Annotated in this window: 54 protein-coding genes (2 of these 54 cut by a window edge); 11 read left to right on the forward strand and 43 right to left on the reverse strand. The window is 67.6% G+C overall.

Annotated features, from left to right (window positions below; genetic code table 11):
• Window positions 1–385, forward strand: the 3' end of a protein-coding gene (locus ACFYXF_RS34480; RefSeq protein ID WP_389355670.1) for an NAD(P)-dependent oxidoreductase. 437 nt of this gene lie to the left of the window's left edge; the window shows 385 of its 822 coding nt (coding positions 438–822); the start codon falls outside the window, past its left edge; its stop codon occupies window positions 383–385.
• Window positions 385–1,233 carry an SDR family NAD(P)-dependent oxidoreductase gene (locus ACFYXF_RS34485; protein WP_389355672.1) on the forward strand — a complete coding sequence of 283 codons (849 nt, stop codon included), beginning with the start codon at window positions 385–387 and terminating at the stop codon, window positions 1,231–1,233. The genes ACFYXF_RS34480 and ACFYXF_RS34485 overlap by 1 nt, the downstream gene beginning before the upstream one ends.
• Window positions 1,234–1,300: 67 nt before the next feature.
• Here ACFYXF_RS34485 and ACFYXF_RS34490 read toward each other — a convergent pair whose 3' ends face one another.
• The gene (locus ACFYXF_RS34490) at window positions 1,301–2,230 is read right to left on the reverse strand and encodes an alpha/beta hydrolase family protein (protein ID WP_389355674.1); all 930 of its coding nucleotides are present in this window, start codon (window positions 2,228–2,230) and stop codon (window positions 1,301–1,303) included.
• A gap of 101 nt (window positions 2,231–2,331) precedes the next feature.
• Here ACFYXF_RS34490 and ACFYXF_RS34495 point away from each other — a divergent pair, with 101 nt between their 5' ends.
• Complete coding sequence (locus tag ACFYXF_RS34495) at window positions 2,332–2,919, forward strand: TetR/AcrR family transcriptional regulator (RefSeq protein ID WP_389355676.1); 588 nt, start codon at window positions 2,332–2,334, stop codon at window positions 2,917–2,919.
• A 61-nt stretch (window positions 2,920–2,980) separates the two neighbouring features.
• Here ACFYXF_RS34495 and ACFYXF_RS34500 read toward each other — a convergent pair whose 3' ends face one another.
• The 7 genes from ACFYXF_RS34500 to glnT form a co-directional block, all read right to left on the reverse strand.
• Entirely contained in the window at window positions 2,981–4,276 is a 1,296-nt protein-coding gene (locus ACFYXF_RS34500) for an ammonium transporter (protein WP_389355678.1), read from the reverse strand.
• A gap of 115 nt (window positions 4,277–4,391) precedes the next feature.
• The gene (locus ACFYXF_RS34505) at window positions 4,392–5,015 is read right to left on the reverse strand and encodes an XRE family transcriptional regulator (protein WP_235475946.1); all 624 of its coding nucleotides are present in this window, start codon (window positions 5,013–5,015) and stop codon (window positions 4,392–4,394) included.
• 9 nt (window positions 5,016–5,024) lie between these two features.
• Window positions 5,025–6,110, reverse strand: coding sequence for an FAD-dependent oxidoreductase (locus ACFYXF_RS34510; protein ID WP_389355680.1), 1,086 nt, complete (start codon window positions 6,108–6,110; stop codon window positions 5,025–5,027).
• Window positions 6,107–7,426, reverse strand: coding sequence for an FMN-binding glutamate synthase family protein (locus ACFYXF_RS34515; RefSeq protein ID WP_389355682.1), 1,320 nt, complete (start codon window positions 7,424–7,426; stop codon window positions 6,107–6,109). The genes ACFYXF_RS34510 and ACFYXF_RS34515 overlap by 4 nt, the downstream gene beginning before the upstream one ends.
• Window positions 7,427–7,522: 96 nt before the next feature.
• Window positions 7,523–8,200, reverse strand: a complete 678-nt coding sequence (locus ACFYXF_RS34520; RefSeq protein WP_389355684.1) for a glutamate synthase — start codon at window positions 8,198–8,200, stop codon at window positions 7,523–7,525.
• A complete protein-coding gene (locus tag ACFYXF_RS34525; RefSeq protein WP_389355686.1) occupies window positions 8,188–9,045 on the reverse strand; it encodes a glutamine amidotransferase family protein in 858 nt (285 codons plus the stop codon). The genes ACFYXF_RS34520 and ACFYXF_RS34525 overlap by 13 nt, the downstream gene beginning before the upstream one ends.
• 62 nt (window positions 9,046–9,107) lie before the next feature.
• Complete coding sequence (glnT, locus tag ACFYXF_RS34530) at window positions 9,108–10,451, reverse strand: type III glutamate--ammonia ligase (protein ID WP_389355688.1); 1,344 nt, start codon at window positions 10,449–10,451, stop codon at window positions 9,108–9,110.
• A 156-nt stretch (window positions 10,452–10,607) separates the two neighbouring features.
• Between glnT and ACFYXF_RS34535 the strand changes: the two genes are divergently transcribed.
• On the forward strand, window positions 10,608–11,321 hold the full coding sequence (locus ACFYXF_RS34535) for a hypothetical protein (RefSeq protein WP_389355690.1): 714 nt from the start codon (window positions 10,608–10,610) through the stop codon (window positions 11,319–11,321).
• Between the two features lie 10 nt (window positions 11,322–11,331).
• Here ACFYXF_RS34535 and ACFYXF_RS34540 read toward each other — a convergent pair whose 3' ends face one another.
• Window positions 11,332–12,012, reverse strand: a complete 681-nt coding sequence (locus ACFYXF_RS34540; RefSeq protein WP_389355691.1) for a hypothetical protein — start codon at window positions 12,010–12,012, stop codon at window positions 11,332–11,334.
• Between the two features lie 77 nt (window positions 12,013–12,089).
• Entirely contained in the window at window positions 12,090–12,623 is a 534-nt protein-coding gene (locus ACFYXF_RS34545; protein WP_389355693.1) for a hypothetical protein, read from the reverse strand.
• Window positions 12,624–12,672: 49 nt separating this feature from the next.
• Here ACFYXF_RS34545 and ACFYXF_RS34550 point away from each other — a divergent pair, with 49 nt between their 5' ends.
• Window positions 12,673–13,335, forward strand: a complete 663-nt coding sequence (locus ACFYXF_RS34550; protein ID WP_389355694.1) for a hypothetical protein — start codon at window positions 12,673–12,675, stop codon at window positions 13,333–13,335.
• 148 nt (window positions 13,336–13,483) lie between these two features.
• Here ACFYXF_RS34550 and ACFYXF_RS34555 read toward each other — a convergent pair whose 3' ends face one another.
• Both ACFYXF_RS34555 and ACFYXF_RS34560 read right to left on the reverse strand, forming a co-directional pair.
• Entirely contained in the window at window positions 13,484–15,571 is a 2,088-nt protein-coding gene (locus tag ACFYXF_RS34555) for a family 2A encapsulin nanocompartment cargo protein cysteine desulfurase (protein WP_389355696.1), read from the reverse strand.
• 10 nt (window positions 15,572–15,581) lie between these two features.
• Window positions 15,582–16,520 (reverse strand): family 2A encapsulin nanocompartment shell protein, encoded by a 939-nt coding sequence (locus ACFYXF_RS34560; protein WP_389355697.1) that lies wholly within the window; start codon window positions 16,518–16,520, stop codon window positions 15,582–15,584.
• 168 nt (window positions 16,521–16,688) lie between these two features.
• Between ACFYXF_RS34560 and ACFYXF_RS34565 the strand changes: the two genes are divergently transcribed.
• Both ACFYXF_RS34565 and ACFYXF_RS34570 read left to right on the forward strand, forming a co-directional pair.
• On the forward strand, window positions 16,689–17,591 hold the full coding sequence (locus ACFYXF_RS34565) for a LysR family transcriptional regulator (protein ID WP_389355699.1): 903 nt from the start codon (window positions 16,689–16,691) through the stop codon (window positions 17,589–17,591).
• Between the two features lie 581 nt (window positions 17,592–18,172).
• On the forward strand, window positions 18,173–20,218 hold the full coding sequence (locus ACFYXF_RS34570; protein ID WP_389355701.1) for a hypothetical protein: 2,046 nt from the start codon (window positions 18,173–18,175) through the stop codon (window positions 20,216–20,218).
• Between the two features lie 85 nt (window positions 20,219–20,303).
• Here the strand turns inward: ACFYXF_RS34570 and ACFYXF_RS34575 are convergent, their stop codons facing one another.
• Entirely contained in the window at window positions 20,304–21,521 is a 1,218-nt protein-coding gene (locus tag ACFYXF_RS34575; protein WP_389355702.1) for a hypothetical protein, read from the reverse strand.
• Window positions 21,518–23,719 (reverse strand): ATP-binding protein, encoded by a 2,202-nt coding sequence (locus ACFYXF_RS34580; RefSeq protein WP_389355704.1) that lies wholly within the window; start codon window positions 23,717–23,719, stop codon window positions 21,518–21,520. The genes ACFYXF_RS34575 and ACFYXF_RS34580 overlap by 4 nt, the downstream gene beginning before the upstream one ends.
• A 522-nt stretch (window positions 23,720–24,241) precedes the next feature.
• Here ACFYXF_RS34580 and ACFYXF_RS34585 point away from each other — a divergent pair.
• Window positions 24,242–26,218, forward strand: a complete 1,977-nt coding sequence (locus ACFYXF_RS34585) for a DNA cytosine methyltransferase (RefSeq protein WP_389355705.1) — start codon at window positions 24,242–24,244, stop codon at window positions 26,216–26,218.
• On the opposite strand, the gene ACFYXF_RS34590 is transcribed toward ACFYXF_RS34585, so the two are convergent.
• Window positions 26,146–26,667: a very short patch repair endonuclease gene (locus ACFYXF_RS34590; protein WP_389355707.1), complete on the reverse strand. Its 522-nt coding sequence runs from the start codon at window positions 26,665–26,667 to the stop codon at window positions 26,146–26,148. The two genes, ACFYXF_RS34585 and ACFYXF_RS34590, sit on opposite strands and share 73 nt — an antisense overlap.
• A 65-nt stretch (window positions 26,668–26,732) precedes the next feature.
• Between ACFYXF_RS34590 and ACFYXF_RS34595 the strand changes: the two genes are divergently transcribed.
• Window positions 26,733–26,921 carry a hypothetical protein gene (locus ACFYXF_RS34595; protein ID WP_360920775.1) on the forward strand — a complete coding sequence of 63 codons (189 nt, stop codon included), beginning with the start codon at window positions 26,733–26,735 and terminating at the stop codon, window positions 26,919–26,921.
• Between the two features lie 29 nt (window positions 26,922–26,950).
• Here the strand turns inward: ACFYXF_RS34595 and ACFYXF_RS34600 are convergent, their stop codons facing one another.
• From ACFYXF_RS34600 to ACFYXF_RS34615, 4 genes are read right to left on the reverse strand one after another with little or no spacing between them, the layout of a single operon-like run.
• Window positions 26,951–28,969, reverse strand: coding sequence for an AIPR family protein (locus ACFYXF_RS34600; protein ID WP_389355709.1), 2,019 nt, complete (start codon window positions 28,967–28,969; stop codon window positions 26,951–26,953).
• Window positions 28,962–29,969 carry a PD-(D/E)XK motif protein gene (locus ACFYXF_RS34605; RefSeq protein ID WP_389355711.1) on the reverse strand — a complete coding sequence of 336 codons (1,008 nt, stop codon included), beginning with the start codon at window positions 29,967–29,969 and terminating at the stop codon, window positions 28,962–28,964. Before ACFYXF_RS34605 ends, ACFYXF_RS34600 begins: the two co-directional genes overlap by 8 nt.
• Window positions 29,966–32,755 (reverse strand): Z1 domain-containing protein, encoded by a 2,790-nt coding sequence (locus ACFYXF_RS34610; RefSeq protein WP_389355713.1) that lies wholly within the window; start codon window positions 32,753–32,755, stop codon window positions 29,966–29,968. The genes ACFYXF_RS34605 and ACFYXF_RS34610 overlap by 4 nt, the downstream gene beginning before the upstream one ends.
• A 47-nt stretch (window positions 32,756–32,802) precedes the next feature.
• Window positions 32,803–34,278: an ATP-binding protein gene (locus ACFYXF_RS34615; RefSeq protein ID WP_389355715.1), complete on the reverse strand. Its 1,476-nt coding sequence runs from the start codon at window positions 34,276–34,278 to the stop codon at window positions 32,803–32,805.
• An 854-nt stretch (window positions 34,279–35,132) separates the two neighbouring features.
• On the opposite strand from ACFYXF_RS34615, the gene ACFYXF_RS34620 reads away from it, so the two are divergent.
• Window positions 35,133–36,893, forward strand: a complete 1,761-nt coding sequence (locus tag ACFYXF_RS34620) for a DEAD/DEAH box helicase (protein WP_389355717.1) — start codon at window positions 35,133–35,135, stop codon at window positions 36,891–36,893.
• An 81-nt stretch (window positions 36,894–36,974) separates the two neighbouring features.
• On the opposite strand, the gene drmB is transcribed toward ACFYXF_RS34620, so the two are convergent.
• From drmB to ACFYXF_RS34635, 3 genes are read right to left on the reverse strand one after another with little or no spacing between them, the layout of a single operon-like run.
• Entirely contained in the window at window positions 36,975–38,717 is a 1,743-nt protein-coding gene (gene drmB, locus ACFYXF_RS34625) for a DrmB family protein (protein ID WP_389355719.1), read from the reverse strand.
• 3 nt (window positions 38,718–38,720) lie between these two features.
• Window positions 38,721–42,629 carry a DISARM system helicase DrmA gene (gene drmA, locus ACFYXF_RS34630; protein ID WP_389355721.1) on the reverse strand — a complete coding sequence of 1,303 codons (3,909 nt, stop codon included), beginning with the start codon at window positions 42,627–42,629 and terminating at the stop codon, window positions 38,721–38,723.
• Entirely contained in the window at window positions 42,622–42,831 is a 210-nt protein-coding gene (locus ACFYXF_RS34635; RefSeq protein ID WP_389355723.1) for a hypothetical protein, read from the reverse strand. Before ACFYXF_RS34635 ends, drmA begins: the two co-directional genes overlap by 8 nt.
• A gap of 264 nt (window positions 42,832–43,095) precedes the next feature.
• Here ACFYXF_RS34635 and ACFYXF_RS34640 point away from each other — a divergent pair, with 264 nt between their 5' ends.
• The gene (locus tag ACFYXF_RS34640; protein ID WP_389355725.1) at window positions 43,096–43,590 is read left to right on the forward strand and encodes a hypothetical protein; all 495 of its coding nucleotides are present in this window, start codon (window positions 43,096–43,098) and stop codon (window positions 43,588–43,590) included.
• A 40-nt stretch (window positions 43,591–43,630) separates the two neighbouring features.
• Here ACFYXF_RS34640 and ACFYXF_RS34645 read toward each other — a convergent pair whose 3' ends face one another.
• From ACFYXF_RS34645 to ACFYXF_RS34745, 21 genes are all read right to left on the reverse strand, one after another.
• Window positions 43,631–44,944 carry a helix-turn-helix domain-containing protein gene (locus tag ACFYXF_RS34645; RefSeq protein ID WP_389355727.1) on the reverse strand — a complete coding sequence of 438 codons (1,314 nt, stop codon included), beginning with the start codon at window positions 44,942–44,944 and terminating at the stop codon, window positions 43,631–43,633.
• A 711-nt stretch (window positions 44,945–45,655) separates the two neighbouring features.
• Window positions 45,656–46,300, reverse strand: coding sequence for a hypothetical protein (locus ACFYXF_RS34650; protein ID WP_389355729.1), 645 nt, complete (start codon window positions 46,298–46,300; stop codon window positions 45,656–45,658).
• Between the two features lie 27 nt (window positions 46,301–46,327).
• Entirely contained in the window at window positions 46,328–46,552 is a 225-nt protein-coding gene (locus ACFYXF_RS34655; protein ID WP_389355731.1) for a hypothetical protein, read from the reverse strand.
• A gap of 257 nt (window positions 46,553–46,809) precedes the next feature.
• Complete coding sequence (locus ACFYXF_RS34660) at window positions 46,810–47,154, reverse strand: hypothetical protein (protein ID WP_389355732.1); 345 nt, start codon at window positions 47,152–47,154, stop codon at window positions 46,810–46,812.
• A 79-nt stretch (window positions 47,155–47,233) separates the two neighbouring features.
• Window positions 47,234–48,160 carry a hypothetical protein gene (locus ACFYXF_RS34665; protein WP_389355734.1) on the reverse strand — a complete coding sequence of 309 codons (927 nt, stop codon included), beginning with the start codon at window positions 48,158–48,160 and terminating at the stop codon, window positions 47,234–47,236.
• 57 nt (window positions 48,161–48,217) lie between these two features.
• Window positions 48,218–48,544: a hypothetical protein gene (locus ACFYXF_RS34670; protein WP_389355736.1), complete on the reverse strand. Its 327-nt coding sequence runs from the start codon at window positions 48,542–48,544 to the stop codon at window positions 48,218–48,220.
• A 65-nt stretch (window positions 48,545–48,609) separates the two neighbouring features.
• Window positions 48,610–48,867 carry a hypothetical protein gene (locus ACFYXF_RS34675; RefSeq protein WP_389355737.1) on the reverse strand — a complete coding sequence of 86 codons (258 nt, stop codon included), beginning with the start codon at window positions 48,865–48,867 and terminating at the stop codon, window positions 48,610–48,612.
• Window positions 48,868–48,930: 63 nt separating this feature from the next.
• Window positions 48,931–49,731, reverse strand: coding sequence for a hypothetical protein (locus ACFYXF_RS34680; RefSeq protein ID WP_389355739.1), 801 nt, complete (start codon window positions 49,729–49,731; stop codon window positions 48,931–48,933).
• Between the two features lie 52 nt (window positions 49,732–49,783).
• Window positions 49,784–50,086 (reverse strand): hypothetical protein, encoded by a 303-nt coding sequence (locus ACFYXF_RS34685; RefSeq protein WP_389355741.1) that lies wholly within the window; start codon window positions 50,084–50,086, stop codon window positions 49,784–49,786.
• A 66-nt stretch (window positions 50,087–50,152) separates the two neighbouring features.
• Entirely contained in the window at window positions 50,153–50,344 is a 192-nt protein-coding gene (locus ACFYXF_RS34690; protein WP_389355743.1) for a DUF4314 domain-containing protein, read from the reverse strand.
• Between the two features lie 80 nt (window positions 50,345–50,424).
• Window positions 50,425–50,598, reverse strand: a complete 174-nt coding sequence (locus ACFYXF_RS34695) for a hypothetical protein (RefSeq protein ID WP_389355745.1) — start codon at window positions 50,596–50,598, stop codon at window positions 50,425–50,427.
• 101 nt (window positions 50,599–50,699) lie between these two features.
• Window positions 50,700–51,893: an N-6 DNA methylase gene (locus ACFYXF_RS34700; protein ID WP_389355747.1), complete on the reverse strand. Its 1,194-nt coding sequence runs from the start codon at window positions 51,891–51,893 to the stop codon at window positions 50,700–50,702.
• A 78-nt stretch (window positions 51,894–51,971) separates the two neighbouring features.
• Window positions 51,972–52,097: a hypothetical protein gene (locus tag ACFYXF_RS34705; protein WP_389355749.1), complete on the reverse strand. Its 126-nt coding sequence runs from the start codon at window positions 52,095–52,097 to the stop codon at window positions 51,972–51,974.
• 241 nt (window positions 52,098–52,338) lie between these two features.
• Window positions 52,339–53,430: a PP2C family protein-serine/threonine phosphatase gene (locus ACFYXF_RS34710; RefSeq protein ID WP_389355751.1), complete on the reverse strand. Its 1,092-nt coding sequence runs from the start codon at window positions 53,428–53,430 to the stop codon at window positions 52,339–52,341.
• Between the two features lie 64 nt (window positions 53,431–53,494).
• Complete coding sequence (locus ACFYXF_RS34715; protein WP_389355752.1) at window positions 53,495–53,884, reverse strand: hypothetical protein; 390 nt, start codon at window positions 53,882–53,884, stop codon at window positions 53,495–53,497.
• 243 nt (window positions 53,885–54,127) lie between these two features.
• A complete protein-coding gene (locus ACFYXF_RS34720) occupies window positions 54,128–54,499 on the reverse strand; it encodes a hypothetical protein (RefSeq protein ID WP_389355754.1) in 372 nt (123 codons plus the stop codon).
• 80 nt (window positions 54,500–54,579) lie between these two features.
• Entirely contained in the window at window positions 54,580–54,861 is a 282-nt protein-coding gene (locus ACFYXF_RS34725) for a hypothetical protein (RefSeq protein WP_389355756.1), read from the reverse strand.
• Between the two features lie 108 nt (window positions 54,862–54,969).
• Window positions 54,970–55,098 carry a hypothetical protein gene (locus ACFYXF_RS34730; protein ID WP_389355757.1) on the reverse strand — a complete coding sequence of 43 codons (129 nt, stop codon included), beginning with the start codon at window positions 55,096–55,098 and terminating at the stop codon, window positions 54,970–54,972.
• Window positions 55,099–55,160: 62 nt separating this feature from the next.
• Window positions 55,161–55,817 carry a hypothetical protein gene (locus ACFYXF_RS34735; protein ID WP_389355759.1) on the reverse strand — a complete coding sequence of 219 codons (657 nt, stop codon included), beginning with the start codon at window positions 55,815–55,817 and terminating at the stop codon, window positions 55,161–55,163.
• Between the two features lie 159 nt (window positions 55,818–55,976).
• On the reverse strand, window positions 55,977–56,438 hold the full coding sequence (locus ACFYXF_RS34740; protein ID WP_389355760.1) for a hypothetical protein: 462 nt from the start codon (window positions 56,436–56,438) through the stop codon (window positions 55,977–55,979).
• Between the two features lie 87 nt (window positions 56,439–56,525).
• On the reverse strand, window positions 56,526–56,744 hold the 3' portion of the coding sequence (locus ACFYXF_RS34745; RefSeq protein WP_389355762.1) for a hypothetical protein. The gene runs 324 nt beyond the window's last position; only the last 219 of its 543 coding nucleotides appear in the window; the start codon falls outside the window, past its right edge; it ends in the stop codon at window positions 56,526–56,528.

Below are 56,744 nucleotides of genomic sequence, written 5' to 3' on the forward strand. Positions count from 1 at the left end.
CGTGTCCAGCCTGCTGGCGGCGCTTTCGCGGCATGTCGTGCATCTGGGCGGGGTCGGGGCCGGGTCGTACGCGAAGCTCGTCAACAACGCCCTGTTCACCGCGCAGATCGTCCTCGCGGACGACGCGATGCGGGCCGGGGAGTCGCTGGGCGTCGACCCGGCGGCCCTCGCGGACATCCTGACGACAGGCAGCTCGGCCTGTGTCGCCTCGGGGGTGCGGCTGCGGGCCGGCTCCCTCGCCGGGATCGCCGGTACGGCGGCCGACGCGGCCCTCACCAAGGACGTCACGCTGACGGCGGAGCTGCTCGGCGACGCCCCGGGAAGTGAACTCGTCGACGTGGCACGGCGGTTCGTGGCCGCGATGCGAGAAGAAGGGAGTCGGTGATGGGGACGGTGACGGTGACGACGACTGGCGCATACGGACCTTGGGGCATCGTCGCGGGCGGATCCGACGGGGTGGGCGTCGCGTTCGCCCACGGGATGGCCGCCCGGGGGATCAACGTCGTCCTGGTGGCCCGGCGGGTCCCCGTACTGGAGTCGGCGGCGGCGGAGATCCGCGCCCGGCACGGCGTCGAGGTCCGCACGGTGGCGCTGGACCTGGGCGCGCCGGACGCCCTGGCGGAGCTGGCGAAAGCCACCGCCGACCTGGAGATCGGGCTGTTCGTGTACAACGCGGGCGCCGACGTCCGCAGCGTCGCGTTCCTCGACCGCGACCTCGACACCCACCTGTCCCTGGTCCAGCGCAACTGCGCCGCCGTACTGGAGGCCGCCCACCGCTTCGGCGCCCCGATGGTGGCCCGGGGACACGGTGGCCTGGTGCTGGTGACCTCGGGCGCGGCCTGGGCGGGCGGCGCGACGCTCGCGACGTACGGCGCCACCAAGGCGTTCGACCTCATCCTCGCGGAAAGCCTGTGGGCGGAGTGGCGGGGCAACGGCGTCGACGTCCTGGGCCTGGTCCTCGGCAGGACCGACACGCCGTCGCACCGCCGACTGCTGGAGGCGGAGAGCGCGGAGGGTGCGGAGGGTGCGGAGAGCGCGGAGGGCACGAACGGCCAGGTGTACGAGGGTCTCGCCGACCCCACCGACATCGCCGAGGAGGCGCTCACCCATCTCGCCGACGGCCCGACCTGGATCCACGGCAGCGAGAACCCGACCGGTGGGTCACCGTTCGGCGCGCTGAACCGCCGGGACTCGGTGCTCGCGATGAGCCGGGGCGCCGCCGGTTCATCGTGACGGCTTCCCGCCGCCTTACCCGTCACCCGCTTGCTTGAACTCGCCCTACTTGCTTGCTACTTGCTCGCTACTTGGACTCGACCTGGCCGAGCGGGTCGGGGCCGGTCGTCAGCTCCTCGCGAGCCGTCTGCCAGGCGGGGTCGCCGGGGTACAGCTCGGAGCGGAGATAGGCCCAGGTGAGCCGTTGGAGCACGGAGACCCGGGCGGGGTTCTCGTCCGTGGTCTCGGCAACGTCGTACCCGGAGATCCCGCCAAGTCCGTGCTCCGCGTCGAAGAGGGTGAGCAGGGACTTGGGGCCCGGCGCGAGGACGTACGGATCGGTGTGCCAGTCCGGGCCCATGACCGTCAGATGGGCGGAGGCGTCCTTGTCACCGGCGACCACGAGGGTGGGTGTGGTCATCCGGGAGAAGTCCGTGGTCGAGAAGAAGGGCCAGTTCGCGGTGACGTGCCCGGTGAGGGCGTCACCTCCTCGGCCGGGCGCGGCAAGCAGGACGCCCGCCTTGATACGGGGTTCGGTGAGGTCCACCTCCGTGCCGTCGTCCGGGTCGGTGAGTCGGGCGCCCAGCAGCAGGCTCGCGGTGTGACCGCCCATGGAGTGCCCGGCCACGGCGACCCTGTCACGGTCCAGCCGCCCGGGGAGCTGCGGGACGGCGGCCTCGATGTCGTCGAGCCGGTCGAGGACGCGTGTCATGTCCTCGGCGCGCGACCGCCAGTACATCGGCGCCCCGGGGGTGTCCGGGGGCAGGCTCAGCGTGGTCGAGCTGAGATGCGTGGGCTGGATGACGACGAAGCCCTGTGCCACCCAGTGGTTGACGAGGGGGGCGTAGCCGTTGAGCGAGGAGAGGTTGTTGGAGTAGCCCTGGCCGTGCGAGAGGAGGATGACCGGCAGGGGGCCATCACCGGTCGCGGGGGCGGAGACTCGTAGCCGCAGGTCAACGGCCCGGTCGGGAGCCGGCAGCACGATCGGGGCGACCGAGAGGACGGGAGTTTCACTCATGACGCGACTTCCCCTAAACTGAGGGCGAGAAACGGAACAGCGTTCCGCTTAATATACGGAGCACTGTTCCGTTTAGTCAACGGGAGCCGGAAGGAGACGTGATGGCCAGCTCAGGCCGGTCGGGTGAGGTGCCGCCCCGAGGCAAGCGGGCCGACGCGCAGCGCAACCAGCAGACCCTGCTGACCGCCGCCGCGGAGGTCTTCGTCACCTCGGGTGTCGACGCGCCGATCCGTGAGATCGCGGCCAGGGCGGGCGTCGGGATGGGCACGATCTACCGCCACTTCCCGACGCGGGCGGATCTGGTCGTCGCCGTCTACCGCCACCAGGTCGAGGCCTGTGCCGAGGCGGGCCCGGCCCTGCTGGCCGAGGCGGACTCCCCGCTCACGGCACTGCGCCGATGGGCCGACCTGTTCGTCGACTTCCTGGTCACCAAGCACGGCCTGGCCAACGCGATGCAGTCGGACACCAGCGGCTTCGACGCGCTGCACACGTATTTCCTGGACCGACTCGTGCCGGTCTGCGGGCAGTTGCTCGACGCGGCGACCGAGGCGGGCGAGATCAGGCCCGGCACCCAGCCGTACGAACTGATGCGCGGCATCGGCAACCTGTGCATCGGGCACGACGGCGACCCGCGCTACGACCCGCGCCGCCTGGTCGAGCTGCTCCTGCGGGGGCTGGCGAGGAGCTGAGCGAGAGACAGGCGGCGCGGGTCGTAAGGCGGGTCGGGGCGGGGTCTGGCTGGGGCGGGACCTATCCCGCAGCGGCAGGCTCCGGAACAGACGCCGTGACCGGCGGATGCGCGAGGTCGTAGGCGCTCTCCGCGTGCAGGTGGACGTCGACGCCCTCCTGTTCGACCTCGGGGCGGACCCGCAGGCCCATCGTCTTGTCCAGGGCCTTGGCGATCAGCCAGGTCACGGCGAAGGAGTACGCGAGTACGGCGAAGGCACCCACCGCCTGCTTGCCGAGGAGGCCGAGCCCGCCGCCGTACAGCAGACCGTCGACGCCGTTGGGGGCGTCCGAGGTGGCGAGGATGCCGACCAGCAGGGTGCCGGTGAGGCCTCCGACCAGGTGGATGCCGACGACGTCGAGGGAGTCGTCGTAGCCGAACTTGTACTTGAGCCCGACGGCCAGCGCGCAGACCGCACCGCCGATCGCGCCCAGGGCGAGGGCGCCGACCGGGGAGACGGCACCGCAGGACGGGGTAATGGCGACCAGGCCGGCGATCGCGCCGGAGGCGGCGCCGAGGGTCGTGGAGTGGCCGTCGCGGAGCTTTTCGACGAGGAGCCAGCCGAGCATCGCGGAGCAGGTGGCGGTGAAGGTGTTCAGGACGACGACGGAGGCTGCGTTGGAAGACGTCAGCGCGGAGCCGCCGTTGAAGCCGAACCAGCCGAACCAGAGCAGGCCCGCGCCCAGCATCACCAGGGGGAGGTTGTGCGGACGTTCCTGGCCACCCTCCTTCTGCCAGCCGATGCGTCTGCCGAGGACGAGGATCACGGCGAGGGCCGCCGCGCCGGAGTTGATGTGGACGGCCGTACCGCCCGCGTAGTCGATGGCGCCGAGCTTGTTGACGATCCAGCCGCCGACCACGTCCTTGCCGTCGAAGGCGAAAACCCAGTGGGCGACCGGCAGATAGACCAGCGTGACCCAGATGCCCGTGAAGGCCATCCAGGCGCCGAACTTGATGCGGTCCGAGATCGCGCCGCAGATCAGGGCGGCGGTGAGGGCGGCGAACAGGGCCTGGAAGGCGGCGAAGACCGAGAGCGGGATGACCGCCTTCGGGTCGTCCCCGATGACACCGTTCATACCGAAGAACTCGGTGACGTCGCCGAGCAGTCCGGCACCGCCGATGGAGTCGCCGAAGGCGGCCGAGAAGCCGTAGACGACCCAGATACAGCCGACCAGGGCGACGGACCCGAAGGTCATCATGATCATGTTCAGGACGCTCTTGGCGGCGACCATGCCGCCGTAGAAGAGCGCCAGGCCCGGCACCATCAGACAGACGAGGGCCGTGCTCGCGAGCATCCAAGCGGTACTTCCGGTGTCCATGCGCACACTCCGCGGAGAAGTCCAGCCGAAGGAAACGATGTTTCACGGCAGTAGACCGGAGGCGCGTTACAGGACAACTCCGTGGCCGATTAAGGCCGGGTTTCAGTGCTGCGGGCTAGTGCTGCGGGCTGTCGCCGAAGGCCGTCACCGTCAGGAAGCGGATCGGGAGTTCGAGCAGCCGTTCGGGGCCGTGCGGGGCCTCGCCGTCGAACTGGAGGGCGTCACCGGGGCGCAGGGTGTAGCTGGACTTGCCGTGGCCGTACGCCATGACGCCCTCCAGCATGTAGATGATCTCGGTGCCGGCGTGCTGGAAGAGCGGGAAGACCTCGCTCTGCTCGGTCAGCGTGACGAGCAGGGCGTCCATCCGCTTGTGGGTGCCCCGGAGCGAGCCGAGCTGGGCGTACTCGTGGCCGACCTTCGTACCGCGTCGCACGATCCGGGCACCGTGTCCCGCCGGGACGAAGACGGCCTCGCGCTCGTCGTCCATGCCCCGGAACAGGGCGGTCACCGGGACGTCGAGGCCGCGCGCGAGCCGGGAGAGCGTGGTGAGGCTGCACGCGGTCTGGGCGTTCTCGATCTTCGACAGCATCGCCTTGGAGATACCGACCCGCTGCGCCATCTCCCCGACCGACAGCCCGGCCGCCTGCCGGTACTCACGGGCCCGGACAGCGATGATCCGCTCCAGCGCCTTGTCGTCGGGGTCGCCGGAGTCGCCGCCGTCTTCGTGGTGCTCGGTCATCGGCGCATATTAGCCCGCGTGTTGCAGGCGGAAGCGGGGGTGGGGCTCGGTGCGGCCGGTGGCGAGGTCGGCGGCCATCGCGCCGATGAGCGGGGCGAACTTGGCGCCGTGGCCGGAGCACGGGGAGACGACGACCAGCGGCCCGTGCCGGTCGAGGACGAAGTCCTCGTCGGGGGTGGTGGTGTAGAGACAGGTCGTCTCGGCCACCGGTTCGGGGACAAGCCCGGGGAGCCGCTCCCGGACGAAGTCGCTGACCCGCGCACGCGACGAAGGATCGACGACTCCGCTGCGGGTACGGGCGGTGGTAGGGGTCCCCCGGTCATGCTCGGCGACCTTGACCGCGGGCAACGGCCCGCCGTCGGCACCGGAGGGCAGCCCGAACACCTGCATGGACGCGTCCTTGTGGACCAGGATCGGCCACCGCACGTCCCGCTCCCGCTGCGGAAAGTGGAAGACCTGCTGCTGGGTGACGCGCAACGGCGGAAGAGGGACGGGCAGTTGGAGATCGGGCAGCCAGGCACCGGCCGCCACGACCACCGTGTCGGCGACGATTTCCCGCCCGTCATCGGTGTACAGACGAACCCGCTCCCCGACCTCGACTCGCTCGACCCGTACGCCGATCAGCGCGTCGGCGCCATGCTCGACGGCCCGCCGCACACACGCCGCGACGGTCTGGTCGGCGTCGACGACACCGGCGTCCGGGTGATACAGCACCGGGCCGCCGAAGCGGATGTACGGCCAGCGCTCGGCGGCGGCTTCGGCGTCGAGGAGTTCGTACGGGACTCCGGCCGCCCCCAGTACGGCGGCCAGCCCCTCCGGGTCGCGCCCCTCCCCCAGGTCGAGCCCACCGGTCGTACGCAGCAAGGGAGTTGAGCTGTCATGCTCCAGCTCGCGCCAGTGCTCGTACGCCTGCCCGGTCAGCCCGACGTAGAGCGGGTCGGCGTACGCCCGCCGGAAGATCCTGGAGGTGCCGTGCGAACTGCCGTGCCGGTGACCGATATCGTACGCCTCGATCAGCGTGACCGCGTGTCCCTGCCGGGCCAACTGCCAGGCGGTGGCCGCGCCCATGAGCCCGGCGCCGAGGACGGCGATCACAGACCGGCTCCGGGGATCCAGTTGGTGCCGGCGAGCGGGATACGGGCCATGGCGGCGGACTCGATGGTGAGCGCGACCAGGTCCTCGGGCTCCAGATGGAGGACGTGGGACTTGCCGCAGGCGCGGGCGAGGGTCTGGGCCTCCATGGTCATCACGCGCAGGAAGTTGGCGAGGCGGCGGCCTGCGTCGACGGGGTCGAGACGGGCGGCGAGTTCCTCGTCCTGGGTGGAGATGCCGGCGGGGTCGCGGCCGTCCTGGTAGTCGTCGAAGTAGCCCGCCGCTGAGCCGAGTTCGCGGTACTCGGCGTCGTACTTCGGGTGGTTGTCGCCGAGTGCGATGAGCGCGGCGGTGCCGATGGCGACCGCGTCGGCGCCCAGGGCGAGGGCCTTGGCCATGTCGGCGCCCGAGCGGATACCACCGGACACGACCAGCTGGACCTCGCGATGCACGCCCAACGCCTGGAGCGCCTGGACGGCTTGGGGCAGGGCGGCGAGGGTGGGGATACCGACGTGCTCGATGAAGACGTCCTGGGTGGCGGCGGTACCGCCCTGCATTCCGTCGACGACCACGACGTCGGCGCCGGCATGCACGGCCAGCTTCACGTCGTAGTACGTCCGGGTCGCACCGACCTTGACATAGATCGGCTTCTCCCAGTCGGTGATCTCGCGCAGTTCCAGGATCTTGATGGCGAGGTCGTCGGGGCCGGTCCAGTCGGGGTGCCGGCAGGCGCTGCGCTGGTCGATCCCGACGGGCAACGTCCGCATACCGGCGACCCGTTCGGTGATCTTCTGCCCGAGCAGCATGCCCCCGCCACCGGGCTTGGCCCCCTGCCCGAGGACGACCTCGATGGCGTCGGCGGCCCGCAGATCGTCCGGGTTCATGCCGTACCGGGACGGCAGATACTGATAGACGAGGTGCTTGGAGTGCCCCCGCTCCTCGGGGGTCATTCCCCCGTCCCCGGTGGTGGTGGACGTACCCACCTCACTGGCACCGCGCCCGAGGGCCTCCTTGGCCTGCGCGGAGAGCGCCCCGAAGCTCATCCCGGCGATGGTGACAGGGGTGGCGAGGTGCAGGGGGTTCTTGGCATGCCGGGCACCGAGGACGACGTCGGTGTCACAACGCTCCCGGTAACCCTCAAGCGGGTAACGGGACATGGAGGCGCCGAGCAGCAACAGGTCGTCGAAGTGGGGAAGCTTGCGCTTGGCGCCCCATCCCCGGATGTCGTAGATACCGGTCTCGGCGGCACGCTGGATGGCGTGGATGGTGGCGCGGTCAAAGGTCGCGGACTCGCGAAGGCCGTGGGTTGCGGGTTCCAAGGGTTCAGCTCCTCTGAGAAAGGGGTGAGTTGTCGCTTTTACGGGCGCGGGGAACTGCACGACCAGCCCCCACCGGGCCCGCAGCCAACAACGGCGCTAATAGGACGCAGAGTTATCCACCTTGAAGTGATAAAGCGCCCTGGCTGATCCGTACCGACGAAACTCCCCGGGATCCTCATCACGCTCGGCAGCCTTGAGCAACTCACCCAGCTCCGAGAGATGTTCGGGACGCATCTCCTTCTCGACACAATCCGCGCCGAGCGACTTCACCGTCCCCCGGACATAGATCCGAGCCTCATACAGCGAATCCCCGAGCGCATCCCCCGCATCCCCACAGACCACCAACCGTCCGGCCTGCCCCATGAACGCACTCATATGCCCGACATCACCACCCACGACGATGTCCACCCCCTTCATGGAGATCCCGCACCGAGCGGAAGCATCCCCATCAATGACCAACAGCCCCCCATGCCCAGTGGCCCCCGCCGACTGCGACGCATTCCCGCGCACCCGAACCACCCCGGACATCATGTTCTCGGCAACCCCCGTACCCGCATTGCCATGCACAGTGACCGTCGCGAGCTGATTCATCCCGGCGCAGTAATAACCAACGTGCCCCTCGACATCAACGGCGAGATCCTCCCGTATGCCGCATGCCACCGCGTGCGCCCCGCGCGGATTCACCACCCGCCAGGCCTCCACGCCGCCAGGCGAATGCAACGCCTGGTTCAACTCCCGCACCGGGGACTCCGCCAGGTCGATCAACGTCGCCATACGTACACCTCTTCCGGCTCGGGTTCGAAGATGCGGGCGTTCTCGATGCCCGGCAGGACATCAAGGGCCCGGTACTCGGACGCCATCGCCACCCACGCGTCGGTCTCGGCGACGAGCGCCGGCTTGCAGGCGATGGCGTCACGGACGACGGCGAAGGAGTCACCGGTGGACACCAGCAACGTGTAGAACCCGTCGAACCGCTCGCACAACAGCCGCAGCGCCTTCTCCGGATCGGCGCCCTGCTCCAGCTGACGGGCAACGAACCGCGCACCGACCTCGGAGTCGTTCTCGCTGTCGAACTCGACGCCCTGGGCGCGCAGTTCACGCCGGATGGTGGCGTGGTTGGCGAAGGAGCCGTTGTGCACGAGGCACTGTCCGGGACCGACGGAGAAGGGATGCGCGCCCTCAGGCGTCACGGCCGACTCGGTGGCCATACGGGTGTGCCCGACGCCCTGCCACCCGGTAACGCCGGCGAGCCCGAAGGCGTCCGCCAACTCCACCGGATTTCCTGTGCCCTTGAGTACGGCGAACCCCTCGCCGGAGCCGATGACCCTGGCGCCGGGAAGCGCGGCGGTGACCGAGGAGACGTCGGCATGCACCACGGTCGTGGCGTCGGCATCGTAGGCCTGGACACCTGGCAGTACAGCTTCCACCTCGGCCTTTGAAGTGCCCAGCAGCGACACGACGGTCCGTCCCGGCGGGGACAGCCGCGGGTCGCCGTAGACCGCGACGCCCGCCGAGTCGGGGCCGCGTTCGACGACCTGGCCGAGCATCGCGGCCAGCAGTTCGCCGAGCCGGGGTTCGAGTGAGGGCTCCCGCAGATGGAGCCCGACGATTCCGCACATCTCAAGTCCCTTCAGAAGGCGGCCAAAAGGCGGAAGTGGGTCAGAAGCCGATCAGAAGTCGATCAGAAGGCAGTGAGATAGCGGTCGAGTTCCCATGGCCCGACCGTCGCGTGCCACTCGAAGAACTCCTCGCGCTTGAGATCGGCGAAGTACCGGCTGACCCCGGCCCCGACCGCGTCCAGCGCGCCGCTGATCACCTCGTCCGCCTGGAGTGCCTCGACGGCGTGCAGCAGGGTCGGCGGGAGTTCCGGGCCCTTGCCGGCCGCGCCGGGCTCGCCCGGGTCGAGGCCGCGTTCGATGCCGTCGAGTCCGGCGGCGAGGGCGGCGGCAGCGGCGAGGTAGGGGTTGGCGGCGCCGTCTCCGCCGCGCAGTTCGATGCGGTTGCCGTCGGGGACGCGTACGAAGTGGGTGCGGTCGTTGCCGCCGTACCCCGCGACGCGCGGTGACCAGGTGGCGCCCGACCGGGTGTTGACCGCGCCGGTGCGCTTGTAGGAGTTGACCGTCGGCGCGATGACGGCCTGGAGGGCACGCGCGTGCTCGACGATCCCGGCGACGAACGAGTAGGCGAGCGGGGAGAGTCCGAGCCCGCGCTCGTCGGTGGCGTCGGGGAAGGCCGGTTGGTCACCCCGCCAGAGCGACATGTGCATGTGCATGCCGGTACCGGTGCGGTCGGTGAACGGCTTCGGCATGAACGTGGCCGTCATGCCCCGCTGTTCGGCCAGCATCGACACCAGGTACCGCATGGTGATGACCCGGTCGGCGGTGGTCAGGGCGTCGGCGTGCTTGAAGTTCTGCTCGAACTGGCCGTTGCCGTCCTCGTGGTCGTTGGCGTAGTTGCCCCAGCCGAGGGAGTTCATGGCGCTGGACACGGCGGTGAGGTGGTCGTACATCCGGGTCAACCCGCGTGCGTCGTAACAGGGTTGGGCGGCGGTGTCCCTGGAGTCGGCGACCCGCAGCACACCGTGCTCGTCCCGGTTGACGAGGAAGTACTCGACCTCGGCGCCCACGGACAGCGACAGCCCCTGGGCGGCGGCCCGCTCCAGCAGCCGGCGCAGGATGACGCGCGGCGCGTAGGGCCAGGGTTCGCCCTCCACGTACGGGTCGCAGTGGACCAGGGCCAGGCCGGGCTTGACGAAGGGGACGGGGGTGTACGAGGACGCGTCGGGGCGGGCGATGACATCGGGGTCGCTGGGCTGCTGGCCGAGCGCACCGGCCGCGTACCCGGCGAACCCGACGCCCTCGTCACGGAGCTCCTCGACGGCCTGGGCCGGGACGAGCTTGGCGCACGGTTTGCCGGTCAGATCGACGAAGACGGCGAGGACGAACTCGATGCCGTCGGCGCGGACCAGTTCGGCGAGATCGGGGAGTTCGGGAAGTCCGGCGGGATCGGGGGCGGCGGTCACCATGGGCCCCTCCTTAGGGTGTCCACTGTGGTGAATCTTTGTTGCCTACGAGTAGACACTCGCGGCATTACGGAGAGATTTCCGCCGTGGAAGCTCCCCGTAAGCCGAGACGATCAGCGGCGCGCCGACATTGTCAGTGGGGCCTGCTTGGATACGGCCATGTCCGACCATGCGATCGAGGACCTGGTCGCGGACTCGATCCGCGTCCTGGACACCCACACCGAGCCGAACGACCCACGCGTCCGGGACTGGTTCGCGGCGCTGTACGCCTTCCAGAGCGGCCACGACTGCTCGTTCACGCACTTCCGCGTGCTGGACATCCTGCTGCGCCGGGGCCACACGTACCGCTTCCCGCTCGCCCGCCACCCCGACCACGCCGAGCGATCCGCGTACTTCGCCTCACTGACCGAGTTCACGGAACTGCGCACGTTCGACGAGGACGCCCCCGACTTCGACGGCTACGACTCCTGGCTGGAGGACGGCTACGTCGACCCGCCGTTCCTCTACTGCGACGCCGGCACGGCCCTGTGGCAGCGCATGACGGACGCAGGCGAACTCCACGGCCTGGACACGACCCCGCCCCGCCGCACCCCGCTGATCGACGTGGTCCGCGAGATCGCCATGGCCGCCGAGAAGGACGGGAACCATGAACTCATAGGCGAGTGGTACGCGTTCGGCTGCGAAGCCCTTCTCGGCGGCCCCGCGGGCTGCCCGTACGACGTCGACGAACTGGCCGAGATGCCTGCCGTACGGGACCTGCGCGCGGTGGTCCGCCGCACCGACGCCCTGCCCATCGCCCAACGGTCGCCCTACGCGATGCCGGTGGAGTTCGCCGACGACGAGGACCTCGAAGCGTGGTGGTGGCGCCTGTAGCGGCGGGGAGTCACTGCCTCGGCTCGGGACACAACTCGGCGTACACGGGCTCGAAGTCAAAGGGGTACTGCACAGAGCCGGCCCCCGCGAAGCACTGGGCGGCGTGCCGGCGCATCCGGGGCCCGTACGTCGGGTGACCGATCAGGTCGGTGTAGCTCTCCCGTTCACCGAGCCCCAGAAGATCCGCGGTGTCAGCGAGGTAGACATCGAACCCCGGATACATGAGCCCCAGATACGGAAGATCATCCAAGTCGAGGGCGAACACCGGGTATTCACCTTCCCCGTCCGGCTCGGCGACGGCCAGAATCCGCCGCGAGTCCGACCCGCCGGGGAGCAGGAAGCACTCGGAGAAGCGCCCGGACAGCCACGCGAACTCCGTACCCCAGAAGTCGCCCATCTCGTCCCCGACCAGCTGATCGAGCGGTCGCGGCGCGAAGGAACCGTCCGGCGCGAACCACCCGTGCCGCGCCAACAGGCTGGTGTCGTACGCCATCCAGGCCCGCAGACTCGGCGACAACGGCCGCCCGGACGGAAACACGGCCCGCGCCAGCTCGTCCTCGGCCATCGGCCTGGGGACGCCCCCTTTCACCCAGGGCACGTTCACATACGGCAGCAGATACGGCAGCGCACTGGCCGCCGGATCACGCCGTACGACCTCGATGACCCGTTCGGTCAGCGGCACTCCGTGCATGGGACCACCTCTCGTAAGGAAGCTGAAGAAGCCAAGGGAGATGAGGACGAGGACAAGAACAAGAGGGACGAGAGTGATCAGGGTAGAAAAGGACCGGCCCAGTCCGCGAACCGCTTCCCCAACTCCTCCTGCGCCACGGCGAGGACGGCGTCGGGATCCGTGGCCACCGCCAGCCCGAAGTGCTCGTCCAGCCAGGCCACGTACTCGTCGCGGCCGTCGGTGTGCGGCTCGTCCTCGTCGCGGTAGAAGTAGGCGCTGTCCCAGTCGACGCTGATCTCCGTGTCGAAGCCGAGCAGCTGGAACAGCTCCCGCAGATCGCGGGCGACGACGTGCTGCCCGCCCTCGTCCCCGAAGACGACCACGGGCAGGGTAGCCAGGTCGGCCCGGTCGTCGATCTTCCAGAGCGCGTAGAACGAGCCGCCGCCGGTGGCCTGCGCGAAGGGAATCAGCCGACCGGTGAATTCCGGGTCGTCCGACCAGCCGGCCACCAGCCCGGAGAGGTCACCGTATTCCGTAAGACCGAATCCCTCGGCGAAATTCTCGTAACCGATCCGGTCCTGCAGATCCTTCAAGAGGTTGAGTTCCGTGACGGGCGAGTACGTGATATCCATTGCGTCTCCGAGTGGGGAAGAGAAGAAATCGAAGGATGGGGAGGAAGTCATGTCGGACAGCTTTATGGTGGCCGCCCGCATACCGATGTCACGGGAGGGGTTCGAGGCGTGGCTCGGCACCCCGGTGCCCGGCCTGGGAAGGATAGCGAACCCGGCCGACATGTTCGACGGCTGGCTCTGGAACGGCCGTCGGGCGGACACGGAATGGAATTCCGTCGACGCGGAAACGACGCCCAGAGAATACTTCGCCGAGCGGGTCGACGATGCCTGTTCCGCCAAATCTTCGGACGGTGTTCTGCTGTACCGGGACGGAGCCCTGGAGGCGTATCTGTTCCACCTCGGATATGACGAGTGGAGCGTCCACACCGCCCTGCTCGTGTTCGCCGCGGCGGGCGAATTCAAGTCCGAGCCGGGCGACGACACCGTGCTGTTCTGGGCCGAGACCGGAGCCAACCTCTGGCCCGCCGATGCCGACGGATGGCTGGCGGTGCTGTCGGTCGGCAGGAGCGAGGCACGGTTCGTCGACGCCCGGGACCTGACCGACGTGGTGGCGGGCCTGCGCCCGGTCGAGAGCCGGTTCTTCGAGATGGTCGAGCGGCTGGCCGAGGAGGAGGAGTCCTGGGACTGGGACTCCGGCGAGAAGTTCCGCACGGACACACCCCGCGACCCGGCCTTCACGGACCCCTCGGTACTGGAGCGGCGCGCCGATTGACGGATGTGCGGGGCCTGGATGTGTGGGGCCTGGATGTGTGGGGCGCCGTCGAGGCTGTCGCCGAGGGTCGGACGACGGCGATGACCCCCGAAGGCGGCCGACCCCGCCCCCGGATCCGGACATGGGGGCGGGGTCGGCGTGATGGTCTCTAGCGGCGCGCTCCGCGACGGTCCGCGAGCCGGTGGACCGCCGCGACCAGCGTGTCCACCTCCTCGTGCGTGTTGTAGAAGGCGAACGAGGGCCGGACGGTCGCCTCCAGCCCGTACCGCCGCAGGATCGGCTGCGCGCAGTGGTGACCGGAACGCACCGCGATCCCCACCTCGTTGAGCGCGGTGCCCACTTCGCTCGGCTCATAGCCGTCCAGCACGAACGACACGATGCTGGCCTTGTGCGGAGCCGTACCGACCAGCCGAAGCCCGGGCACCCCCCGCAGCCCCTCGGTGGCGTGCTCGACGAGCGTGTGTTCGTAGGCCCCGATGTTCGGCAGGCCGATGCGCTCGACATAGTCGATGGCCGCTGCCAGCCCCACCGCGTCGGCGATGTTGCCGGTACCGGCCTCGAAACGACCGGGCGGCGGCTGATAGCTGGACTTCTCGAAGGTGACGTCGGTGATCATGTTGCCGCCGCCCTCCCACGGAGGCATGTCCTCCAGCACCTCCCGCTTGCCGTAGAGCACCCCGATCCCGGTCGGCCCGAACAGCTTGTGCCCGGAGAAGACAAGGAAGTCCGCGTCCAGCGCCCTGACATCGATGGGCAGATGCGGAACCGACTGCGCCGCGTCGACGAGCACACGTGCCCCGACCCGATGCCCCAACTCGATGACCTTCTCAACCGGTACGACGGTGCCGAGCGCGTTGGACATCTGGGTGACCGCGACCAGCCTGGTCCGGTCGGACAGCAGCCCGGCGTACGCGTCGAGCAGCAACTGCCCGTCGTCGTCGACCGGGATCACCTTGATCACGGCACCGGTCTGCTCCGCCAGCATCTGCCACGGCACGATGTTGGCGTGGTGCTCCAGATGGGAGAGGACGATCTCGTCACCCGCGCGGATGTTCCGGGGCCCCCACGCCTTGGCCACCAGGTTGATCGCCTCGGTGGTACCCCGTACGAACACGATCTCCTCGGCGGAGCCCGCCCCGACGAACCGGGCGACGGTCTTCCTGGCACCCTCGTAGGCGTCCGTCGCCCGGGCGGCCAACTCGTGCGCCGCGCGGTGGATGTTGGAGTTCTCCCGCGAGTAGAACTCGACCAGCCGGTCGATCACCGCCTGCGGCTTCTGCGTGGTCGCCGCGTTGTCCAGCCAGATCAGCGGACGCCCGTTGACCAGCTCGGACAGGATCGGGAAGTCCCGCCGGACGGCCCGTACGTCGAACCCCGGACGCGGGTCGAGCGGCAGTCCGGCGAGGGCAGCGGGTACGTCCGGTACGCCGGGTACGCCGGGTTCCTCGACGAAGTAGTACGGCGAGGCCGTGGCCGTCGGCGCCGCCGGGTCGGGAAGCGGCGGCAGCCCCAGATGCCCGAAGCCGGGAAGCGCCGGCGCCCGCGCGGGGAATCCGGGTGCCTCGTCGAGGAAGTAGTACGGCCCGGGAGTTGAAAGCTGGGCCGGAGCGGGCACGGGTGCGGAAACTGGCGCGGACACCGGCTCGGGCGCGGACACGGGCGCGGGTGCGGACACCGGCGCGGACACGGACACGGGTGCGGCCATCGGTACGGCCGACGACGCGGCGGACGGCGGCCCGGGCGCCACCGGCAGGGCTACCGCCGGCTCCGGAACGCTTCCGGCAACGCCGGGCGCACCGGCCGCGTAGGTGGCCGGGCCGCTGGTCGGCGGCGGCCCAGCGGGCGGGCTCGTCCCGGCGGTCGGCATCGAGGGACGGGGGCCGGCCGACGGACCGGTCCCGACAGTCGGCACCGAGGGACGAGGGACGGCCGACGGACCGGTCCCGGCAGTCGGCACCGACAGACTCGTACCGGTCGCCGGCCCCGAAGAGGGCAGGTCCGCCTGCGGGATCGTCCCGGCCGCAGTCGCCGCCGAAGGCGGGTCCATGGCCGGCAGCCCGACCGGCGCCGGCCACTCCACCGGCCCGTCGGAGACCGGGGCGGGGACCGCGGCCGGAGCCGCTTGCGCCACCGAAGCCGATGGCTCCGTACCCACCGCCTCCTGCCCGGGGAGTGCCCGGAAGAACTCCCCGGCCAGCCGGTTCAGCGTCTCCTCGTCCGGCAGCCACGCCGGCACGGCTCCGTTGCTACCGGTAGCTGGGGGCGTAGTCATGGAACTTGTCCACCTCGACGTCGTCGAGCACGGCGAGCGCGTCCTCGGTGAGCACCGCGAGCGAGCAGTACAGGGAGACCAGATAGGAGGCGATGGCGCTGCGGTCGATCTGCATGAAGCGGACCGACAGCCCCATCCCCTGCTCCCCCGAGAGCCCGGGCTGGAACAGTCCGACCACACCCTGGCGGGACTCGCCGGTGCGCATGAGCAGGAACTTGGTCTTGCCGTTCTCCATCGGAACCTTGTCCGACGGGATGATCGGCAGCCCGCGCCAGGTGATGAACTGCGAGCCGAACATGCTCACCGTGGCCGGCGGCACACCGCGCCGGGTGCACTCCCTGCCGAACGCGGCGATCCCTTCCGGGTGGGTGAGGAAGAAGGCCGGCTGCTTCCACACCTTCGTGATGAGGGCGTCCAGGTCGTCGGGCGTGGGCGGCCCCGCCAGCGTGGAGATCCGCTGCGTGTCCGCGACGCTGGCCAGCATCCCGTACTCCGGGCTGTTGATCAGCTCGCCCTCCTGGTGCTCCTTCACCGCCTCGATGGTCAGCCGCAGTTGCTGTGCGGTCTGGTCGTGCGGGCTGGAGTACAGGTCGGCGATCCGGGTGTGCAGGTCCAGGACCGTCTGGACGGCCTTGAGCCGGTACTCCCGGGGCTCCTGCGAGTAGTCGACGAAGGTGTCGGGCAGCGGCGACTCGTCGTAGTTGTCGCACTCGATGCGTACCGACTCGGGGTGAACGACCTTGTTCACCCGGTAGATACCGGCCTCGACCGGCACCCAGGACATCAGGTGCACCAGCCAGCGAGGCGTGATGGAGACCATCTGCGGGACGGTCTTGGTGGCGTTCGCCAGGGTCCGCGCCGCGCGGTCGCTCACCGACATGGATCGCGACGGTGGATTCACAGCCGTGGTCATGCGACGTCTCCTTTCCGCGCCCGGGAGCGGGCACGTGCAAGTCGAAATATCTCGATCGAAATGTCTCGTATGTCTCGCACGAACTTTCCCACTTACCCTCGCAGTGGCCGTGGAAGCGGTCCAATGCGTGTTTTCGAGGCTGTCATCGAAGCTGGCTATGATTCCCAAATGATCGACTTGAGTCGGTTGCGCGTATTGGTCGCCGTCGCCCGCGAGGGTTCGATCACGGCAGCCGCCGAGGCGCTGCACTACGCCCAGCCGACGGTGAGCCATCAGCTCGCCAAGCTGGAGGCCGAGGTCGGCGTACCGCTGTTGCAGCGGATGGGACGCGGCATCCGGCTCACCGAGGCCGGCCGGCTTCTGGTGGACCGCGCCGAGTCGATCCTCGCCCAGGTCGAATCGGTCCACGCCGAACTGGACGAGTTGGCCGGCCTGCGCACCGGCCGGATCCGCCTGGCCGCCTTCCCCTCGGCACTGGCCACCCTCGTCCCGCTGGCAGCGGCCCGGGTGTTGTCCGAACACCCCGGCGTCGAACTGACCCTCGTAGAGGCCGAACCCCCGGACGCCCTCGACGCCCTGCGCAACAACGAGGTGGACGTGGCGCTGATCTTCGAACACGGAGACCCGCCCCAGCGCGACCGCCGCGACACGACCATGACCCCGCTCCTGGACGAACCGCTGTACGTGGTGACACCGGCGGACCGCTCCTGGGACGGCCCCCGCGCGGAACTGGCCACCTACGCCGAAACCCGCTGGATAGCCGGCTGCGAACGCTGCCGCGAACACCTGGTCGCGGCCTGCGGCCAGGCCGGCTTCTCCCCGATCGTCGAATTCGAGACCGACGACTACGTAGCCGTACAGGCCCTGGTGGCGGCCGGCCTGGGCGTAAGCCTGCTACCCGGCCTGACCCTCCTGGCCAACAGACACCCCGGCGTCAGACTCGACAGAATCCCCGGCATGCGCAGACAGGTGGTAGCCGCGGTACACGGCAAACCCCCCGCATCCCAACCGGCCCAGGTACTCCTGAACGCCCTGAAGGCAACCTTGTCGGAACCGGAGTGGCCGTCCTGACGCGGCGGATACCGGCCGGAGCAGGAGGCCGCCGACGATCCACGGAACGCCGAGTTCCCTGATGCCGCATCCGGCCGACGCCCGGATCACGGTCACACGATACGACTGACGAGCCTTCGATTGGAGACCACCATTGAGACCCTGAACAGCGGGCTGGCTCGCGCCCGACGCCACCGGGAGGGCACACCAAAAGCAAAAGCCCCAGGTCACGGCGAGTGAGTCCTAGGGCTTCCACAGAGCCGCCTTCGGGATTCGAACCCGAGACCTACGCATTACGAGGGCGCGAGTGATCATGTTGCCTCGTGATAGCTCGTGCCACGAAATGACATCGTGCCTGATCAGACCACACGCACGGTACTGGACGACGGTATCTCGTACCGCACAGTCCGAAGGCGTCCGGCCACCGACTGGCCACCGAGACAGGTACCGCAGGTAGCACGGAAGCGGATCGTCCGAGTTGTCGGCCTCCCACAGACCCTCCCGTCGGCGTCGCCGAGACAGCATCGTCGTCGGGCGAGGGTACCGAGCGTCGCAAGGAAAACATCACGCTTCAAACGGGTCGCCGGTGTCATCCTGTGCTGGTGGACGCAACCCTTCCCGACCAACTGGGCACAGTTGAACGAGAATCCTGCACGGCTGCGCGAGCAGTCATCCGAAAACTGAATCTCTCCGCGCCGCGTGAGCCGAGCACGGGACAGCAGGAAGTCGCCTTTGCACCGGTGACCCGCGCGCAATGGAAAACAGTGCTGAAGGAAGCCAACCTGTCCGGGCTTCAGCGGGAGACAGACGAGAAGGTTACGGAGATCCTGCGCCTGCGGACCGCTTCTGGCCGAACCGTCGGGAAGCAGCTTCCGGAGTTGTTGCGGAGTCTCCACGCCTCGGTTGTTGCCTTGGGTGCTGTCGCAGAAGAGGTGTCCCGGTTCAGTCCGTCCCGTACCAGCGCGGCAGAGCGACGGTTGGCGACTGACCTGGCGCGAGCGAATCGGAGCGAGGCTCAAGCGCTGTTCGCCTGCCTGGAACAGGGATGGGCGGAGTCCGCTTGGTCTGCAGTACGGAGGTATGCTCTCGCGGCCCAGGCGGCCGGGCGAACTCTGGAAGCTGCCGCCAGAACTGATCACGCCAGCCTTCCTTACGAGGACGTCTACCAGCGAACGCTCGGGGTATCGGCCGAGCAACTGGGTCCCGGGGCGGGTGTGGCGTCGCGGGCCCGCCTCCTGGCCGCTTGGGCGGAAGCCCCGCAGATGCTCGATCATCGGCTGCGCCGGAGCATGAGACATCTGATCGATGACTCGCTGCCACTAACGGTGATACTTCTCCATCACCTTGCCGTCCTAGCGATCTCCGATCGCCCCTTGGTAACGCACCGCGCTGCCCTCCTGGGACGTGACCTGGTGACGTCCCCTCTGAAGTCCGATGCGGAACTGGCATGTTCAGTGATGGCACGGCATGTCGCTCGAGAACCGGAGATGGTGTCCGCCCATCGGGGACAGATCGCCTACCTCGACGCTTACCGCGAGGAGGAATACCAGGAAGAAAAGGCGCGGGCGGTCATGGACCTGTACCGGGCCGTGCTGGAAGCAGACGTCAGGCGCACGGCTGTCGTGGTACTGGAACTGCTGGGAAGGACAGTTCCGCAGGGGGCCCCACTCGCCACCGTCCGGGATCTGCTGGCAGCTCAAGACGGTCAGCCGCTGTGCGAGTTGCTTGCCTCCACGATCCGCTCCGAGTGGCGCAACGCGAACGCCCACGAGGACTTCCGCTGGGACCCCGTTAACAGCACACTCCTCTTGGGCGGACGGCCGGCCGATCTTGACGAGGTACTGGACGCAGCGCTCAGCGCTCGCGCCATTTGCCGCGGGTTCGAACACGGGGTCGCCGTGGCCTACGCACAGAACGCATCGCTGGTCATCCGGGACGCGGAGAACTCGAACTACGTCGGCCGTGACCTCTCCATCCTCCAGGCAGCCGGAGAAGCCAGATTCCCAGTTCTGGACATCCGGCGCCATGGGAGTCTCGTGCGACTGGACGTGCCCGACGTCTCCGTTGAGAGCCTGAGAGAGGCGTTTCGTGCGATCCTCAAGGCCGCCATCGCGGACCCCAGCGTCGAGCGCTGGGAACTACGTCAGGCCTCTCCTGACCGGCCTCTGCTGCACGTGGACCGTACGGGAACACATGCCGGGCTCCAGATCGCGGAGTCCCTCTGGGACATTGCCGACCCCCTGCCTTTCGCCGCTCTCCCCCTGCTGGCAAACGCCATGACCAATGCGGGAGAACCCGCCGAGACAGCAGCGTCATCGGTTCTCTACTTGGCAGCTGCCCATGTGCTCGGAGAACGAGACCGCTTGTCGCCTGCCCTTGCACACGGGGATCCAGCCGCCAAGGACGAGTTGATCAGCACCACGAAGCTGATCAGCGACGGCGCCAAGGCGGCAGCGCACCTGTTGGAGGGAGCAGCCCACCGAAAGTTGCTGGCCTTCGCTGAAGTTCTTGCCGGAGAGTGCCACCGGTTGAAGAGCGCTCCCCCCTTCGCACTTGTTCACGAGTTCGTGCCGGCGTATCGGGCTCTGCGGAGGCATGGGCCAGCCCATCTCCCATGGACCACAGGGCTCCACGACTCTGCCGTCTGAGATTCCCGACACCGTCAAGGTCAGATCACGCTTCAGGATCCAGCGCCTGGGCTAGAGCCGACAGGCTGATCATCCGGGCCGAGAATCAGGACTTCTTGGCGTCCTTCGTCGTGGTACGAGGGTTCGGAACCGAGTTCTGGTCCGCGGCCTTCCCCTTTCCGTCCAGCCCGAGGGACTGCTTGATGTTCTCGAAGTCGACGACGGGGGTGCCGATCCTGGCAATGGTGTGCCCATGCGAGGTCAGCATGGCCTCGGCGAACGGGCTGTCCAGCGTGGCAACTCGGGTCCACGAACGGACATCTTCCAACGGAACGGACTGCACGATCTCGAAGTCGACCAATAGGTCTGGGATGTCGAGGTACTTGGGCAGAATCCGGTAACGAGCATGGTTGTCGCGGAACATGTCCAAAGCAGCGTTCCGCTCCCGGCTCCCCTTGCCGGGGGACCCCGCCTCGACCCAGCGAGCGATCAAGGGTGCTTCGCTCAGCGGAACCGCCTTGGCAAGACGCACATACTCGGCCTTGGCCACGCGGTTGCCGGCGCCGGGCGCGTCCTCGTAGAGGTCGCACGCAGGCGTAAGAACAACCCACCAGCCGTCTTGGGGGTCCCGTAGAAGGTCTGCCGCGGTCACGTGCTTCGTGACCGGCGGCATCAAGTACATCCGGGCGGTCGACGCATGTCCCATCACACGGTCCTCGGAGGAACCGAGCGCGGCTCCGAGGGCCTCGACCGCGTTTTCCTTCAACCAGGCTGCGAGGCGGTGTACGAGGGCAGGGGCGATCTGACTACGGTCGGCAGCCGCGAGCCGGTCCCAGTTCGGGGCGATCTCGTCCCGCAGGAATCCGCGCACGTGCTCGTCCACGAGTGCGGTGATGTGCCGGGTGAGGACCGGGACACCGGATTCAAGACCGTCCCGGATCGCGGTGACGGCGTCGTCCAGCCGGTTCTTGGGGACCACCTGGATGAGGGGTGGCTGGGCCAGGTCGCTCACCTGCTCCGCGAGGCCGGTGCAGAACACGACCGGCACCCAGCGGGTCTTGGCTATCCGGTCGTACAGTTCACGGCCCTGCAGGTTCGGGTGCGCGGGCGAACCACCCCGTGTCGCGTCCCTGACATCCAGGACGACCAGATCGAACGCCTGGGATTCCAAAAGGCGTTCAGCTTCGTCGAAATCGTTCTCGACGTGGATGTCGAGCGTTCCGAGGTCCGAGAGCTCCTCCCCGAGCATCTCGGATAGTTCCTCCGCGATGTCCACCTCGTCCTCGACAATCAAGACCCGGTACACCGCGCCCCCGTCCGTCACCCAACTCTCCTTCTCAGTCTTGCCCTGAACGTGGCTCCGGCGAGGGGCCCTGGCGTCACCAGGGACAGATCGCCGTCGTAGAAGTCCTTCACGACGCTGCCGGCGATGCTGAGGCCCAGCCCGATGCCGTCCTCCTTGTCGCTGAAGTACGTGTCGAAGATCATCTCTCGGATCTCCTCACGTACTCCGGGGCCGCTGTCGCTCACGTCGATGTCGACCTCGTCGTCGGGCGTCCGCCTCGTCTCGATGAGGATGGTGCGCTCCTTCCCCTCGGGCAGGGTGGAGAGCCAGTAGATGGAGTTCCCTACGAGGTTGTGGACCACCTGGGAGATGTCACCGGGGTCAGCCGTCACTGTCACGTCCTCGCCGCTGACGGTGACGGTGATGCCGTGCTTCTTGAGCGTGCCCTCGTGGACCGCGACGGCCTCGTCGATCGCGGCTTGGAGGGACAGGGCGCGGGGGCGGCCTCGCCGCCGGCCGCTCAGCGGCTCGACGCGAGTGAAGAGCCGGTCCAAAGCCTGTTCTTGCGCCGTGAGGTCGACGTGCATCTTCGTGAGAGCGGAGGCGAGTTGTTCGTCCTCGTCGCGCTTACGGCCTGCCAGCTTGTTCAGGCGGCGGAGGACGTAGGCGATCCGCGTCAGTGCCGTTCGACCGTCGTGCAGTACGACGTCGACCAGCGCTCCGAGAGTCGCGAGGCGGGAGAACTGCGAGAGGACCTCCTGGACCTTCTCGACGCTCTCGTTGATCGTTTCCTGAGCCTCCTCCAATGCGCGGCTCAACTCGGTGTCGTCCGGGTACTTCGCGTTGACCACGTCCCGGACGGGCGAGAGGGTGAAGTTCTGGAACAGGCCGTGACGGTCGCTTCCAGCACCAGAGGGGGTGTCCGCCGTGATCGGACCCGACTCGCGTCTCTCTCTCTTCGGGTGGCGCAGCAAGTAGCGCCAGCTCTCGAGTCGGCTCACGGCCTGGGTCAGGACACCTTTCAGGTCCTCGTATTCGGGCGAGTCGATGAGTCCTTCCCGGTGCGACCGGTCCCGAAGCCCGGGGTTGCCGTCCGCCGAGATGTACACGAAACCCGCGACCTGGTTGTTGGAGAACCGCATGGTGGGGTTGTTCACGCGGCGGAGGTCGAAGCCGAGCCAGTCGAAGTCGACCTCGCCGAAGGGTTGCACCCGGAAGCCGTCCCGGTAGAGGGCGACCCCGCTGTTGTCCTTGATCAGCTTGCGGACCTCGGTGATGTTGCGGGCCCCGAGGTCGATGTTGAGCATCTCCTTGAGAGACGCCGAGTCGAGGTCCCAGGTACGGAGGTCGAGCTTGAGGGGACCGCACTTGGGTGCCTTCCCATGCGACGGGAAGAGGTACTGGTTCAGGGTCTCTGACTGCCCGGACGTCAGGTTGGTCATGGTCAGGTCGGCGAGACCGTTTTCGTCGATGGTCCCTATGAGGCGGTAGTGCGGATGCGCCAGAGCCTCGCTGGCACCGACGAAACCGGTGTGGTGGTCCAACGGCCCAGTCGGAAGGGAGAGGTAGATCGCGAACTCCGGCTGGTCGTGTACGTCCAGCTCCACGGGAGGGGGAGGGGGAAGGAGCCGGGACAGGGACCGCTTCAGGCTCTCCACCGACTCGGTCTCCCAGTCCTGCCTCAGCCCTTCGAGCCGGACGAGAGTGCCGTGGGAGCCCATCCAAGCGGCCTGGCTCTCGCTGGTGCGGAAAGCAGCTGTCACCTCGTCGAAGAGCCGTCTCGCTTCACCGTTGTCGGCGAACACCTCGGGAGCGCCCACGTTCCACTGGACCGGCACCTGGTCGAGGTAGGCGTTCTCGGCTGCGAAGTCGCTCCAGTCGAGCCGGATGTTCACCTCGGGGCCGCCGGCCCTGCGGCTCGTGATCGCGGTCACGGCGCCGAGGCGGGCAGCGGAGAAGCGCCCGATCCCCTTCGCGCCAAGCACACGCCGCCCGAACCGCTCGCTGTGCGGGGCACGGTGCCGGAACGGTGTGGCAATTTCCATCCAGGCGTCCCGGACGGTCTCGGGGGACATTCCATGCCCGTCGTCCCAGACCTCGATCGAACCGTAGCCCTCTTCCAACGGTCCGTTGAACCTGATCACAACCAGGCTGGCATCGGCGTCGTAGGCGTTCTTGACCAGCTCGGTGAGCGCCACCCGCTCGTTGCTGATCAGTTCCTCGCCGAGTGTGCTCATCAGGCGCGCACGGGGACGTAGGAACGCCTGCGTGTTCTCGGAGTCCACACTCCCCCTCTGGTCGCTTCGCGCCCGCACCCCAGCCCGAGGGGTACCAGCTGCGATCTTAACGGCGGAGAGGCCGCTGGAAGCAGCGCTCAGGAGATTTGGGCAGTACGCGTAACGGGGCGGCGGTTTGCGGCAGTTGCGGCCTCACGACGGAGACGCAGCCTTGTGATCGAACGTGCCTTCTGGTTCGGGAGGTCGTTGAGCAGGTGGCGTTCATGGACCTGGCACCTTCAGAACCGGGCGATCGCGAGGAATGACCGGGAGGTGTCCTCTAACATGGGGTGGATCAAGAGGAGAGCACTGCTTAAAGTCGCCAATGCGGCACGGTGAGTGAACAGCAGTGTTCACTGGGCAGGTCACCCGTGTGACGGTCGACGCTTTACGGCGGCGGGAACCGGCCGGGAGCCTTGCCTCCGCAGTGTCGTGCGTGATCTCCTGGAGGTCGTTCAGGTCGACAGTACGGAGGAGTGAGTCGTGGCGAAGGAGAAGGGGGCAACAAACACGTATGGCGTGCCCCTGGAGCGAAGCGACTGCCTCAAACTGGACAAGCACAGGCACCACTGTGAGCCGGATGATTTCAGGAAATGGGTTCAGTCCGGTTACGGAAAAGACAAACGCCTGGCTGTCGACCTCTTCTCGGGCGCCGGCGGGCTGAGCCTGGGCCTTCAGCGGGCCGGGTGGACCACTGCTGCGGCCGTGGACTTCGACGAGCGCGCTCGCGAGACACATGCAGCGAACTTCCCGGGAATGAGCCTTTGCGTCGACCTCGGGGACGACGACCAGCGAGGCGAATTCGTCCAGCGAATCCTTGACTCCGGCGCAGAAATCGACCTCGTGGCGGGAGGCCCCCCCTGCCAGCCGTTCAGTCGTGCCGGACGCAGCAAGATCCGGCACTTGGTCGAGTACCACAACCGTGACCCGCACGATCTCCGAAAGGAACTCTGGCGGGCCTATGTCGACGTGGTAGAGCGGCTTCTTCCACGTGCAGTCCTCATGGAGAACGTCCCCGACATGGGGCTCGGCGATGATTTCAGCGTGATCCGCATCATCGAGGCAAAGCTGGAGAGTCTCGGGTACGTGACCCAGGTACGCCTCGTCGATGCGTGGAACTACCGCGTGCCGCAGCACAGGAAGCGTCTGATCCTGCTCGCGCGGAGGGACGGTGGCGACTTCCCATGGGGTAAGCCGAAGAAACAGACCACCCTTCGGGATGCCATCGGCGACCTTCCCGCGCTCAACCCGGAGCCTCTGGAAGCGGTGGGCGCCCGAGTTGGCGACTACGACGAGCAACAGGAGCCAAAACCCTCCGTCTTCGCCAAGGAGATGCGCAAGAGGGCAGCCAAGGGTGTAATTCATGACCACATGACCCGGCGGGTTCGCAACGACGACTTCAGGATCTTCACGGTCATGGATTCCAAAACCCTCTACTCCGAGCTTGACGAGAAGCTGGAAGACGACGAGAAGGAATTCCAGAGGTACGACGCGGAGCAGTTCACCGACAAGTACAAGAAGCTGGACTGGAACGAGCTGAGCCGCACCATCACCGCGCACATCGCCAAGGACGGGTACTGGTACATCCATCCTGAAGAGTCACGTACGCTGACCGTGCGTGAAGCTGCGAGGATCCAGACCTTCCCGGACCGCTTTCGGTTCGCAGGTACGCGGAGCGACGCCTTCCGGCAGATCGGCAACGCGGTCCCCCCGCTGTTGGGCGAAGCCGCAGCACGGGTTCTTCTGCCGCAGGATGCTCCCGCGGGTGACGAGGCCACGGACAAGTGGCCGAAGGCACGTGAGGAGCTGACCCGCTGGGCCAAGGAGCAACGCGCGGGTGAGCAGTGGTACCAGTTCCCCAACGGCCGGAAGATGAAGCCGCTCGGGGCTCTCGTGATGGCGGTGCTCTCGGGAAGCAAGCTGCACCCGAAGCAACTCGCCAACGTGATGGACGATGTCGCCGGTCACAAGGAACTGACGCGGGACGTCTACCTCGCACTCGTGAACGCGGCGTCCACAGCAGCGCTCCGCAAGCGTCTGGAAGACCGACTCGGCCCGGTTGTCGACAAGCCCGAAGTCTGGGTGAACGCGGATTCGATTCTTGATCACAGCAAGGAGATGGGGCTCAAGCCGGCTGAGCTCGCGTTGTTCAGGCTGCTGGCCGGCGGCGACATCATGCTGGTCAGCCAGAGTGCGTTGCGGGTGGCTGCGAGGGTGCAGCAGAACGAGTCGCACCTGACCAACCGACTGACCGAAGGGCGGCTCAACCTCATCAAGCTTCTCGGGGCCGGCCGTGATGCACCCGTACGCATGGCCGCCATCAGGTTCATCGGCGACAACCTGTGTCGGGACAAGCAGCCCGTTTGCGGAAGCTGCCCGCTGAGCGACTACTGCCCGACCCGTCCGCAGGAGGACGAGGGAACCGAGGCCACCTTCGACGTCGCACTGACCGCAGGCTGACAGACCGCCCCCGGGAGAACAGGGACGCTGTGGTGTGCGACGTCGGCGATGCGCTGGGCTGCCCGCCCGGCGTCAGCCTTGACCTCGCACTCCCAGATGCGCACCACGGTCCATCCGGCGTCCGTTGCCGCCTGGGTGTTCCTGGCGTCTCTCTCCACATTGGCCGTGATCTTGGCTTCCCAACGCGAGGCGTTCGGCCCGCGGAAGTGCCGTGTGCCGTGGGAGGGGCAGCCGTGCCAGAAGCAGCCGTCGACGAAGACCGCGACGGAGTGCCGGGGCAGTACGAAGTCGGCCGTGCAGCGAGGAGCGACCGTACGGTGCAGTCGAAAGCGGAGCCCGAGGGCGTGGACGGCGCTCCTGAGAGTCTTTTCCGGTGCGGTGTCCCGTATGCGGCGGCCTCGGAGCTGTGCACTCCAGGGCGTGCTTACCCATCCTTCGTCTGTGCTCACGAGGCCATGCTTCCACCATGGGCGGCCACGCCTGTGGGCGTGCTCCGGATGGCAGACTGACCTGGGTGATCCGAGAACCCGCAGAACTCGACATCGACGAGGCAGGCCGTGTGGAGCTCCCGCTCGGGATCCTCGCCGAAGCAGGCATCAACCCGGGTACCCGGTTGCTGGCATTCAGTGACGGGGACGGGCGCATCGTGCTGAGGCGTGCAGAAGACGCGATCGACGACCTGTTGGGCAGGGGAACCCTGTAGGTGGGCCGATTCCTCCAGGTCTGTCGCGCTCACGCCATCTCGTGGTCGAGACCGACCGAGGCGGGTTGGAAACCATGCCTCAGGGACTCTTCGTAGACCTCCATCGCCTGCCTGGCCTGGGCCCCGGTGACCCGTCGTCCCTGGGACAGACGTTGCGCGACACGTTCGGCGAGCTGTCTGTCGACGGCGCGCAGGACCCGGCCTTCACGGGCCCAGTCCGCGAGCGCCTGCCACTCCTCGCTGGGGATGTCCTCGACGGCGGCTTCGGCCTCGTCGGACTCGGTGCTCTCGGGGGAGGCGATCTCAAAGGGCTCGGCTGTGAGCTCGGCGGCCAGGGCGTCGGGGAGCGTCCACGGGATGCGGGACACCTCGTCCCAGCAGTCGGGCTTCTTCGCCCACTCCGACACGTGCCGGTCGCCGGAGATCACCGTTTCCATGATCAGGGGAGTGAGCTCGTCGAGGGCGTCCCTCAGGGCGTCCGTGGTGCCCTGCTCGTTCCAGATCCTGTCGAGGTCGATCCGTTTCCCGGCGGCGAGTGAGAGCCGGGCGACCGTGTAGGTCGTGATCAGCCGTTTGTGGCTCCCTGCCGAGTGTGTACGGGCGATGCGGTCGGCAGCCTGGAAGAGGAGGGCGGTGGCGATGGCGCGCTTGCAGTACTGCACGTCCACTGTGGGGTCGGACTTCTCGATCCGCTCCATGAAGTGGGCGAAGTTCTTCTGGGCGCCGCGGCTCACCCAGTACGGGAGCTGTTCCCAGGAATGCACGAAGGTGGCCAGGTCGGACTTGCTGAATCGCTGCCGCGTCGGCGTGATCAGCTTGAACTTGCGCTGGGCGGCGCGGGTCTCGTACTCGGCGGACTTGTCGGTGTACTGGCCCCGTGCCCGCTCGTAGAACCATCGCGTCTCCTGACCGCTGCCGTCGGTTGCCGGAGCCCACAGGCTGCGCGAGACACGCTCGAAGGCGACGTGGAACTCGTGGTTCGAGCTGAAGTCGACCAGCGTCACCTTGTTCTGGGTGTTGGAGTACTGGGAGATCTTCGGAACGATCTCGGAAAGGTACGCAGGATCGACGATGGTGAGTTTCATCTGCACGTGGACCCCGTCCAGGTCCCGCTTGTCCTGAGTCAGGACGTGGTGCAGCGAGGCGGTGGTCTGGCCGCCGTTGACGATCTGGAGGCCGGTCATGCTCCTGATGGCGACGGGGCTGCCGTCCTCGTCGGTCTCGAAGTCCACGTCCGAGGCGGTGGCGGTCACACCGTTGTTGTAGGCGAGGAAGCGGCTGGGATCCTTCAGCAAGGTGTCGCGGATGCCCTTGTTCACGCCACCACGGGTCTGGAGGAAGGACCGGACGTTGAGTTCGAGCAGCCGGGTCCGGTGCTCCTTGTACAGTTCGGCCAGCTGTCGACCGGGGATGACGGCCAGGACGACCGAGTAGTTCGGCTCGTCGCTGTGCGCCGCCAGGCAGGGAAGAGGACGCTCGAAGGTCACCTTGATGGGCTCGCCGATGCTCCCGGAGGTCTCGTGCCTGTGAAGCCGCGCGAGGTCCCAGAGCTCGTAGGTGACAGGAATCCCCTCGAACTCCGTGGGCTCCGGGGCACTCGTCGTGCTGACCCGGTTGCTGAGGAGGAAGAGGCGGATCTTCGGAACGTCCGACAACGCCTTCTCCACACCGACGCACATGTCGTGCACGTCGGTGTTGTCCTCCTGATTGGGGCGGATGGCCCCGTGCTTACCGAGGAAGGCGAACAGCCGGCGGAAGAGCCTGTCGGACTCGGCCTTGGTCAGCTTGCTGCTCGACGGGGTCAGGTTGAAGTCCGTGGTGTAGAGGTCGAGGCTGGACCCGTCCTCGGGCAGGCCGTAGCCGTAGATCTCCAGTCCCCGGGAGGAGTGGTACGCGAGTGCCGCGTCGGTGACGACCCCGGCCTCCTCAAGGATGTCGAGTACGTGCTGGGTGAACGTGTTCGGGATCGAGCCACCCTCGGCGTCCGCCAGCGCCTGGATGTCGGTGACCAGCGCGCGGGAGTACTCGTGGAGGTCGTGCTCAGCCATGGGTTCCTCGGATCAGGTCGACCAGTGCTTCGGCGGTCACGCTGTGGGTAGCCAGGGCCGACACGTCGATGGTGTAGGTGCAGTTGCCGACCCCAGGCGGCAGTTCGGCCTCGACGATCCGGGGGAAACCCTCCCCGACCATCCAGAACTCGCTGCGACGCAGGGTGTAGCGATCGTGGTCGTAGAGGTCCCGTTGGTTCGGCAGGTAGCCGACCTGGATCAGCAGGCTCTCGAAGCGCTGGGAGGCGGACGGTGAGGTCAGACGGGCTCGTATCTGGTCCACCAAGGCATTCAGACTCAAGCCGAGCCCCCTCTGCCGGTCGTCGAAGACGAGGTGGACCAGTGCGAGGGGCGTCGAGTCGGCCGTGTCCAACTGCCGCTCGCTCGCGATCTGGACCGTCCGGGGGGAGCGGGCCGTGGTCGCTTTCACCTCGACCGCGGCACCGGGCAGCTGGAAGTCCTGGTTCGTCTGCCGCGGCCCGGTCCAGGAGCTGACGGCGGTGTGCTGGTCGACAGTCGGCAGCACGTACTCAAGGAGGAAGTGGAGTTCGCCGAAGAGGCCGCACCGGGCCTGTCGGGACAGGCCCTCGCGCGACACGGAGCGCAGCAGCTGCTGCCACCGGACGTAGCGGCGAACCGCGGCCTCCGCCGCAGTCTCGGTGGTCGGTGCGTCCCGCACCACCTCTGCGATGTCGGAGACGAGCGGGGTGAACACCTCCGTGAGTTCGTCGTCGGTGAGCAAGACCTGGAGCTCGTAGTGGTTGCCGGACACAGACGACAGGTTCAGCTGCAGGCCACGGGTGGCCGGCAGTTCGTGAATCTCCTGGCGTACAGTGTCGGCGGTCCTGGCGTCCGTGCCGAGCAGCAGCATCCGCCGGAGGGCAGGGTGCGTCACCGACACCTGGATGTCGTGCGGGGAGTCGGGGTGGAGCCGCCGGGTAGATCTGCCCGGGGTCTGCTGGTGGGCCTCCAGCTCCTGCCACACACTCTCGTCGATCACTCTTCGTCCTCGAAGTCGTCGAACTCCATGTCCTGCTTGAACCAGATGTCGTTCACCACGTACTCGGTCTTCAACTGCTGGCGGGAGAACGGGAAGCTGATGGCAAACCCAACCAGCGGAGCGACCGGCTCCGCGTTCCCCGACGACTTGGCCACCTCGGCAGGGCTGAGGGGGTACAGCAGAAGCAACGGCTGGTCAGCGCGACGCTGGTGACGCAGAGGCCGACCGCGAGGGGTGTCGGGATCGAGCGGTTCGCCCTTCCTGTTGAGCTTGCCCTTCGCGGCTTCCTGTGTGGCCTCCAGCGCACGGTCGTACTGTTCCGGGGTCAGGTCGCAGAGCTCGTCAGCGGGGCTGAGCACGCGCTTGATCGTGTAGCGGCCGGGGACGACCTCCGAGGACTTCGAGTGGCTGCGCGTGATGAGGCCGATGGAATGGCCCGCGATCTCGGCCGCCGCTCCCTCGGGCAGTCGGCTGGCCAGGCGGATTGTCCACTTGCCCAGCTCACCCTGTTTGGCGCACTGGCGTACGTACTCCGCGATGAAGGCCGGCCGCACCCGCTGGGCCTGCCGGTCGGTGAGATATGAGTCGAGGAAGCCTTCGGTGACGTCCGCGGCTGCGACGCCCCTCCAGGTGATGCTCCCGCTCCGCTCGTCCACCTCCGCCGCAGAGAGCGTGTCGAGGCGCGCGACGAACGACTCAAGGATCTCGTGGTTGTTACGAACCGCCTTCTCGGAGAGGTCGAAGATGGTCGTCTCGGGCAGCTCGCCTGAGTAGCTGAGACGGACGCGCGTGCCCTGCCTCATCTTGTTGGAGGCTGTGATGCCGAGGCCGAGCGACGAGGTCCTGACCTTGAGGCCGTACTCGCGGGGAGTGAGTCCCACCGCGGACATCTCCTCGACGTCGCGCCGGAGTTCATCAGCGGCCGCAGTGATCTCCGCGTACTGGCGCTGCAGCGTACGTGTCGTGTACAGGCGGCACAGGTCTTCGTAGCGGGGACGGTAGCCGAACCAGCGCCCCATCTGCAGCAGGGTGTCGTACGTCTTGGAGGCACGCAGGTAGTAGCTGACCGACAGCCCTTCGAGGGTCAGACCGCGGGAGAGCTTCTCGCCACCTACGGCGATGACCGACAGGCCGGTCTCGCGGCGCTCGTAGTACTGGAGAGCGTCCTTCGCGGCACCGTTGACAGCCATGGCGGTGATCTTCCCGAGGGCGGCGTGGAGATGCGGTTCGATGTCCTCCCAGTCGAGCCTGTCCCCGGTCATGTCCTCGGTGCAGGGGACGAAGTCCTCGTCCCAGAGCTCCCGCAGCTCTTCCTCAAGTTCTTCGCGAGCACTGCTGAACCGGTCTTGGAGGACGTCGAAGAGCAGACGCACATGGGCGTCGATCTGGTCGCGGACCTGTTGCTGTACGGCGGTGAAGCGGGTCACGTGCACCAGCATGGAGTTGTGCACGGCGACCTGCCCCCGTGCTCGACGCGCCGCGCAGGTCAGGACGAAGGACCGGATAGCACGCTGCAGCGACTCGGGCAGGAAGTCGGGAACCCGGTGGTGGGACTTGTGCTTGTCCGGCACCCAGAGGTCCGTGTCCTTGATATGCCTTATGAGTGGTAGCGGCTCGATGTCCTCCTCGTCTCCGTCGGTCTGCAGACCGAAGACCCGCTCGGGACCGAGGTAGTTGGACGGCGCCCGCAGGGTGCGGATGAAACTATCCGGGAAGAGGTCGGGGCCCAGCTCGTCGTGGTCCGCATTGGGGCTGATGTAGATGTTCGCGAAGGGGGTCGCGGTGTAGCCGACGTAGGACGCCTTCGTGAAGCTGTTGACCAACCGCCTGATGGCCTTGTTGATCGCCGACGGGTTGGTGTCGGGGTCCTTGGATGTGTTCACGCCGGCGTTGTCGGCTTCGTCGTCGATCACGAACAAGGGGAGGTCGGGAACGACCATGCGGCCGGTTTCCGGGTCCTCCACGCCGTGGTTGTCGATCACCCAGTCCCGCAGGTTGTCGATGATCCGTCGGTTCTTCTTGACCACGAGGACCACCGGGACGCTGCCCACCGGCACGTTCGCGGAGACCGCCGTCTTGCGGGCGAAGTCCCCCTTCTCGTGACTGGTGGTGAGCGACGCGGCCTTCAGACGCTTGTCGTGCGACATCGCGCCAACACCGATATGACGGTGCGCGTCGTCGTCCGAGCGGAACTGGTACTGGGTGTCGAACCCGAGGAGCCCTTCGTCAATGCGGAGTTGGGTCTGGCTGCGCAGGTCGTTGTGGATCCCGGCGAACACCACGATGAGCCGGTAGCCGGCGTCGGCTGCCTTCGCGGCGAGCCCGATGAACTGCCCCGTCTTGCCGGACTGGACCTGTCCGATCACGAGGCCGGTCCGGCGCCAGACACCTTCGCGCTGAGGGTCCTCAAGCTCACCGAGGACGTCGTCGGTGCTCTGGTCGATTCGGCGCACAACCTGCATCGGCAGTTTGGAGACGGTCAGGAGGTAGCGCCGGTAGCGGTCCCAGAAGTCCCACTTCCGGCCGGCCTTCGCATCGGCAAGCCAGGGCACGTGCCCTTCGTCGTCCTTCATCGCGGAGGAATCGGCCTGGAACACCGAGGCTCGGGCCTCGATCACCTTCCGTACCTGGTCTCGCTCCACGGTGATCCCCTGGGCAGCGAGGATGCTGACCGCGGTGTTCACGGCGAAGTCCACCTCGGCTGGCGTTGCCTGGCGCTCACCTGGCAGCAGCAGAACCGCCGTCTGCTCGGCCTTTTCGAGACTGTCTTCGGGGGTGGTGCTCACAGCGACCTCCTGCGGCCGGGTCGGTTGAGAGTAGGGACTACCAGGTGTCAGGAGTTCCAGAAACCTTGTTGCTCGTCGAAAGGAGGCATGGAGCTGAGGACGCCCCGGGCGTCCTCAGGAGAGCGGCCCTGCCCAAGGAGTGCTTCGTACACCTGTCGGGCGATGTCGACGGTCTCCGGAGCTGCCGGCCCTGGGCCGCCGAAGGGTTCGGGATCGTCGACCGTGTCGGTCTCATGGAGCATGCGGAGCGCCGTGACCGGGACCGTCTCCTCAAGGAGACGAATCATCGACCGGACGGCATCCGGATTGCCGCCTTGGTCGTCCATCGCTGCCTTCACCAAGGGGTGTTTCCTGTTGATGCGCAGAACGATCCGGCCGTCGTGGCGCTTCACGTTCCAGGCGAACTTCAGGGGGTCTCCGTGCGCCCGCGACACCACCTGACCACGCTGTCGTGCGGAACGAGAGGCCACCTCGCGGGTGTACCTGGCGATCCTCTCAAGGTGACGACGCAGGGAGACGGGGGGAACCACGCTCGCCTTGCGCACGTCCACGCCCCAGTCGGCATCGGTCTCCGCAGGGATGTCCACGGCGATCCGTGCGAGGTTGTACTTCTCCTCGCGCCGCAGGCCGCGGATCCCCAGCCAGTCGCCGGCCAGGATCAGGCGGTCACGGCGGTAGACGTAGAACCCCTGCTGCCCCAGCCAACCCTTCTGCCCGGCAGCCGACTCGTAGGCGGCCTCCGAGAGCCGCTGTGCCGTCGGGAGGACGAAGGGTTCCACGCGCACCGACTCCGATCCCAGCGGCAGAGGCTCCCAGGGGATCCGCTGTACCGACGGGTGAGTGGACAGAAACGGGTCCCACGGGGAGAGGTCGGAGCCACGCACCCGGAGCCGGCACCGGGCCGGATGCTGCAGGAAACGGGCGAAGACCATCGCGAGGTGGGCTTCGGTACGCTCCGCCTCCGCATAGAACTGGGCCTGCGTCTTTTCGTCTTCGCTGGCCACGGCGGTGTTGTGGTAACCGGAGAGCTGCTCCCACAGGACGATGGTCCCGTGCTGCATGCTTCCCGCGATCCGACGCAGGAGAGCGGTGGTCGTGTCGCCTGGGTCATGGAGGAGCCGCCACTCCTTGTAGTGCTCCACGACGCCGAGGTCCCACGTCCGGACGTGCCAGACTCCGTCTTTGACCGTGGCGACGGTGAGCCTGCGGCACTGGGAGAACGAGGCGGACTTCAGCCCCACACCGAAACGGCCGAGGTCTGTGGCACTCCGCTCGGCTGACGGACCGCGGGCCGCCACCGTCATGGCGGTCACAAGCTCGGGCTCCGTCATCCCCCTGCCGTCGTCCGCCACAGCGATCCAGGAATGCTGCCCGTCCCACGTGAAGTCGACGTCGATGTTCCGGGCTTCAGCCGAGACGCTGTTGTCCACAAGGTCTGCGACGGCGGCGGGAAGCGAGTAACCGAGCGAACTGAGCGACGCCACCATGCCAGCAGGGTCGGGAGCGGCGACGTCGAAGTCCATCTTCACGCTCCGTACCCGGTGTACCCGGTCAGTCCTGTGCGGTCGGTTCGCCTGTGTGCTCCGGGGAGCGGCGTGTGGCAGGACTTCTTGAGCCTCGTGCGGTGAGTGTGCCGCTACTCGTCCCACGACAACCGAAATCCCCCGTTCGGAGCATGGTACCGAAAGGGGCTCGTCTGACGTAGGTGATCTCTGTGGAGGGCTGTCTGCCAGCTTCGCGAGGCACGACACGTACGCCGCTTGGCTACCTGGGCGGAGGACACGAAGATCCCACGCTCAGATCCGGCCGACCGTTCCGTACGGAACCAAGGCGCGTACGAGTTGCTGACAGGCAGCGGTGAATGGCTCGCTGGGGTCGGTATTCCGGCGGCTTCCAGCACTGCGGCTGCGTCAATACAGCGCTGGTCGACCGAGCAGACGGGGACCGGCAGGCGCTCGCAGGTGCGGGCGCATCCTGCGCATTGCCCCATCGTTGTATTTTATGGTCGAGTTGAGAGACGAAATCCTCCGCGACGTCCGGGGAATCGGTGTCCGGGGACAGGCGAGCCCTCGGAGGTGCAGATCCGGTCTGAGGAGGATCTCGCGAGTGCCACCAGCCTCGTCAAGCGATGCATCGAAGGCTGCTGAACAGCGCTCGGGGATGAGGTACCAGGATCCCTGCACCGCGACGACCACACACTCCAGAAGATGAACTGATCCGCCGTTACGGCAGCTTGACATGGCATCAGAAGATCTACGCGTGAAACAAACGGCCCTTCGGGGCGTGAGAGACTTAAACACCCCCCACTGCACTGATTGGTCGTCCGTGAACGACCTAGCGCGGTCGGCTCTTAGTTGGTCCAGGGAGACAGTGTCCGGTGGAAGCCTTCGGCCAGTTGAGTGAGCAGGACCGCTCCCAGGCAATCCAGGTACTGAGTCGGCGACTCGTTCCGAGGGATCTGCGGGCGGTGATCGAGGATCTCGAGAGCGGAGGGAGATCTCGCTCCAGGAAGTCGGTGGAGCGGATCATCGCGACGGTCGAGAACGAATCCGGAAGGGCGCGGGCAAAGCTTCCCGACGGGGAGCTTGCCGAGTTCCTGGTCGACAGGTCGGGCTTCGGTCTTCTTGAGTCCAGGACGCTACGGGAACGGCTTGCGCTTTCCGCATCGGAGGACGAGCTGGAGACGCTGCACGACTACCGAGGTGCCGAACGCAGCCGTGGTGGGAGCAGAGCCAAAGCCAAGAAGATCGCGGAGCGCACGTGGAAGCCCGGTAAGAGCTGGCCTCGCCACTTCGCACGAGTCCTCGATATCCCGCCTGCCTTTGCTGGCCTGCCGGGGAGCACACGGGAGCCGGACACGCTGGAAGTTGCCCCCTTCGTGCCTCTCCGAGACCTGGAGGACTTCCAACAGGATCTCAAGGAACAGGTGATCGAGGTGCTCTCCGGGGCACCGGGCACCAACCGTGGTGTTCTGACCCTGCCCACAGGAGCCGGCAAGACCAGGACCGCGGTGGAAAGCCTCATCGAGTGGCGCATCTCCCAGCCACGCCGTCAGAGCGTTCTCTGGATCGCCCAGAGTGAGGAGCTGTGCGAGCAGGCGGTCCAAGCGTTCCGTGAAGTGTGGACCGACATGGGGCACCGCAATGACCAGGTACGGCACACCATGGAGATTGCCCGACTGTGGGGAAGCGCCTCGGTCCCGAGCGACCCCGACATCGTGGTGGCCAGCATCCAGAAGCTTGACGCGGTTCTTCGAGGCACTAATGACGACACGCAACAGGAACTCGAGCTGCTGTGCGAGAACCTGGGTGCGGTGGTTGTGGACGAGGCACACCGAATGCTGGCCCCCAGCTACAGCAGAGTCCTGCGCTTCCTGGGGATCGAACTCGGACAGAAAGCCCCGGTTCCCGTCGTGGGGCTGACAGCCACGCCCTTTCGGAGAGTCGACGCCGAGACTCGCCAGCTCGCGGCGAAGTTCCACAGCAAGCTTCTCGGTTCCCGCTCCTTGGGGGACGACATCGTGTCCGAGCTCCGCCGGAGAGACGTCCTGTCACGGCCTGAGCACAAGGTGCTCTCCTATGCCGGTTCCGGGTTCCAGATGGACGACGTCGAAAGCTACCGTGAGTACTTCGACCAGTTCGAGGACTTCCACCCTGGCTTCCTCCGTGAGATCGGTGAATCGGACGCGAGGAACCGTGCTCTACTCAAGCAGCTGCTCGAACTACCGCCGGACTGGCCGACGCTGTTCTTCGGCTGCACTGTGGAACACTCCATAGCCATGGCTGTTCTGCTGCGACGCGCCGGCCGAGCCGCGGAGGTCGTCACCTCCAATACGCGCAGTGCGACGCGGCGCGCACTCATCGAGCAATTCCGCGACGAACGTCTGTCCGTTCTCTGCAACTACGGCGTCCTCACGACCGGCTTCGACGCTCCAGCGGTACGAGCCCTGGTAATCGGTCGTCCCACCACCAGCCCGGTCCTGTACGAGCAGATGATCGGTCGGGGCATGCGCGGACCGCGATTCGGTGGAACGAAGAGCTGCCTGGTCGTGGACATCGAGGACAACATCCGTTTCAGCGGACAGCTCGCGTACGAGCGGTACTCCGACTACTGGTCGAGCAACCAGAGCCACACGTAGTCCGACGCCACACCGCTTCTGCGTCGGCTGTCCGCCAGCCCACGCAGAAGCGGTCGGTGATCGACCGACCCGCTCAGCAGGTCAGGGCAGGTTCTCAGCGAGAAGAAGGCGGTCCAACCCCTGGTTGCGCTGCTCACACGAGGTCTCTGACGCCAGGAGACACGAGTAGCAGGCGACTCCCTCCGCCCCCACCGACGGCGCCTCCTGACACAACGGGTCGTTCGAACAGCTCTCGACGTCTCGTAGAGCGTGCGAAAGAACGTGCTCGAACCGGTTAACGAGGGCGACCAGCCCTCCGAGGGTGCCGTCTCCTCCGGGTTGGACCGTGTAGAGGAGAAGTCCACTGCCCGTGACCCTGCCGTCCTGCACGCTGAGATAGACGCGCTCACGGATCGCTGCGGACGAGTACCCGGAGTCCACAGAGAGCGACCTGAGGAGACGGTGGGAGAGGGTATGCCACCAGACGTGTGCGGGGTGGAGTGAAGGGTCACCGTAGGGATCACTCCTGAACCGATCGTTCCACTGGTTGGCCCGGCTGCCTGCAAGGGTGAGCGAGTCGCCGGCAAGATCGATGAAGACGCCCTCGCCGAAGAGCTCGATGCCCGGGTACCAGGTGGTGCCGTTCCAGTCGAAAGCGGTGGACATCTTCTGGGCCTTCTGCGGGTCCAGCCGCTGGTAACCGGTCTGGACCATGACCATGCGGAGACGGCTGACAGGTGCGACGCGCAGCCTGTGCCGGCGGATGGGTCCCTGCACGAAGCGCACATCGTCCTGACGAACCTCGAACAGCGGAGGAGAGCCGGGATGCGGGTGGGGAACTGCCGGAACGCCAGAGGTCGCCGCTTGGCGAAGGCGGTCGAGTTCGTCGTCACGTAGTGACGACGAACCTGTGTTACCAGCCCCCAGTAGTTCGTCGAACGCCTTGCTGATCTCGGACCAGTTCGTCTGTTTCAGGTACTCGATCGCACCCCGGGCAAGCCCGACCTGCTCGGCCTCTTCCATAAGAGCGACCTGGTCCAGGAGATTGCGGCGATGGAGTGCACCGACTGCTCCCAAAAGGGACGGGTCGTTCAGGATGTCGTGAAGCCGGGTCGGCATATCCATGATCGTCAGTGCGCTCTGGAGCAGGTTGAGCCGTAGGTTGGCAGCTCCTCGCTGGACGATGCGCGCCTTCTGAACGCACCGCGCCGTTGTCGGCGCCGGACGCCCCCCGTGCTCCACGATGCGACCGCTACAGCGCCAGGACTTCGCGTACGCCTGGCCGAAGTTCGCGGTCGCGTGGCAACGGGGGCACTCAATGCGGACGAGCCGGAGGGCGCGGCCACCTCCGTGCCACAGGTAGTGCTTCGTGCCACAGCCGCCCCCCTCGTGTACGAGTCCGTGCCAATGAACCTCGTCCAAGTGACCGTTCTCGCATGCCTGCACGAAGCGGATCGCCTCACGCCCGGCCTTCTCCCGACGCTGCGGAGCCGACACCGATGGGCATTCCGGGCATCCGTTTCCCGTCTCGTACAGAACCTGGTGCGGGCGGTGCTGTGTGCACAGGGACCAGAACGGAAACGCGTGAGTGGGGTAGACCGTTCTGTCCGAGGGAAGGCCCAGTTCGGCGTTGGTTGGCACGCGAGCGATCCGTGCACCGTCCAGTTCGAGTCGAGAGAGCCGTTTGTCGACGATCTCGAAGTCCTGGGGGTTACGGCCGATCTCGTTGAAGAGCGTGTCCACCGACTTGAGTACGACCGGCCCGGATCCTGTCTCGAGAATGCTTCCAGGGCCGAGGGTGATGACGAACTGGGAGGGGCGGACCTCCTGGTAGGGACGGCTCACGGTTCATCCCCTTCCCTTGATCGTGGTGGTGGCCTCCACCTCTCGTAGAGAGTTTGGTGCGTTCTCATAAGCCTCATCCATGTTCGCGACAAGATGCGCGAGGTCACCCAGGACAACCGGGCGAGAGGCCGGACGGGTGACCGTCGACTCGTGGTACAGCAAGACATCACCGACGCGGTCAGCGACCTCCCGCCAATGCTCCAACTCCGAGCGCGCATGGTTCTCCGTCTCCGATGACGGTGGACGACGGAGGGGAGGCTGCTGGGCAGCACGTTCCTCGAGGATGCCGGGGAGCAGGTCCACCTCGGGGTCCGTGTAGGCGTCGCTCATCTCGTGGGCACGGCAGAACCAGCCCCCGTTACTGAGCCGCTGTTGGATCCGCCACCGCTCGTCGACCTCCACGGAACCCGTCGCGGTCGGAATCCTCGCCGCCTGGCGGAGGACACTGACCATCACCGGGCCAAGAGCCCTGTCCCTTGCCCGGGGCGCGAAGGGGTTGACGGTGACGGGCTCGACATGGCGGTAGAGCGTGGTGTGGTAGCCGGTGAAGTACTCGTAGTGGCTGAGGTCCCGCGGGCGCGAGGCCCGGTAGAAAGTGACGACGAGCCCGCCGACGCCGCGGCCCACACGGCCGGTGGCCTGGATGTAGGAGGACGTGGTCTTCGGCTGCCCGTGTACGACCATGAGTCCGAGTCTGTCCACGTCGACACCGGTACCGAACATGGAGGTGGCGACGACCGCGTTCGCTGGTTCCCGGCCGGGAACCAGCCCAACTCCCAGCTCCTCGAGCATGCCCGGGAGCCGCAGGGAGCTGGTGCGGCTGGACAGCTCCATCGGTTCCTGCTCGTCCAGAGTGCGAGGTACCGTGGCGACGCTCCCGAGACGTTGGGGGATGTCCTGACGGGCCAGCGCCACGGCTCCGGCGAGTTCGCGGATAGCGTTGAAGTAGCCCACCAGCGTCCAGAACGGGTCCAACTCCGCTTGTGCGACGCCAGCCTCGAGTCGGTCGCGGGGTGACTGGAGTAGACGCGACCACATCCGGACGATGGGTGTCTGTGCTCCTCGTCCGGGGGCGACCACCCCGACGTACAGACGACCCGCCTCCTGCGCGTCGAGCGGGTGCGAGGAACCGGTCGAGGAGAAGAACGTCTCCTCGGCACGAAGGCCCTGAGGAGGGAAGACCTGCAGGCTCCGGTCGAACAGCGAACGGACCTGCTCCTCCGCCCTCCGGACGGTCGCGGTGGAGGCGACGTACTTCGGCCTGACAGTGTTCTCGCCGTCATGCACCGTGGAGAGGAGGTCGATGCCAGCCTCGTAGAGACCGACCATGCTGCCCAGAGGGCCTTCGATGAGATGCAGTTCGTCCTGCAACACGAGGTCGGGTGGGCGGAATCCACGGACGGGAACGTCGTTCCCAGACGTCACCTCCTCACGGGCGTTTCGTGGGAGTGTCGCCGGCCCTGCCGGAGGTGCCCAGCCCCGGTAGTAGCCCAGGTGTTCGTTGAGCCTGTCGACGTTGCCGAACAACGCACCTGCTCTCGGTTCGAACGCCAGGCGGGCGAACTTGTCCACCGTCGCCACGACCATCGACGGGCACCTGGCATAGACCTGGTCGTCCACTGTCCACGCCGGGACAGGGCAGTGCGTCGAAGAGCCGTCACCCCGGTCGAAGGCCGGCGGCACAGGCCAGGCACCGACCTCGGTCTCCTCGGACCAGGCCAAATCGGAGTTGAGCAGGCACTTCGGGTTCGGGCAGAAGATCTCGAACTCGACGGGCTTCTCGCTTCGTTGCCTGCCCCACTCAACTGTCCGCACGAAGTACCCAGGTCGGCTCGCGCGGGCGGAGACGAGCCAGGACCTGGAACCGAGCAGACGACGTGCATGCCCGTTGAACCATTTGTCGACGCTCTGGTCGGACACGTCCGCAGTGACACGGAACCCAACGGAAACGGTCGCGAACGACGGGTCCGGATGACGGGTGACCGTGATCGCGGTCACGTCGAACGGCTCTTCCGACAGCTGCGGCGCCACGTCCGGGCCCAGAGCTGGATCCGGGTCACCCACCACGAAGTGCAGCACGCCCGTGTCGCCCTCGCGCAGGCCCTCCGGGGGAATCGCCAGTGTCGACCTACAGGCCGGACAGTTCAGGATCTGCGCCGGGTCACCTTCGCCTTCTTCCCCCTCCAGGATCGAGATGGCTCCGTGGGCCGTGATGATCCTGTTGTTCGCGTCACGGTATTCGAGGTCCTGCAGGTTGTTCGGGGTCACGTTGCCACCCACCCACAGTCCGACCGAGAACCTGGTGGAGCCCCACGGCATGTCACCGAGATCCTCCCACCCTGACGGCCGCCAGCCACGCTGTCCGGGCGACCCGCTGACCCTGAGAAGCTCGCACGCCGTCACCATCGCGAGCGCCCTCCTGTACTGCTGAATCGTGAGGAGCCGAAGTGTGTACCGGGAAAGGACGGTCACTCCTGCTCCTCCCCCGGGCTCCTGCCCTCGCTGGGCACGAAGCCGCCGAAGCGCGAGGGTGAACGCAGCGAGCCCGAGGTAAGCCTCGGTCTTGCCTCCACCGGTCGGGAACCAGAGCAGGTCACACACGTCCCGGTCCTCGTGGGCGTCGTCGACGATTCCCCGTAGGTTGACCAGCTGGAACGCGAGTTGGAACGGCCACCAGCGGTTGACCCTCCCCTTGGTCCACTGCGACTGGACGGCGATCGCCCGGTTGGCGAAGCAGAACGCGAGGAGGGCGTCGCGGTCTCCTGCCAACAGCTCGATCCCGTCGCGGATCCGATCCAGCGCGCGTCGACACCCGGAGAGATGTCGTTGGGCCGGTGTACCTGGCGCATGGCCTTCAACGCTGCGGGCCTGGCCCTCGATCCAGCGTTCGTAGGCGTCCGCGAGCGGCTCCAGCCTCAGGCGGAGTACGGCACCATCCGTGATCTGGGCCAGTTCCACCGGGTCCAGCTCAGGTGGATCTCCCGCGTCGGCCGGCCAGCCCTTGTCCGGAGCGTTGACGGGAACCACAGGAACAAACTCGGACCGGACGTCGGCCGGTTCGAACTCGGCCACTGTCCCGTCGTCGAACAGGTGACGCCCGTCGGACCACCTGAACGGGGGCCTGGTTCCTTCCAACCCTCCCGGATGCGGGCGCTCCGGGTCGACCTGACGCCAGACGGCGGAGCAGAGGTGCCCCCGTGCGAGGACGGGACGGTCCTCGTAGAGCAGCGCCAGGCTCTCGTCCTCCTCGTCCTGCGCCAGGCGCTGGTGTTCCAGTGGAACCAGCTCGACTCCGTCCTGACAACGCAGACGTACCTGCGGCTGAAACACGTGGTCCGACGGGGAGAGGTGGTCTGATTCCACAGCGCTCTGGTTGACCAAGAACACCGAGATCTTCCAGATGCCGCCGGAATCCCTTCGGCTACGGACCCTCACCACGACCCCCGGATCCACGGGGTCGCTCAGCGGGTTGTCGACGGAACAGTCCACGTCACGCCAGACAGCCCCGTATGGCTCCCGGCTCCGTTCCCCGTTGGCCTCCTTGCGGTACCTGGCCCACGTACAGCAGATGTCGAGGCGTGGCCTGTCAGGGGCACTGACCGCCAGAGACACGCCCATCGACGACGGCCTGGCGCGGGGGTCGAGTACCAGCGACGGAAGGCCCGCGGCGGCGGGCTGATGTCCTGACACGGACTCTCCTGGATCGAGGTCGTCATCACCGCCCGACACCTCGTCGCCGACAAGCTCCTGGTCCGAGTCGGCCTCGACCGAAGGAGATGAGAACGGAGCCAGGACACCGACGATGTACTCGTCAAGCGGGTCCTCGTCGCCCCCCAGCCTCTCGTTCGGCCCTCCCCGGGGACCGAGGATCTCAGCTACGAGATCCTCGACGAGGTGGTCTCGTTCACTCATCGGGGTGCTCCTTCTCGCCTTGTTCCTCGTGGGGGAACCCGAGAACGAACGCGGCGCCGCCGAGTTCGTCCGGCTGCTCGGTCTGGTCCGCAGGACGCAGCGTGCGTCCGAGGAGAGAATCCATCAGGGCCCGCCACTGCGCCTGCCGAATGGTGAACGCCTCGTTCGCGGAGATGCTCAGGTCGTTCGAGCTGACCAGCATCCGAAGATCGCGCCCTGCCAAGACATCGCCCCCTGACGATCAGCTGGGGCCAATGTATGTCCCCTTGGCAGCTGAGGGCAGGCCAGATCCAGGGAACAGGGCGAAAGTCTACAACTCCACTTGATTCAAGCCCCGTTCCCCCGTCTACGCCGACGAGACTCCGAAGGCCGACCGGCTCCCTCACAGGGCAGCCCGACAGCGCGGAATAACCGTGTCCTCCGGTCGATTGTCCGACTGTTGACATCGGGTAGGACGGGGAGGCGAGTGAGCGACCTGAAGCTGTTCCGGCCGGATGCCGATGGCTGGGACGTCGAGCTGCGCGGTTCGACGCTGGCTCTGGAGGTGAAGCTTCAGCGCCGGATCGAGGCCAGCATGGAGGCCGTGCTCGGCATCCGCTTCCTCGCGTCCGAGTATCCGACCGGGCCTTGGCACAAGGGCCGGATCGACTCGCTCGGCCTGGACGAGAACGGCACACCTGCGCTGATTGAGTACAAGAAGGGTGCCGACAGCGGTGTCCTCTCGCAGGCCGTCTCCTACCTGTCCTGGTTGGACTCCGCACGTCACGAGTTCGAGGCGCTGGTCAAGGAGAAACTGGGTTCCGAGGCGGGCCTGGCGGTTGGGGTCGGTGACTGGGAACAGGCCGGTGGGCGTCTGCGCCATAGGTTCCCCCCGCGGGGTGACTCCGCCCGGAGGCGAAGAGGGCAGCGTACCGCCGGCCGGCACCCCACCGCTCCGGGATTCTGGGCGGCGGAGACCTAGACCGCCTCAAGAGGGCATCGTCCCGCGGAAGCGAAGGCGGTCACTCCGCTAGCAGCCGCTCCTCGACCACTCGGTCGCCCTCGACGTAGGGATTGGTGGCCACATCCACGCCGAACAGGGTGTAGAAGCGCTCGAGCGCCTCGTACGCGTCCCGTTCCGGATCACCATTGGCCACCCACGACTGGTCCCAGGTGTCCGCGCTGGGCGGCGAGGCGTCACTGAGGAAGCTCTGCATCGTGCCTCCCCCTGGCGCCAGGACGCGTGGCTGCTCGCCACCGAAACGGCGTACGACGATCCGGTGCCGCCATGGCCCTGCCACGCGTGGGACGACTAGCTTGTCGGCGAGACGGAAGTACTCCAGCGTCATCTCAGTCACGACATGGGTGTTGATCCGCTGCACCGGGGCCAGGTACTGCGCGCCCCAGCACAGCATGTCCGGGTTGGCCACCGCGCCCGAGGTCATCAGACCATCGGGCCGCACCCACACCGCGCAGCGCTGGCGGCCGATGAACAGGCCACCGCTGAGGGTCTGCAAGCGTCCGGTGCTGTCAGCGAAGTTGAATCCCGCGTCCCGCAGGACGTCCTGGTTACGCAGAGCGCCCTTGATTCCGTCGTGGCTGTGGAGTCCGAGCAGGATCTGCGACGGTGGCTGGGCGGGCAAGCTCTGCCAGAGCAGCACCGGGGTCTCCTCCCACTCCTGCCGCTGCTCCAGTTCGTCCAGGGACTGGTCGGGCTCCTCCTGCCACTGTTCGTGCGCGGGCACCAGCACACCGGCGGGCACGGCATCCCGTGTCCGCAGGCCCTCGTTGATGAGCTGGTACACGTCCTCCGAGAGCATGTAGATCGTCCGGTCACCGTGCCGCACGGAGACCGCGAGCCCCTCGGCGAGCCGCCCTTTGTCGTTGATCATCTTGCGGACCAGGACGTACCGCGAGAGCTCCGGAACCGGTTCCACTTCGAGCACCAGGTAGTACAGATCAGTCCCCGCGGTGCTCCGGCCCGGGTCGTGGTACCAGTGGTGGCTGACCGTTACGCGAGGACGCAGGTACTCGTTCAGGGTGTCGACGTACTGGACGACGTCTGCCCGGTGCTGCGGGAAGGGGCGGAAGCCGATGGCGACCTCCAACGCCTGATTGCTCTTCTTCTCCGCTTCCACGCCCAGCACGAGCAGCCCGCCGTGGGCGTTGGCGAAGGCGGCCACGTCCTTGCACAGCTCGAACTTGCCCTTCTCGGACGCCAGATCGTACGGAGACCGCTTGAAGTCCAACCACGAGTTCTCGGCTACGCCTCGGAGGTCATCGGGGCGGCCGGCGGCCAGCGCCTCGATCAGCGCGGAACGACTCAGAGATGCCACCCAGTCACCCTAGTGCGCGAGCGCGAGGGGAATGCCGCCCCGCGGGCTGCGGATCAGCCTCTTGTCCACTGCTACTCACCCGCACCGTGGGGGCACGAAACCCATCGATCAGTCCCGCTGCGACCGGCAACGGCACGCGGTTCGCCGCTTGTCGAACATCTACAACAACACCAACAGCAGACAGCGACTGAACACGTCACTCCGTGGCCACCCCTCTGCACACTCGCTGCGCACGTGGCCACCCCTTGACCACCCCTCGCTCACGCAGCCTCTCGGCAACCTTCAGGAAAGGCCTGCCACCGTGCCCCAAAAAAAGCAAAAGCCCCAGGTCACGGCGAGTGAGTCCTAGGGCTTCCACAGAGCCGCCTTCGGGATTCGAACCCGAGACCTACGCATTACGAGCTCGCCAGACCGTGCCCCTGGGCTGCCCTGGCCATCCCTCATTTCACCGTTCTAGCAGGTCAGGCCAGGTGACGTTGGCTAGGGATCGCAGATCATTCACGGGGTTTACCGGTCCTTCCGTTCCCACCACGTTCCCAATGGCAGGCCACTGGCGGCATCCTGACGCGGAAGCAGAGGATGCTGCAGGCCACGCCGTCGCGCGATTGCCGCTCCGACGCATCACCCTTGCGACGCAAAGAGGCCCTACCCCGCTGGGGGTAGGGCCTCCGGCCGTCTACGCGTGCCCCTGTCCAGGCCGCTGACCACAGGTTAGCGGCTCGGACTTATCTGCGGGACCAGTCCGTACAGGATGCTCGGGCGGATCTCGGGCTGGCCGACATAGCCGCACTCATGCGGGCAGGACACCCATTTCCAGGGCTGGGCGTACGGCGATCGCCGGGACTCGCGGGAGCGGTGGGGGTCGTCGGCCGCGCAGCGGCGTTCGACGCGGCCCCTCAGGCCGCATCCGGTGCACAGGCCGAAGGCGTCGCGGTAGGGGCCGCAGCGTTCGGCTTCAAGGGCGGAGATCTCAGGTGGCAGGACGGGGTGCGGGTAGGGGCGTCCGCTGCCGGTGATGGGGCCTCCGTGGGTGCGGTCGAACTCGTAGGCGCGCTCGCCGGGGCGTACGGGCAGAGACCACCAAGGCTGTCCGGGGCTGGCAGTGAAGACGTGGCGGACGTTGTGGATGGTTCGACCTTCGTGGTCCGTGAGGAAGGTCTGACGGGCGAGGATCCAGCAGCGTCCGCCGAAGGTGCTGTAAGCCTCGGCGATGTTGAGGGGGTAGGGGTACTGGTCGCTGATCAGGCCCTCGCAGAGGGTGCCGGTGCGCAGCAGTTCAGTCATGGCCTGCTTGGTGGCGGTGCGGACTATGGGGATGTGCTTCTGCGGGATGCCGTCGAGAGGAATGACGGGCATGAGGGTGCCTCCGTCCTGTTCTGCGGGTCAGCGGGCATCGCTGATGTCGGTTTCAGGGATGCCGAGAAATGTGGCGAGGTCAGCTGCTGTGTCGAACGCGCCGGGGATCATCGCGAGTTGTGTGTCGTACGGACCGGTGAGCTCGAAGCCGTCGCGCCACAAGGTGACGCCGATGTCGCTGCGCCTGATCGTGGTGCGCATTGCGTCGGCGAGGATGTGGTCGCCTATCTGGGCCTGTCTGTTCTGTTCCATGGGGTGTCTTTCTCGGGTGCGGTCGTCCTGGTAGCGGAATTCAGTGATTGATGTCTGCTGCCTCTGGGCGGTGTTGGGCGTCTGCGGAGATGGCGATATCGCGGGCAGGAACCGGTGCCGAGGATGCCGACGGTCCAGGGTTGCTACGACCGAGCTCCTCAGATCCCACTGGGCATGAGACACAGCGCCGCTCCCGCCGGGCAGAGCGGGCGGGAGCGGCGGGGACAGTCCTGGTCAGGTGGGTCGCCTATGCGGCGCTATTTCTGTGCCCGTCCGTGCTGGTTGGCGAGTTCGGTCATCCAGGCGACAAGCGCGGCCGCGTCGGTCGCGAAATTGCCGGTGGCGAACTCTCGGCCCTCGTCCCCGGTGTCGTCGGTGTAGAAGCCGTCGAGGCGGCCGTGGGCGCTGACCGGGTGGGTGATGGAGTTCTCCGCGCCGGTGATGCTCTGGGCACCCCACGTCAGGTGGGAGCCGTCGCCGAAGTGGTAGGCGGCGCACGTCTCGTCCATCAGCTTCCCGTCGGACTCGATCTCGCAGTGGAAATCGGCGGCGGCGAGAAGGGCCAGGACCGCGTGGAAGACCGTGTTGTCGGTGGGCGTCATGAACGTACTACTTTCTTGAATGTGGGTCTGATCTGGGCGTTCGTAAGATCGGAGGGCCCAGGGGGGCCGGGTATGGCTGTCATGATCGAGCCGACCGATGGCTTGGCGTGGCTGGCGCTGTCGGGGTGACTGCGAGGTGCGCGCGGAGTGCTTCGCCGGCAGCTCGTATGCGCTCGGCCGTCCAACCGGAGCCGGATAGCGTCAGCCGGGCCTGCTCGTTCCACGCGCCGTCAACGACGGTGATCCTCACGCTCATGGGTCGTACGGCGACCGCGAAGCGGATGCTCCCGGTGGGCTGCGGCGTCATTTCCCGGGCCTGCGTCCACCGGACCGGTACACGCTCCTCGTCGGCTCCCTCGGGTCCGGGGCAGGCGTGAGAGATCGCGTTCAGCAGCTCTGTGTCGTGCGTGCACTCCCCTGTGCAGTGCAGGAGTGCCACCCGGCAGCGGGCCACTCTGAAGGCGTGCCGGGCGAAGGAGGAGCGAGCGCGGGTGGTGATGACGCAGCCGAGCGCGGGGACGCGTGTCGTGCGTTCCAGCCAGAAGCCCTCGCCGTGCTCGTCGAAGTACCCGCTGCCGAGGTCCCATCCGCGTACTCGGGCAGCGTCCTCCCACGTCCACGGCTGACCGTTGCGGTAGTCCCGGTCTTCCGGACCGGTCGTGACCCACAGGCGGTAGGTGGCGGGGCCGGTGAACATCGTGCCCTGGGCGAAGACCAGCTCGACCCGTACCAGGACCCGAGGGGCGTTCACCGGTACGACGGTGCATTGCCCGCGCCAGGCCTCCATCACCGGGCAGTTCTCGCACTGGCCGCGCCGGATACAGAGGCCGTGTCCGCCCCAGTGGGCTCGGCGGGTGTCCTGGGCCTCGATCAGCGCGGCCCAGCACCGGGGCCGCAAAGCACACTGGCTGCCGGTGCCACTGTGGGCGTTGAGGCTGAGCCGGTTCCAGCCTTTGCCGTCGGGCCCTCGGGGCGCTGCCTGGGGTTCGCGTAGGTAGATCGGCATAGTGGGTTCCTTTGGGGTAATCGAAGGTGGCCAGGCCGGGTGACCGGCTGCGGAATGTCAGGTGGTGCGCCGAACCATTCGCTGCTGGTTGGGGTCCCAGTCGCATTCGGCGTAGAGGCGGTTGAGGTCGGGGAAGGATTCATTGCCGGGGCCGGGGGCGATGATGAAGCCGTACTCGAAGCACTCGGTCTGGCCGGGCCACCTGCCGGTCCAGCGGGTGTTGCACGCGGTGCCGGTGTGGGGGCATCCGATGCGCTGGGAACCGGTATCAGCGCAGCGGGCGACGTCGCAGCGGTTGAGGTGGAAGGTGCCGGGGCTGACCGAGCAGTCGGGGCAGTTGATGAGTTGGGGTTCGGGCTGGTTGGTGTCTGGCTCGGTGGCCATGTGTGGCTCTCCAGGCATGGGCCGGGCCGCCCACCTGGTGGGGTGGGCGGCCGGGTTGGCGGGGGTCATACGGTCTGAGCTGGTGGGCTCACGTGCTGTCCCGGAGCGGCCAGGACGTCGTGCCCGAGTTGGCCGATGCGCAGCGTGATCCAGGCGGTCTTGTGGTGGTCCTGCTGTCCGGGGCGTGTGAAGGCTTCGATGTCGGGACGCCAGATGAAGCCGGCGTTCTCAATGAAGGCGGTGGTCTGCTCGTTGAGGTCGGCGGCGCATTCCGGCGCGACGACGAGGGCGCCGAGTTGGGTGTCGTATGTCACCAGGTACATGAGGCTGGTTCCTGCTGGGTCGGGCCGCCCACCTGGTGGGTGGGCGGCCCGGTCGGGGGTGGGTCAGGAGACGCTGGGCTTGTCGGGGGCCGGCTTGGCGGTGGTCTGTGGCTTGCGCGCGGTGCGCGGCTTGGGTTCACCCTCGGCGGCCGCGGCGGCGGGCTTGGGTGCCGTGCGCTTTCGGGTGGGGCGCGCCTTGGACTCGCCGTCGGCGACTGGGGCGCTGGGCTTCGGGCGGCGGGTTCGCTTCGGTGCGGGTTTCAGCTCGGGCACGTGCGTGGCCTCGGTCTTGGGCTGCTCGGCTGTGGGCTGGTCGGCGGGCGCGGGGACGGCCTTGAGATGGCGCGTCTGCTTCGCGGTCTCCGTCGCGGCCGGGGCCTGCGACTCGGGCTCGGCGGCGGGCTGGTCTATCTCGATGGAGTCGGCCGGGGTGGTGGCGTCGGCGGCCTCGGGTTCGGCCGGTGGATCCCAGGGCCTGTGACCGACGTAGAGGGGCTTGGTGTCGAAGACGGGGAGCAGGCGGTCAGTGATCGTGTTGTAGAGGACGACCCCGGGGTCCTTGTCGGCTTCGAGGGCACCGATGTGGACGGGGGTGTGCCAGCGGTGGCCGCGTGACAGGGGAATGGTGCCCTCGGTGGGCTCGTGGTCGGCTGGCACAGTGCCGCCAGTGGCCCACAGTTGGATGCTGCTGCCGTCGCCGAGAAGGCGCATTCCGATCTGGCGCTCGTGAGGGCCTTCGAGGCTGATGATGCCGTCGAGGATCAGGCCGTTGACCTGCCAGATGTCGACACCGAGGTAACCGGTGAGGGTTTCGGCGGTGCCGTGGAGGGCTGAGGGTGCCAGTTGCACGACGATCTTCTCCAAGAGGTCGTTGATGGATGGGTGGTGTAGCCCGCCCGGTTGGGGAGGCATGGGGTCACGCCGGGAGAGCGTCCATGAGGGTGCGGGCAGCCTCGGCGAGTTGTGGGGCGTTGGCTTCTTCGCAGCCGGCGTAGCTGCGGGCGGCTCGCAAGGCGTCGCGGGCCGCTTCGGTCTCGCCGCGGTCGAGGAACGTTGCGGCAGAGTCGAAGGAGAGGGCGGCGACGCCGAGGGCGTGCTCCTGGTCGTCGCAGACGGCACGGTTGACGAGGGCACGGGCGCGGGTGGCCCAGTTGCGGGCGGCGGTTTCGAGGCCCGGAAGGTCGAACTGAAGGTCGAGGGTCGAGGCTGTGAGCTGCATGGTCGTCTCCAAGAGGTCGGGGGGTGCTGTGCGAAGGCCCCGCCCGGGTGGGCGGGGCCGGTGGGGTCAGGAGGGGAGGAGGCGGACGCTGTCTCCTTCGTCGAGGAGCATCGAGAGGCGCGAGCCGCTGTCCCAGTGGATGTCGAGCTGGTTGAGGGCGGGGTGGTAGCGGCGGATGGTGCCTTCGTCTCCGGGCCGGAGTTCGGTGTGGGGGTCAGTGGTGGCGTCGAGGGCGACGCGCTGGCCGGCTTCGTACATAAGGGCACCTTCTGGGATTCGTTTTGATCGAGTGTTGTGGCACATATTGAGCGGGCGACCACTCTCCGCCCACAGCGGGATCAGACCTCACGAACGGTGACTTCACCGATGCCGGTCGTGTCCAGCGTCGTCTCGCTCAACTTGACACCGAAGGCCGAGACCTCGGCGATCACCACGTCGCCCCCATCTCGCAGCTTCAGCGACCAGCCGCACTGGCAGTTCATGACGCAGATCGTCGACCGCTCATCGCTCATGCGATTCTCCTCAGGTTGCAGGCCGGGCCTCTCCTCGACCACTTCTCTTATTCTAGCTGCATTCAGAGAGAGGGCAAGAATTTTTTCGACGAATCCCCATTTCAGACTGCCTTTGAGCCGATCAGCCGGTCGGCGAGCGCAATCGCCTCCTGCACCGCCTCGGCGACCGTGAAGCGGTCGAGGATCTCGTCCCGCTCCTCGAAGAGGTGCTTGCGTTCCCGCGCGGTGCGGTCCGACAGGCCGCCGTCTGCGAGGGTGTCGCCGCAGGCGATCACCGTGTGGGGGCCCAGCCCCCACACGATCGCGTTGACGGCCGCGCCGGCTGCCGCGAGCGGTTCGAGTTCGTTCAGCGCCCACCCGAAGCCAGCGGGATCCGCATGCAGGTCGCGCAGATGCTGGGCGGCGGCGCGGAACATCCCGCCCGTGCCACCGGCGGGCTCATGGAACCAAAACCCCTTCTCGGGTGGCGTCTCACCGATGATCATTCTGGCCATCATGTCGCACACCTCCGGAGGGGTGTGGTACTCGCCGAGGCCTTGTTTGGCGCCGTGTGAGCGCAGTGAGGTGATCGTCCACGACATGACATCGGTGTCGGAGCGGTTGTAGGGGTCGGGGTCTCCGGTCAGCTGCAAAATGCCGTAGCGCAGCGCCGTCTCGGTCACCCGGCGCACCGCGTACGCCTTCTCCTCTACGCCTTCCTCGGTGAGCCAGCCCATGAGCGGGGCCATGCGGGCGGCGAGGTCGGGGCGGCGGGCCCAGGTGTGCGTGTAGATCTCGCGGTAGCCCTGCAGGAGCTGCCAGTCGGTCGAGTTGGTGATGATGCGGGCGGCGTCCTGACTGTGCCCCTTGATGGGGAACAGGGCCAGGCCGCCGATGATGCTGATGGGGATGTCGATGCGGTAGCCGCCCCAGTTGGAGGCGTGCCAGGTCTCGGCGACGGCCTCACCGAGGCGTTGCCCGGCGTCGCGCGGGTTGCCGATCAGCAGCGGCGCTATGCGACGCGGCGCGGGAATGGGGGTCTGCACGGAGGGCAACTCGGGGCGGAGGTCGGCGAATAGTCCGTCGGGCTCGTCGTCGGCCGCCGCGATCGGCCGAGGAGCGGGCGCCGGGCAGGGCGGGGGCGCCGATGTCGACGCGGTCGCCGCCTGGAGCGCGAGCCGCGCAGCCGGGCGGGTTGCGGAGGCCGGGTGAGGCGTCGGCGAGGCTGTGTCGGTGCGGGCCGACTTGGGGCGGGCGGCGAACGTCGCCGGGACGGGGGGCTCCTCGGCATCGGCGAACAGGTCGAGCTGGTCCATGGGTTGCTCCGTTTCGGTGTGGACGCGACGGCGCCCCGCCTCCCGGGCCGGGAGGCGGGGCGCTTCGGGTGAGTGGGGTCAGGGGCGGTCGCCTGCGCGGGTCACGGCGTCGGCGGGGCAGAGGACGGCGGCGATGCGCATCACGTACGGCTCGTCATTGAAGACGACGAGCCAGCGGCGGCTGGGTGGATCGAGGGTGGCCATGCGGGACTCCAAGAGGTCGGTGATCAAATCAAGGTTGTGGCACATGTGGCGTGCGGGCCGGCGGCGGAAGTCAGTACAGGGCGCCGATGGCTTCGGCGATGGCCTGGCCCATCACGGCGAGGTCTGCGGTGGAGGCAAAGGGCAGGTGAACGCTGTCACCCTGGGCGTCGTTACGGACGCGCGCGACGTCGTAGGGCGTTGATCTGGCCGAAGTGTGTTTGCCCCGGTGGGCCGGACGTTCTCAGCCGGTGCGGCGAGGGAAGGTGACCACGAGCGCGGTCGCGTTGTCGCGCTCCCCGTCGCGGCGGCGGCCCACGGCCAGGGCCTCGGACACCAGCAACCCCGCGCTGTCCTTCGCGTCCAGCGTGAACTCGGCGGTTGCCTCCATCAGGCCCGGCTCGTTGGTCTCCAGTGGGTAGTACACCCCGTCGGTGCAGAAGATGAGTTGCGCGATCAGGTCCACGTCGACCTGCGCGTCGCCGATCTCGCCTTCTTCCAGGATGGCCGTCACCGAGTGGTGGTCCGACTCCTTGGGCGTGCGGCCGGCGTCCAGCAGTTCCTGCGCGTAGCTGTGGTCCTTCGTCAGTTGGTCGAGACCGGCGATGTGGTTGCGTCGGTAGGCGCGGGCGTCGCCGGACCAGGCCAGCCTCAGCTTGGGGTCGCCGTGGTGGTAGACGGCGACGACCGCGACTGCGGCTGGGTCCGAGTCGCGTCGGCGTCGCGCCCCCCGTCGGGCGTCAATCTGGGCGCGGATCTGGGCGATTGCGTCGGCCGGGTCGCCGGAGATGGCGGCTTGGCGGGCGAGTGCGGGCGCCCATCGGCGGACGTGGGCCCGTACGTCGTCCTCGTCGCCGATGCCGTCGAGGACGACGTACGCCCACCGGCCGCTGGCGCGGTCACGGCGAACGGCATAGGCGTCGCACTGCACGCCGCGGGTTCCGATGTCCTGGGCGGCGGACACCGCGGGGGCATCGGCGACGATGCTCGCCGCACGCTGCAGGCGCGCCCAGCGTGCGATCAGCTCGGCGCTCGCGGCCGGGAGCGGCTGCAGTCGGCCGTCGCGGTTCGGCGGCCCAGTGACGATGACGGGGCCGCGCACATCGGGGCCGGGCCCGCCGGCGAGGTCGTGCCACGTGCTCAGTAGGACCTGGTTCCGGGGGCGCTGGTGCGCGCCGAGGCCGGCGTGGACGGTCAAGTGACGGCCGAGCCGCCAGACGGCGGTCGAGCCGTCGAGTTCGTCGGCGATGTCCTGGCACTGGCGCTGGGCGTCGTCTGCCAGGTAGAAGTCCTCGATGTGGCCGCCTGGCTCGATATACAGGGCCTCGGTGTTCACGGTTGTCCTTTCGGATGCGGGGAGGGCGACCGGGCCGCGGTGGGACCCGGCCATGATCGGACGGTCAAGGGGAGGTGCTGTACCGGGACTTCAGGGCGTCCATGACCTTCGGCAAGACCTCGTGCAGCGGCTCGGGCACGTCGGTGTGGTGATGCGAGTCGTCCAGCGCCCCCAGCAGGACAACCGTCCCGTACAGGCAGCACGGCAGCTGCTTGAGGTAGATGGCGTTGACCAGCGAGGTCGCGTACAGGTTCTCCGGCTTGGTGAGTGCGCCTCCGGCATCGGCAGCCACCGCCAGGCGGCGCTTGCCGTCGGGTCGGGCGTAGTGGACGACCTCGACCCCGCCCTCGACCTGCCCGCGCAGCGCCTCGATCAGGCCGGTGGTGGCGGGCAGTTGAATGTCGGTGAGGGTGCCGTCGGGGTCGAGGCGGACGCCGCGAATGGTCTTGCCCATGGTTTCTCCCAAGAGGTTCGAGGGGGTGGGGGGTGGCGTGTGCTGGGCGGCGAAGATCCGGTCCGTACACCGGAACGGGTTGGAGCACTGCGGTTTGCCGTCCCACCACCGCGCCCTCCGACAGGGAACGAGGTGACCGCACCAGGAGCAGGTGAGCGCGTACTCGGGTGTCGGCCGCCGTGCGGGCATCGGGCTTCGCCAATCGGGTTGAGGGGGCCGCCACGGCGGCGACCCCGGGGCGGGTTAGAACGGGCGGATCGCCCGGGCGAGTTCGGTGAACAGCTGACGGCCGACGTGCAGCGCGTGGCCGGTGGAGAACTCCTCCAGTTCGGCGCGGGCGGCCATCTCCACCAGGCACTTCAGGAGTACCTCGGGCATGCCGGCGATCCATGTGCGGTAGTCCTGGCTGTATCCGGCGCTCCGCCAGGTGGCGGTCAAGGCCTGGTCGACGGTGATCGCGGCCTGTCCGGCGGCGTCAGCGCAGAGGCCGAAACGCTCGGCGAGCAGGGCCTGCAGGTGCGGGCCTTCGAGGACGTCGGCGAGGCGTTCGGTGACCTGTCCGGTGGTGAGCGCGTACGGCGCGGCGAGCGCGTCGGTCGAGGCGGTGCTGTGCATGGCTTTCTCCAAGAGGCCGTGGTCGTGCAGGGACAGGACCGGCCGCCCACCTGGGCGGGTGCTCGGCCGGGGAGGTGGGGTCAGACGAACCAGATGTCCCGGTACGCCTCCAGCCGTTCCAGGGCGGCCGAGAAGTCCCGGGTTCTGGTCTGGGTGAAGCTCACCGTGTCGATCGGGCCGTGATCGGGGTGAATGTGCTGGAACGTGACCTTGGCCTCGGCGACCTCCTGCCACTGGCAGGTGATCTTCAGGACGGCCGGGTCGTTGGCGTAGCGGACGTAGAGGCTGTCACCGATGGCGGCGGTGACGCTGTCTTCGTCTTCGCCGAGGTTGGCGGCGAACTGGTTCAGCAGGGGGTTCATGGGCCTCTCCAAGAGGTCGTCGGTCGAGGGCGTCCCGGTGTCGCAGGACCGGTTGAAGGTTGTGGCACACCTTGGAGGGCGGTCCGGCCGGCCGGACCGCCCTCTGCACTAACAGCCGACAGCACCCCGGATGCCGTCGGCGGACCGGGCGGCCAGCCACTTGCCGAACGACGAGTCCTCGAACTCGACGTCGGTCACCTCGTCCGCACGAGCCTCGTTCCCATCCTTGCTCTCCATGACGCGCCTCCCTGGCGGTGAGCCGGAGGACTTTCCCCCAACCCGTCCTCTTATTCTAGCTGCTATCCTTGGGTGCGGCAAGAAAAAAATTCCACGTTATCCCAGGTCATAGGCTTGCGGGCGGGGACTGCGTTCCGGCCAGGGCACCGCGCCAAGGGCCCTGCGGTGCGTGCCGGCACCACCGCCAGCGGCCAGCCCGCCCAGTGCAAGCCCATCGCGGCGAGGATGAACGCGTTCGCCTTGTCGTAGCGGCCCGGCCCGTCGCACTCCAGGCCGTACCGCTCGGCGACCGCGTCGCGCACCATGCCGTTGGCAATGCGAGCCCGCTTCTCCTTCGGGTAGTCCTTGGCCGGGTTGGCGCTGCCCGTGGCGTAGATGGTGCGCGATTGCGCGTTGACCACCGCGTACGGGATCTTCCGGTCCCGCAGGTCCTGGGTGAGGATCCACCGCTGGCCCACCAGCTCGTGATGCCCGGCCTGCCCGCCCCGCCCGTACGCCGCGCCCTCGATGACCACCAGGTCCGCGAGGCGGGTGCGCTCGCGGACCTCCTCGCGCAGCCATCGCAGCCGGCGGTGCCCCTTGCCCTTGCAGCGGAGCGCGTCGGCCCAGCCGTCACCGGCGATTCCCGTGCACGTCAGCGACGAGCCGACGCCGATCACCAGCGGGGGCCCGGGGGCCGGGGCCAGGATGGCGGCGGGCGCGGCGACGAGGCTGCTCAACGGGAACTCCTTCACAAGGGTGCGGGGCGGGGTGGTCAGGCGGCCAGGGCCAGCGGAGCCTCAAAGAGGGCTGTCTGCACGGCGGTGTGTTCCTTCCGGATTGATGGGCCGCACCCGCGGGGGTGGTCACCGCGAGCGCGGCCCGGCTTGGGGTAGGGGTCAGTACGGGTGCGGGGCGGGCGTCTCGCCGTCTCGGGCCAGCTCCTCCAGCGCGACGCGGGCCAGGTGGGCGACGTCGCCGATCAGCGCGGCCAGGGAGTGCGAGTAGTCCTCGGCGTTGGCGCTGGCCGCCGCGAGGTACAGGGCCTGGCAGGTCGGCATGTCGCGGTTGGCGAAGGCGGTGATGAACCGCAGGGAGAAGAGGTGCGCCGGGTGCTGGGCGCAGGCGTCGTCCGGGTCGGGTGCAGCCAGCGCCCACAGGCCCTCGGGGCTGGGGTGCCCATACAGGCGGACGAGGCTCTGCCGTCCGACTGCGGCGAAGATGCAGCACACGCCGTACATCTGACGGCCGGTGCTGGCTGCGGCTATCTCGTCCATCACCTGCATGGCTCGGTCGTAGTTGCGGTTGACGGCGTACTGCAGGACGTCCTTGGCCAGCTGGCCGCGACGGAGAGTGTCCATGGTGGCTCTGCTCCTCTACAAGAAGTTGGATGGGTGCCGGGCCACGCCTGCGGGGTTCTCACCGCGGGCATGACCCGGATCAGGGGGTCAGTCGGTGACGCGGTGGGGGTGTCCGACCTGCGGTTCGGGTCCGGCGGGCCCGACATAGTGCGCGTCGCGGCATTCGGCGGTCGCGCTGTGGAGGCCGGGGTGCGCCTCGCACCACACGCGGGCCGAGGGAGCCTGGGCGTCGTGCTCGGGCGGCAGCAGGGCGAGGCTCGCGGCCCATGTGCGGCCGCCGGACGCCCACGCCATCGCGTGCAGGGC

Source organism: Streptomyces sp. NPDC002680 (genome assembly GCF_042889145.1).
GTDB lineage: Bacteria > Actinomycetota > Actinomycetes > Streptomycetales > Streptomycetaceae > Streptomyces > Streptomyces adonidis.

Excerpts from the sequence above, each read along its gene's own strand:
- ACFYXF_RS34485 (WP_389355672.1), top strand. The coding sequence starts at position 385 with ATGGGGACGGTGACGGTGACGACGACTGGCGCATACGGACCTTGGGGC.
- ACFYXF_RS34490 (WP_389355674.1), bottom strand. The coding sequence starts at position 2,230 with ATGAGTGAAACTCCCGTCCTCTCGGTCGCCCCGATCGTGCTGCCGGCT.
- ACFYXF_RS34495 (WP_389355676.1), top strand. The coding sequence starts at position 2,332 with ATGGCCAGCTCAGGCCGGTCGGGTGAGGTGCCGCCCCGAGGCAAGCGG.
- ACFYXF_RS34500 (WP_389355678.1), bottom strand. The coding sequence starts at position 4,276 with ATGGACACCGGAAGTACCGCTTGGATGCTCGCGAGCACGGCCCTCGTC.
- ACFYXF_RS34505 (WP_235475946.1), bottom strand. The coding sequence starts at position 5,015 with ATGACCGAGCACCACGAAGACGGCGGCGACTCCGGCGACCCCGACGAC.
- ACFYXF_RS34520 (WP_389355684.1), bottom strand. The coding sequence starts at position 8,200 with ATGGCGACGTTGATCGACCTGGCGGAGTCCCCGGTGCGGGAGTTGAAC.
- ACFYXF_RS34525 (WP_389355686.1), bottom strand. The coding sequence starts at position 9,045 with ATGTGCGGAATCGTCGGGCTCCATCTGCGGGAGCCCTCACTCGAACCC.
- glnT (WP_389355688.1), bottom strand. The coding sequence starts at position 10,451 with ATGGTGACCGCCGCCCCCGATCCCGCCGGACTTCCCGAACTCCCCGAT.
- ACFYXF_RS34535 (WP_389355690.1), top strand. The coding sequence starts at position 10,608 with ATGTCCGACCATGCGATCGAGGACCTGGTCGCGGACTCGATCCGCGTC.
- ACFYXF_RS34540 (WP_389355691.1), bottom strand. The coding sequence starts at position 12,012 with ATGCACGGAGTGCCGCTGACCGAACGGGTCATCGAGGTCGTACGGCGT.
- ACFYXF_RS34545 (WP_389355693.1), bottom strand. The coding sequence starts at position 12,623 with ATGGATATCACGTACTCGCCCGTCACGGAACTCAACCTCTTGAAGGAT.
- ACFYXF_RS34550 (WP_389355694.1), top strand. The coding sequence starts at position 12,673 with ATGTCGGACAGCTTTATGGTGGCCGCCCGCATACCGATGTCACGGGAG.
- ACFYXF_RS34560 (WP_389355697.1), bottom strand. The coding sequence starts at position 16,520 with ATGACCACGGCTGTGAATCCACCGTCGCGATCCATGTCGGTGAGCGAC.
- ACFYXF_RS34565 (WP_389355699.1), top strand. The coding sequence starts at position 16,689 with ATGATCGACTTGAGTCGGTTGCGCGTATTGGTCGCCGTCGCCCGCGAG.
- ACFYXF_RS34580 (WP_389355704.1), bottom strand. The coding sequence starts at position 23,719 with ATGAGCACACTCGGCGAGGAACTGATCAGCAACGAGCGGGTGGCGCTC.
- ACFYXF_RS34600 (WP_389355709.1), bottom strand. The coding sequence starts at position 28,969 with ATGGCTGAGCACGACCTCCACGAGTACTCCCGCGCGCTGGTCACCGAC.
- ACFYXF_RS34615 (WP_389355715.1), bottom strand. The coding sequence starts at position 34,278 with ATGGACTTCGACGTCGCCGCTCCCGACCCTGCTGGCATGGTGGCGTCG.
- drmA (WP_389355721.1), bottom strand. The coding sequence starts at position 42,629 with ATGAGTGAACGAGACCACCTCGTCGAGGATCTCGTAGCTGAGATCCTC.
- ACFYXF_RS34635 (WP_389355723.1), bottom strand. The coding sequence starts at position 42,831 with ATGCTGGTCAGCTCGAACGACCTGAGCATCTCCGCGAACGAGGCGTTC.
- ACFYXF_RS34650 (WP_389355729.1), bottom strand. The coding sequence starts at position 46,300 with ATGCCCGTCATTCCTCTCGACGGCATCCCGCAGAAGCACATCCCCATA.
- ACFYXF_RS34655 (WP_389355731.1), bottom strand. The coding sequence starts at position 46,552 with ATGGAACAGAACAGACAGGCCCAGATAGGCGACCACATCCTCGCCGAC.
- ACFYXF_RS34660 (WP_389355732.1), bottom strand. The coding sequence starts at position 47,154 with ATGACGCCCACCGACAACACGGTCTTCCACGCGGTCCTGGCCCTTCTC.
- ACFYXF_RS34665 (WP_389355734.1), bottom strand. The coding sequence starts at position 48,160 with ATGCCGATCTACCTACGCGAACCCCAGGCAGCGCCCCGAGGGCCCGAC.
- ACFYXF_RS34670 (WP_389355736.1), bottom strand. The coding sequence starts at position 48,544 with ATGGCCACCGAGCCAGACACCAACCAGCCCGAACCCCAACTCATCAAC.
- ACFYXF_RS34675 (WP_389355737.1), bottom strand. The coding sequence starts at position 48,867 with ATGTACCTGGTGACATACGACACCCAACTCGGCGCCCTCGTCGTCGCG.
- ACFYXF_RS34685 (WP_389355741.1), bottom strand. The coding sequence starts at position 50,086 with ATGCAGCTCACAGCCTCGACCCTCGACCTTCAGTTCGACCTTCCGGGC.
- ACFYXF_RS34690 (WP_389355743.1), bottom strand. The coding sequence starts at position 50,344 with ATGTACGAAGCCGGCCAGCGCGTCGCCCTCGACGCCACCACTGACCCC.
- ACFYXF_RS34695 (WP_389355745.1), bottom strand. The coding sequence starts at position 50,598 with ATGAGCGATGAGCGGTCGACGATCTGCGTCATGAACTGCCAGTGCGGC.
- ACFYXF_RS34700 (WP_389355747.1), bottom strand. The coding sequence starts at position 51,893 with ATGGACCAGCTCGACCTGTTCGCCGATGCCGAGGAGCCCCCCGTCCCG.
- ACFYXF_RS34705 (WP_389355749.1), bottom strand. The coding sequence starts at position 52,097 with ATGGCCACCCTCGATCCACCCAGCCGCCGCTGGCTCGTCGTCTTCAAT.
- ACFYXF_RS34715 (WP_389355752.1), bottom strand. The coding sequence starts at position 53,884 with ATGGGCAAGACCATTCGCGGCGTCCGCCTCGACCCCGACGGCACCCTC.
- ACFYXF_RS34720 (WP_389355754.1), bottom strand. The coding sequence starts at position 54,499 with ATGCACAGCACCGCCTCGACCGACGCGCTCGCCGCGCCGTACGCGCTC.
- ACFYXF_RS34725 (WP_389355756.1), bottom strand. The coding sequence starts at position 54,861 with ATGAACCCCCTGCTGAACCAGTTCGCCGCCAACCTCGGCGAAGACGAA.
- ACFYXF_RS34730 (WP_389355757.1), bottom strand. The coding sequence starts at position 55,098 with ATGGAGAGCAAGGATGGGAACGAGGCTCGTGCGGACGAGGTGACCGAC.
- ACFYXF_RS34740 (WP_389355760.1), bottom strand. The coding sequence starts at position 56,438 with ATGGACACTCTCCGTCGCGGCCAGCTGGCCAAGGACGTCCTGCAGTAC.